At 49.7% G+C, this 57,523-nt stretch carries 57 protein-coding genes, 1 other RNA gene and 6 pseudogenes; 34 read left to right on the plus strand and 30 right to left on the minus strand.

Features of this window, described 5'->3' with window-relative positions; genetic code table 11:
• Positions 1-87: 87 nt before the first annotated feature.
• Entirely contained in the window at positions 88-1,341 is a 1,254-nt protein-coding gene (gene glyA, locus CG67_RS14700) for a serine hydroxymethyltransferase (RefSeq protein WP_025903696.1), read from the minus strand.
• 327 nt (positions 1,342-1,668) lie between these two features.
• On the opposite strand from glyA, the gene hmpA reads away from it, so the two are divergent.
• A complete protein-coding gene (gene hmpA / locus CG67_RS14710) occupies positions 1,669-2,856 on the plus strand; it encodes an NO-inducible flavohemoprotein (protein ID WP_025903698.1) in 1,188 nt (395 codons plus the stop codon).
• 39 nt (positions 2,857-2,895) lie between these two features.
• Here hmpA and glnB read toward each other — a convergent pair whose 3' ends face one another.
• Both glnB and purL read right to left on the minus strand, forming a co-directional pair.
• Entirely contained in the window at positions 2,896-3,234 is a 339-nt protein-coding gene (gene glnB / locus CG67_RS14715) for a nitrogen regulatory protein P-II (RefSeq protein WP_025903699.1), read from the minus strand.
• Positions 3,235-3,524: 290 nt separating this feature from the next.
• The gene (gene purL / locus CG67_RS14720) at positions 3,525-7,415 is read right to left on the minus strand and encodes a phosphoribosylformylglycinamidine synthase (protein WP_038024860.1); all 3,891 of its coding nucleotides are present in this window, start codon (positions 7,413-7,415) and stop codon (positions 3,525-3,527) included.
• Positions 7,416-7,685: 270 nt separating this feature from the next.
• Between purL and mltF the strand changes: the two genes are divergently transcribed.
• The gene (gene mltF, locus CG67_RS14725; RefSeq protein ID WP_025903701.1) at positions 7,686-9,137 is read left to right on the plus strand and encodes a membrane-bound lytic murein transglycosylase MltF; all 1,452 of its coding nucleotides are present in this window, start codon (positions 7,686-7,688) and stop codon (positions 9,135-9,137) included.
• 9 nt (positions 9,138-9,146) lie between these two features.
• On the opposite strand, the gene tadA is transcribed toward mltF, so the two are convergent.
• On the minus strand, positions 9,147-9,644 hold the full coding sequence (tadA, locus tag CG67_RS14730) for a tRNA adenosine(34) deaminase TadA (RefSeq protein ID WP_025903702.1): 498 nt from the start codon (positions 9,642-9,644) through the stop codon (positions 9,147-9,149).
• 519 nt (positions 9,645-10,163) lie between these two features.
• On the opposite strand from tadA, the gene CG67_RS14735 reads away from it, so the two are divergent.
• The 5 genes from CG67_RS14735 to CG67_RS14755 all read left to right on the plus strand — a co-directional run bounded on the left by CG67_RS14735 (position 10,164) and on the right by CG67_RS14755 (position 15,368).
• A complete protein-coding gene (locus CG67_RS14735; protein ID WP_025903703.1) occupies positions 10,164-10,739 on the plus strand; it encodes a spore coat U domain-containing protein in 576 nt (191 codons plus the stop codon).
• A gap of 19 nt (positions 10,740-10,758) precedes the next feature.
• Positions 10,759-11,283: a spore coat U domain-containing protein gene (locus CG67_RS14740; RefSeq protein WP_025903704.1), complete on the plus strand. Its 525-nt coding sequence runs from the start codon at positions 10,759-10,761 to the stop codon at positions 11,281-11,283.
• A 113-nt stretch (positions 11,284-11,396) separates the two neighbouring features.
• Positions 11,397-12,056 (plus strand): molecular chaperone, encoded by a 660-nt coding sequence (locus tag CG67_RS14745; protein WP_235501143.1) that lies wholly within the window; start codon positions 11,397-11,399, stop codon positions 12,054-12,056.
• 2 nt (positions 12,057-12,058) lie between these two features.
• The gene (locus CG67_RS14750; protein ID WP_025903706.1) at positions 12,059-14,425 is read left to right on the plus strand and encodes a fimbria/pilus outer membrane usher protein; all 2,367 of its coding nucleotides are present in this window, start codon (positions 12,059-12,061) and stop codon (positions 14,423-14,425) included.
• Positions 14,415-15,368 carry a spore coat protein U domain-containing protein gene (locus CG67_RS14755; protein ID WP_025903707.1) on the plus strand — a complete coding sequence of 318 codons (954 nt, stop codon included), beginning with the start codon at positions 14,415-14,417 and terminating at the stop codon, positions 15,366-15,368. Before CG67_RS14750 ends, CG67_RS14755 begins: the two co-directional genes overlap by 11 nt.
• 39 nt (positions 15,369-15,407) lie before the next feature.
• Here CG67_RS14755 and yfhb read toward each other — a convergent pair whose 3' ends face one another.
• Positions 15,408-16,043: a phosphatidylglycerophosphatase C gene (gene yfhb, locus CG67_RS14760; RefSeq protein WP_025903708.1), complete on the minus strand. Its 636-nt coding sequence runs from the start codon at positions 16,041-16,043 to the stop codon at positions 15,408-15,410.
• Positions 16,044-16,291: 248 nt separating this feature from the next.
• Between yfhb and CG67_RS17665 the strand changes: the two are divergent.
• Positions 16,292-16,507 (plus strand): annotated as a pseudogene (locus CG67_RS17665) (IS1 family transposase); the annotation flags it as partial.
• On the opposite strand, the gene CG67_RS18430 reads toward CG67_RS17665, so the two are convergent.
• From CG67_RS18430 to CG67_RS18590, 4 genes and pseudogenes are all read right to left on the minus strand, one after another.
• Positions 16,499-16,855 carry a putative T6SS immunity periplasmic lipoprotein gene (locus tag CG67_RS18430; RefSeq protein WP_025903709.1) on the minus strand — a complete coding sequence of 119 codons (357 nt, stop codon included), beginning with the start codon at positions 16,853-16,855 and terminating at the stop codon, positions 16,499-16,501. The pseudogene CG67_RS17665 and the gene CG67_RS18430 overlap by 9 nt on opposite strands.
• Positions 16,852-17,370 carry a type IV secretion protein Rhs gene (locus CG67_RS14770; RefSeq protein ID WP_084764983.1) on the minus strand — a complete coding sequence of 173 codons (519 nt, stop codon included), beginning with the start codon at positions 17,368-17,370 and terminating at the stop codon, positions 16,852-16,854. Before CG67_RS14770 ends, CG67_RS18430 begins: the two co-directional genes overlap by 4 nt.
• A gap of 225 nt (positions 17,371-17,595) precedes the next feature.
• Positions 17,596-17,914: pseudogene (locus tag CG67_RS18435) on the minus strand (transposase); the annotation flags it as partial.
• Positions 17,912-18,141: pseudogene (locus CG67_RS18590) on the minus strand (recombinase); the annotation flags it as partial. The pseudogenes CG67_RS18435 and CG67_RS18590, both read right to left, overlap by 3 nt.
• Before the next feature lie 191 nt (positions 18,142-18,332).
• On the opposite strand from CG67_RS18590, the gene CG67_RS14780 reads away from it, so the two are divergent.
• Positions 18,333-18,587 carry a YfhL family 4Fe-4S dicluster ferredoxin gene (locus CG67_RS14780; protein ID WP_025903712.1) on the plus strand — a complete coding sequence of 85 codons (255 nt, stop codon included), beginning with the start codon at positions 18,333-18,335 and terminating at the stop codon, positions 18,585-18,587.
• Between the two features lie 16 nt (positions 18,588-18,603).
• Here CG67_RS14780 and acpS read toward each other — a convergent pair whose 3' ends face one another.
• From acpS to CG67_RS14840, 12 genes are all read right to left on the minus strand, one after another.
• Positions 18,604-18,984: a holo-ACP synthase gene (acpS, locus tag CG67_RS14785; RefSeq protein ID WP_025903713.1), complete on the minus strand. Its 381-nt coding sequence runs from the start codon at positions 18,982-18,984 to the stop codon at positions 18,604-18,606.
• Entirely contained in the window at positions 18,984-19,715 is a 732-nt protein-coding gene (gene pdxJ / locus CG67_RS14790; protein ID WP_025903714.1) for a pyridoxine 5'-phosphate synthase, read from the minus strand. Before pdxJ ends, acpS begins: the two co-directional genes overlap by 1 nt.
• Before the next feature lie 42 nt (positions 19,716-19,757).
• The gene (gene recO, locus CG67_RS14795) at positions 19,758-20,489 is read right to left on the minus strand and encodes a DNA repair protein RecO (RefSeq protein ID WP_025903715.1); all 732 of its coding nucleotides are present in this window, start codon (positions 20,487-20,489) and stop codon (positions 19,758-19,760) included.
• A 3-nt stretch (positions 20,490-20,492) separates the two neighbouring features.
• On the minus strand, positions 20,493-21,398 hold the full coding sequence (era, locus tag CG67_RS14800) for a GTPase Era (protein ID WP_025903716.1): 906 nt from the start codon (positions 21,396-21,398) through the stop codon (positions 20,493-20,495).
• The gene (rnc, locus tag CG67_RS14805; protein WP_025903717.1) at positions 21,395-22,075 is read right to left on the minus strand and encodes a ribonuclease III; all 681 of its coding nucleotides are present in this window, start codon (positions 22,073-22,075) and stop codon (positions 21,395-21,397) included. The genes era and rnc overlap by 4 nt, the downstream gene beginning before the upstream one ends.
• 132 nt (positions 22,076-22,207) lie before the next feature.
• Entirely contained in the window at positions 22,208-23,179 is a 972-nt protein-coding gene (gene lepB, locus CG67_RS14810) for a signal peptidase I (protein WP_025903718.1), read from the minus strand.
• Between the two features lie 9 nt (positions 23,180-23,188).
• Positions 23,189-24,988, minus strand: coding sequence for a translation elongation factor 4 (gene lepA, locus CG67_RS14815; RefSeq protein ID WP_025903719.1), 1,800 nt, complete (start codon positions 24,986-24,988; stop codon positions 23,189-23,191).
• A 212-nt stretch (positions 24,989-25,200) separates the two neighbouring features.
• Positions 25,201-25,671, minus strand: coding sequence for a SoxR-reducing system protein RseC (gene rseC, locus CG67_RS14820; RefSeq protein ID WP_025903720.1), 471 nt, complete (start codon positions 25,669-25,671; stop codon positions 25,201-25,203).
• Between the two features lie 2 nt (positions 25,672-25,673).
• A complete protein-coding gene (gene rseB / locus CG67_RS14825) occupies positions 25,674-26,627 on the minus strand; it encodes a sigma-E factor regulatory protein RseB (RefSeq protein WP_025903721.1) in 954 nt (317 codons plus the stop codon).
• On the minus strand, positions 26,627-27,280 hold the full coding sequence (gene rseA, locus CG67_RS14830; protein ID WP_025903722.1) for an anti-sigma-E factor RseA: 654 nt from the start codon (positions 27,278-27,280) through the stop codon (positions 26,627-26,629). The genes rseB and rseA overlap by 1 nt, the downstream gene beginning before the upstream one ends.
• A 29-nt stretch (positions 27,281-27,309) precedes the next feature.
• Positions 27,310-27,885: an RNA polymerase sigma factor RpoE gene (gene rpoE, locus CG67_RS14835; protein ID WP_025903723.1), complete on the minus strand. Its 576-nt coding sequence runs from the start codon at positions 27,883-27,885 to the stop codon at positions 27,310-27,312.
• Positions 27,886-28,345: 460 nt separating this feature from the next.
• The gene (locus tag CG67_RS14840; RefSeq protein WP_025903724.1) at positions 28,346-29,098 is read right to left on the minus strand and encodes a tRNA1(Val) (adenine(37)-N6)-methyltransferase; all 753 of its coding nucleotides are present in this window, start codon (positions 29,096-29,098) and stop codon (positions 28,346-28,348) included.
• Positions 29,099-29,295: 197 nt separating this feature from the next.
• Between CG67_RS14840 and srmB the strand changes: the two genes are divergently transcribed.
• Positions 29,296-30,621 (plus strand): ATP-dependent RNA helicase SrmB, encoded by a 1,326-nt coding sequence (srmB, locus tag CG67_RS14845; protein WP_025903725.1) that lies wholly within the window; start codon positions 29,296-29,298, stop codon positions 30,619-30,621.
• Positions 30,622-30,837: 216 nt separating this feature from the next.
• Here srmB and grcA read toward each other — a convergent pair whose 3' ends face one another.
• Entirely contained in the window at positions 30,838-31,221 is a 384-nt protein-coding gene (grcA, locus tag CG67_RS14850) for an autonomous glycyl radical cofactor GrcA (RefSeq protein ID WP_025903726.1), read from the minus strand.
• A 261-nt stretch (positions 31,222-31,482) separates the two neighbouring features.
• On the opposite strand from grcA, the gene ung reads away from it, so the two are divergent.
• The gene (gene ung / locus CG67_RS14855; RefSeq protein WP_025903727.1) at positions 31,483-32,172 is read left to right on the plus strand and encodes a uracil-DNA glycosylase; all 690 of its coding nucleotides are present in this window, start codon (positions 31,483-31,485) and stop codon (positions 32,170-32,172) included.
• 61 nt (positions 32,173-32,233) lie between these two features.
• Here the strand turns inward: ung and grpE are convergent, their stop codons facing one another.
• Positions 32,234-32,818: a nucleotide exchange factor GrpE gene (grpE, locus tag CG67_RS14860; protein WP_025903728.1), complete on the minus strand. Its 585-nt coding sequence runs from the start codon at positions 32,816-32,818 to the stop codon at positions 32,234-32,236.
• A gap of 119 nt (positions 32,819-32,937) precedes the next feature.
• Between grpE and nadK the strand changes: the two genes are divergently transcribed.
• The 3 genes from nadK to bamE all read left to right on the plus strand — a co-directional run bounded on the left by nadK (position 32,938) and on the right by bamE (position 36,086).
• Positions 32,938-33,816 (plus strand): NAD(+) kinase, encoded by an 879-nt coding sequence (gene nadK, locus CG67_RS14865; protein WP_025903729.1) that lies wholly within the window; start codon positions 32,938-32,940, stop codon positions 33,814-33,816.
• An 84-nt stretch (positions 33,817-33,900) separates the two neighbouring features.
• Positions 33,901-35,562, plus strand: a complete 1,662-nt coding sequence (recN, locus tag CG67_RS14870) for a DNA repair protein RecN (RefSeq protein WP_025903730.1) — start codon at positions 33,901-33,903, stop codon at positions 35,560-35,562.
• Positions 35,563-35,747: 185 nt separating this feature from the next.
• Positions 35,748-36,086 (plus strand): outer membrane protein assembly factor BamE, encoded by a 339-nt coding sequence (bamE, locus tag CG67_RS14875; protein ID WP_025903731.1) that lies wholly within the window; start codon positions 35,748-35,750, stop codon positions 36,084-36,086.
• A gap of 90 nt (positions 36,087-36,176) precedes the next feature.
• Here the strand turns inward: bamE and CG67_RS14880 are convergent, their stop codons facing one another.
• Both CG67_RS14880 and CG67_RS14885 read right to left on the minus strand, forming a co-directional pair.
• Positions 36,177-36,473, minus strand: a complete 297-nt coding sequence (locus CG67_RS14880) for an RnfH family protein (protein WP_025903732.1) — start codon at positions 36,471-36,473, stop codon at positions 36,177-36,179.
• Positions 36,466-36,900 carry a type II toxin-antitoxin system RatA family toxin gene (locus CG67_RS14885; RefSeq protein ID WP_025903733.1) on the minus strand — a complete coding sequence of 145 codons (435 nt, stop codon included), beginning with the start codon at positions 36,898-36,900 and terminating at the stop codon, positions 36,466-36,468. The genes CG67_RS14880 and CG67_RS14885 overlap by 8 nt, the downstream gene beginning before the upstream one ends.
• A 154-nt stretch (positions 36,901-37,054) precedes the next feature.
• On the opposite strand from CG67_RS14885, the gene smpB reads away from it, so the two are divergent.
• The 15 genes and pseudogenes from smpB (at position 37,055) to CG67_RS14955 (ending at position 48,831) form a co-directional block, all read left to right on the plus strand.
• Entirely contained in the window at positions 37,055-37,537 is a 483-nt protein-coding gene (smpB, locus tag CG67_RS14890) for an SsrA-binding protein SmpB (RefSeq protein ID WP_025903734.1), read from the plus strand.
• A gap of 49 nt (positions 37,538-37,586) precedes the next feature.
• Positions 37,587-37,950: a transfer-messenger RNA gene (gene ssrA / locus CG67_RS17675) on the plus strand.
• 170 nt (positions 37,951-38,120) lie between these two features.
• Positions 38,121-39,233: pseudogene (locus CG67_RS14900) on the plus strand (IS3 family transposase).
• Positions 39,199-39,504 (plus strand): hypothetical protein, encoded by a 306-nt coding sequence (locus CG67_RS14905; protein ID WP_025903736.1) that lies wholly within the window; start codon positions 39,199-39,201, stop codon positions 39,502-39,504. The pseudogene CG67_RS14900 and the gene CG67_RS14905 overlap by 35 nt, the downstream one beginning before the upstream one ends.
• A gap of 655 nt (positions 39,505-40,159) precedes the next feature.
• A pseudogene (locus CG67_RS18825) lies at positions 40,160-40,529 on the plus strand (RNase A-like domain-containing protein).
• 7 nt (positions 40,530-40,536) lie between these two features.
• Positions 40,537-40,833 (plus strand): contact-dependent growth inhibition system immunity protein, encoded by a 297-nt coding sequence (locus tag CG67_RS14915; RefSeq protein ID WP_025903737.1) that lies wholly within the window; start codon positions 40,537-40,539, stop codon positions 40,831-40,833.
• Positions 40,834-41,266: 433 nt separating this feature from the next.
• Complete coding sequence (locus tag CG67_RS14920) at positions 41,267-42,109, plus strand: YPO3983 family protein (RefSeq protein WP_025903738.1); 843 nt, start codon at positions 41,267-41,269, stop codon at positions 42,107-42,109.
• The gene (locus CG67_RS14925) at positions 42,106-42,573 is read left to right on the plus strand and encodes a DUF943 family protein (RefSeq protein ID WP_025903739.1); all 468 of its coding nucleotides are present in this window, start codon (positions 42,106-42,108) and stop codon (positions 42,571-42,573) included. The genes CG67_RS14920 and CG67_RS14925 overlap by 4 nt, the downstream gene beginning before the upstream one ends.
• Positions 42,574-42,829: 256 nt before the next feature.
• Positions 42,830-43,669 (plus strand): YPO3983 family protein, encoded by an 840-nt coding sequence (locus CG67_RS14930; RefSeq protein WP_025903740.1) that lies wholly within the window; start codon positions 42,830-42,832, stop codon positions 43,667-43,669.
• On the plus strand, positions 43,666-44,136 hold the full coding sequence (locus tag CG67_RS14935) for a DUF943 family protein (RefSeq protein WP_025903741.1): 471 nt from the start codon (positions 43,666-43,668) through the stop codon (positions 44,134-44,136). Before CG67_RS14930 ends, CG67_RS14935 begins: the two co-directional genes overlap by 4 nt.
• A 452-nt stretch (positions 44,137-44,588) precedes the next feature.
• Complete coding sequence (locus CG67_RS14940; RefSeq protein ID WP_025903742.1) at positions 44,589-45,434, plus strand: YPO3983 family protein; 846 nt, start codon at positions 44,589-44,591, stop codon at positions 45,432-45,434.
• The gene (locus CG67_RS14945; RefSeq protein WP_025903743.1) at positions 45,424-45,885 is read left to right on the plus strand and encodes a DUF943 family protein; all 462 of its coding nucleotides are present in this window, start codon (positions 45,424-45,426) and stop codon (positions 45,883-45,885) included. The genes CG67_RS14940 and CG67_RS14945 overlap by 11 nt, the downstream gene beginning before the upstream one ends.
• Positions 45,886-46,446: 561 nt before the next feature.
• A pseudogene (locus tag CG67_RS17680) lies at positions 46,447-46,611 on the plus strand (DUF943 family protein); the annotation flags it as partial.
• Between the two features lie 170 nt (positions 46,612-46,781).
• Positions 46,782-47,600 carry an MBL fold metallo-hydrolase gene (locus CG67_RS14950; protein WP_025903744.1) on the plus strand — a complete coding sequence of 273 codons (819 nt, stop codon included), beginning with the start codon at positions 46,782-46,784 and terminating at the stop codon, positions 47,598-47,600.
• A gap of 13 nt (positions 47,601-47,613) precedes the next feature.
• A complete protein-coding gene (locus CG67_RS14955; RefSeq protein ID WP_025903745.1) occupies positions 47,614-48,831 on the plus strand; it encodes an MFS transporter in 1,218 nt (405 codons plus the stop codon).
• A gap of 261 nt (positions 48,832-49,092) precedes the next feature.
• Here CG67_RS14955 and CG67_RS14960 read toward each other — a convergent pair whose 3' ends face one another.
• Genes CG67_RS14960 through CG67_RS14975 form a run of 4 tightly spaced genes read right to left on the minus strand, consistent with a single transcriptional unit; the run spans position 49,093 to position 50,778 of the window.
• The gene (locus tag CG67_RS14960; RefSeq protein ID WP_025903746.1) at positions 49,093-49,800 is read right to left on the minus strand and encodes a helix-turn-helix transcriptional regulator; all 708 of its coding nucleotides are present in this window, start codon (positions 49,798-49,800) and stop codon (positions 49,093-49,095) included.
• Positions 49,801-50,190 (minus strand): amino acid-binding protein, encoded by a 390-nt coding sequence (locus tag CG67_RS14965; RefSeq protein ID WP_025903747.1) that lies wholly within the window; start codon positions 50,188-50,190, stop codon positions 49,801-49,803. It lies immediately after the preceding gene.
• Positions 50,183-50,506, minus strand: coding sequence for an antibiotic biosynthesis monooxygenase (locus CG67_RS14970; protein WP_025903748.1), 324 nt, complete (start codon positions 50,504-50,506; stop codon positions 50,183-50,185). Before CG67_RS14970 ends, CG67_RS14965 begins: the two co-directional genes overlap by 8 nt.
• A gap of 26 nt (positions 50,507-50,532) precedes the next feature.
• The gene (locus CG67_RS14975; protein WP_025903749.1) at positions 50,533-50,778 is read right to left on the minus strand and encodes a hypothetical protein; all 246 of its coding nucleotides are present in this window, start codon (positions 50,776-50,778) and stop codon (positions 50,533-50,535) included.
• Between the two features lie 174 nt (positions 50,779-50,952).
• Between CG67_RS14975 and CG67_RS14980 the strand changes: the two genes are divergently transcribed.
• The 4 genes from CG67_RS14980 (at position 50,953) to CG67_RS14995 (ending at position 56,094) form a co-directional block, all read left to right on the plus strand.
• Entirely contained in the window at positions 50,953-51,648 is a 696-nt protein-coding gene (locus CG67_RS14980; RefSeq protein ID WP_025903750.1) for an oligogalacturonate-specific porin KdgM family protein, read from the plus strand.
• An 18-nt stretch (positions 51,649-51,666) separates the two neighbouring features.
• The gene (locus CG67_RS14985) at positions 51,667-52,974 is read left to right on the plus strand and encodes a histidine-type phosphatase (RefSeq protein ID WP_038024864.1); all 1,308 of its coding nucleotides are present in this window, start codon (positions 51,667-51,669) and stop codon (positions 52,972-52,974) included.
• A 519-nt stretch (positions 52,975-53,493) separates the two neighbouring features.
• On the plus strand, positions 53,494-54,351 hold the full coding sequence (locus CG67_RS14990; protein ID WP_025903752.1) for a PA4780 family RIO1-like protein kinase: 858 nt from the start codon (positions 53,494-53,496) through the stop codon (positions 54,349-54,351).
• Positions 54,352-54,699: 348 nt separating this feature from the next.
• Complete coding sequence (locus CG67_RS14995) at positions 54,700-56,094, plus strand: GH32 C-terminal domain-containing protein (protein ID WP_025903753.1); 1,395 nt, start codon at positions 54,700-54,702, stop codon at positions 56,092-56,094.
• Positions 56,095-56,099: 5 nt separating this feature from the next.
• On the opposite strand, the gene CG67_RS15000 is transcribed toward CG67_RS14995, so the two are convergent.
• Complete coding sequence (locus CG67_RS15000; RefSeq protein ID WP_025903754.1) at positions 56,100-57,095, minus strand: LacI family DNA-binding transcriptional regulator; 996 nt, start codon at positions 57,093-57,095, stop codon at positions 56,100-56,102.
• A gap of 234 nt (positions 57,096-57,329) precedes the next feature.
• Between CG67_RS15000 and CG67_RS18440 the strand changes: the two genes are divergently transcribed.
• Complete coding sequence (locus CG67_RS18440; protein ID WP_025903755.1) at positions 57,330-57,500, plus strand: hypothetical protein; 171 nt, start codon at positions 57,330-57,332, stop codon at positions 57,498-57,500.
• Positions 57,501-57,523 lie beyond the last annotated feature (23 nt).

Genomic DNA, 57,523 nt, shown 5'->3' on the forward strand with positions numbered 1-57,523 from the left:
TCGCTGAATAGGATGGTATGGAAGCAGAAAGGCGACCTCAGGCCGCCTTTCTCTGTTCAGACGCCGGTCTGACCGGCGTTAGTCGTCTCAGGCATAGACCGGCAGACGGGCACAGATTTCCAGTACTTTACCTTTCACGCGCTCGATAGTGGCTTCATCATTGATATTGTCCAGAATATCAGCAATCCAGCCAGCCAGCTCACGCACGTCAGCTTCGTTGAAACCACGACGGGTCACTGAAGGGGTACCGATACGGATACCGGAAGTGACAAACGGGCTCTTCGGATCGTTAGGGACGCTGTTTTTGTTAACAGTGATATTTGCACGGCCTAACGCTGCATCGGCTTCTTTACCGGTCAAATTTTTGTCGACCAGATCCAGCAGGAACAGGTGGTTATGGGTCCCCCCGGAAACGATGTTGTAGCCACGGGCCAGCAGGACTTCGACCATGGCTTTAGCGTTAACAGCAACCTGCTGCTGATAAGCTTTAAATTCCGGCTCCATCGCTTCTTTCAGAGCGACCGCTTTACCCGCGATCACGTGCATCAGAGGGCCACCCTGACCGCCAGGGAAGACGGCTGAGTTCAGTTTCTTATACAGGTCTTCATCACCCCCTTTCGCCAGGATCAGTCCGCCGCGCGGGCCTGCCAGGGTTTTATGGGTAGTCGTGGTGACGATATGTGCATGCGGAACCGGGTTCGGATAGACATCGGCGGCCACCAGACCTGCGACGTGAGCCATATCAACAAACAGCCATGCACCAATGCTGTCTGCAATTTCACGCATTTTAGCCCAGTCACAAACGCCGGAATATGCAGAGAAACCACCGACAATCATTTTAGGCTTATGCGTCTTCGCCAGTTCAGCCAGTTCTTCATAATCGATCTTGCCGCTGTCATCGATACCGTAAGGGACGACGTTATACAGTTTACCGGACAGGTTCACCGGAGAACCGTGTGTCAGGTGGCCACCATGCGCCAGATTCATCCCCAGAATGGTATCGCCCGGCTGCAACAGTGCGGTATACACAGCAAAGTTAGCCTGTGAGCCACTGTGCGGCTGAACGTTAGCGTAATCTGCACCAAACAACTCTTTCGCACGGTCGATGGCTAATTGCTCGACGATATCGACGTATTCACATCCGCCGTAATAACGCTTACCAGGATACCCTTCTGCATATTTGTTGGTGAGCTGTGAACCCTGAGCCTGCATTACGCGTGGGCTGGTGTAGTTTTCTGAAGCAATTAATTCAATGTGCTCTTCCTGACGCACTTTTTCCTGCTCCATCGCCTCCCACAGTGGGGCATCATAATCGGCTATGTTCATCTCTCGCTTTAACATCCGCATCTCCTGACTCAGCTAACTTAAAAACGGCAATTTAACACCCATCGGCGGGTAACGGCCCACAGTGTAAACTCTTTTCCGGGAGGACGGTAGCCGGAATACACTCTTTTTACGCAAACGATTGGCATACCGGCGACATACGGCTTAGCTGCTGAAATGAAAGTGCTTTTTTAACTGATATTTTTTCATCTGCGATCACGATGAATTTCATATTGCAGTCACGTATAACAAGAAAAAAACAAATACCCCTGTTTACTTTACGGGTAACAGGGAATAACATGCATTTAAAATACATGTTATTATCATCCCGTAAAGGAATAACAAATGCTTGATGCCAAAACTATTGCACTGGTCAGAGAAACTCTTCCGGCAATCGCTGCAGCTGGCCCGGCAGTCACTCAACATTTTTATCAGCGTATGCTGAGTCATAATCCGGAACTGAAAGATGTCTTTAATATGAGCAACCAGGCCAGCGGCCGTCAGCCGGAAGCCTTGTTTAATGCACTGTGTGCTTACGGAAGCCATCTGGATACCCCGGAAGCCCTGCTCCCCGCCGTCGAAAAAATTGCCCAGAAACATGTCAGCCTGTCGATTCAGCCGGAACAATATGCCATTGTCGGTGAACATTTATTAGGCACCATCCGGGAGCTGCTGGATCCTGGCGACGAGGTTCTGGCGGCCTGGGCGAAAGCCTACGGTGTCCTGGCCGATATCTTTATCAACCGTGAAGAGCAGATTTACGCGCAGCATGAACACCTCTCCGGCGGCTGGCGCGGAACCCGCGATTTTGTGATCAGTGAGATTAAGCAGGAAAGCGAGGTTATTAAGAGCTTCGTACTGACACCGGAAGATGGTCAGCCCGTTTCAGAATTTACAGCCGGGCAATTTGTCGCGCTGTATCTTAAACCGGAAGGGTTTACCCACCGCCAGATCCGGCAGTATTCACTGACCCGGACTCCGGACGGTAAAAGCTATCGTATCGCGGTCCGTCGTCAGCCGGAAGGTAAGGTCTCCGGATGGTTACATAGCCGGGCAAAATGCGGCGACCGGGTTGCGCTTTCCGCACCGGCGGGCGATTTCCTGCTGGACAGTTCGCTGTTTCCGGCGCCGATCACGCTCATTTCTGCGGGGTCCGGCCAGACACCATTACTGGCCATGCTGCATGCGCTGGCTGAACAACAGTATACCGCCCGGGTTAACTGGTGGCATGCCGCACACAATCGTGCAGAACATGCATTCAGTGAAGAAGTCACACAACTGGGATCGACCCTGAATGATTTCCATGAGGTTATCTGGTACAAACAACCCGACAACGCGATGGCAGACGACCACCACCTTTCAGGCCTGATCAATATTACACAGGCAGGTAGCGCGCTCGATGACCCGCGGTGCCACTACTTTGTCTGTGGCCCGACAGGTTTTATGCAGTCTGTTATCCATCAGTTAACTGAAGCAGGCGTCAGTCAGTCGCATATTCATTATGAACTGTTTGGCCCGCACAAAGATCTCTGATGTGTTACCCGGGCCACCCGACTGCGGTGGCCTGAGTGATCAGATAGCTTCTTCGTCTTCTTCGCCGGTACGGATACGCACAACCCGTGCAACGTCGAACACAAAAATCTTACCGTCACCGATTTTGCCGGTCTGTGCGGTGCGCATAATCGTTTCCACACAGGTATCGACGATATCATCGGCAATCACTAATTCGATTTTAACCTTCGGCAGAAAATCGACCATATACTCTGCGCCACGGTATAACTCGGTATGTCCCTTCTGACGCCCGAAACCCTTCACTTCCGTCACTGTCATGCCGGTAATACCGACTTCTGCCAGCGCTTCACGGACATCATCCAGTTTGAAGGGTTTAATAATCGCATCAATTTTTTTCATAGCTGAACCTTTTTCGCTTTTATCAGTGACGCCAGGGTCGTTTCCCGGAGGTTATTGCGCTCACCGGTGTGTCCGGTAAAAAATAAACGCGTGCAACTTACCTCTTAAAATCGCCCGCGTCCAGTTCATATCCGGCTGGCGGGATCCCCGCTGACGACGCTAACCGCTTTCTGCTGCCATAAACACAGGTTTCCGGGATCCCCGGCCCCGCTACAGGACTGGCCCGCAGCCCCTCCCCCAGTCAGTAAAAAAGCGCCCCTGAGGGCGCTTTAAAGAGGATGTTGCCGGTATCAGCCTAACTGCTTACGGGCATTACGGAAGATACGCATCCATGGGCTGTCTTCGCCCCACTCCTGCGGGTGCCAGGAGTTGCTGACGGTACGAAATACACGTTCAGGGTGCGGCATCATAATCGTGACACGACCGCTGGTGTTGGTGACCGCCGTGATCCCTTGCGGGGAACCATTCGGGTTCGCCGGATAAGCTTCAGTCGGTTGACCATAGTTATCCACGTAACGCAGTGCCACCAGGTCCGCTGCCTGAAGCGCATCCAGATGGGCCTGGTCTGCAAATTCAGCAAAGCCTTCACCATGCGATACCGCAATCGGCATCCGGGAGCCTGACATGCCGGATAGCAGCAGAGACGGGCTGTCAGCCACTTCGACCAGGCTGAAACGACCTTCAAAACGCTCGGACTGGTTACGGACGAACCTTGGCCACAGATCACTGCCCGGGATCAGTTCACGGAGATTCGACATCATCTGACAACCATTACAGACGCCGAGTGCCAGTGTCCCGGTACGGTTAAAGAACTGTTTAAAGGTTTCACGAACCCGCGGATTAAACAGGATCGATTTTGCCCAGCCTTCACCGGCACCTAACACATCCCCGTAAGAGAAGCCGCCACAGGCCGACAACATATGAAAATCGTCCAGAGACTGACGTCCGGCCAGCAGATCGCTCATATGCACATCCACAGCCTCAAAACCGGCACGGTGGAAGGCTGCTGCCATCTCCACATGTGAATTAACCCCCTGCTCGCGCAGTACGGCCAGTTTTGGTCTGACGCCGGTCGCAATCATCGGCGCAGCGATATCTTCTGCCGGGTTGAAACTCAGGCTGACATTCAGGCCCGGGTCGTTGTTATCGAGTTTTGACTGGTGTTCTTCATCGGCACACTCCGGGTTATCACGTAACCGCTGCATCTGCCAGGTGGTTTCCGCCCACCAGCGACGCAGTGTCGAGCGTTTTTCCTGGTAAATCACCTGGTGACCGGTATTGATCACAAACTCATCGCCAGGCTCAGCAGCACCAAGAACATGCAGGCATTCTGACAGACCATGAGCGGCAAAAATATCGCTGATGGCTTGTTTATCTTCCGCTTTCACCTGGATAACCGCACCCAACTCTTCGGTAAACAACGATGCCAAAACATCCTGCCCCAGTGAGGCCACGTCAACACGGAGACCACAATGGCCTGTAAAGGCCATTTCAGCCAGAGTGACCAGTAGCCCCCCGTCAGAACGGTCATGGTAAGCCAGTAGTTTCTGTTCAGAAACCAGCTGCTGGATAGCGTTGAAGAAACCCGCCAGTTGTTGCGCATTGCGGACATCTGCCGGTTTATCCCCGAGCTGGCTGTAAACCTGTGCCAGTGCTGTGGCTCCCAGCGTATTAGCCCCCGCCCCCAGGTCCACCAGCATCAGCAGGTTATCTGTATCGGGTTGCAATTGAGGCGTGACCGTATGACGAACATCTTCTACACGGGCGAAAGCCGTGATCACCAGAGATAACGGTGACGTCATCTCTCTTGGCTGATTATCCTGCTGCCAGCGGGTTTTCATCGACATCGAGTCTTTACCGACAGGAATGGTCAGACCCAGTGCCGGACACAGTTCTTCACCCACGGCTTTTACCGCGGCATATAACCCGGCATCTTCCCCGGGGTGTCCGGCGGCTGACATCCAGTTTGCGGAAAGCTTGATTCGGCTCAGAGAACCGATATCGGTGGCGGCCAGGTTGGTCAACGCTTCACCGACGGCCAGGCGGGCAGAGGCGGCAAAATCAAGCAGTGCCACAGGAGCACGCTCACCCATGGCGAAGGCTTCACCATGATAGCTGTCCAGGCTGGCAGTCGTCACGGCACAGTTTGCAACCGGAACCTGCCATGGCCCGACCATCTGGTCACGGGCCACCATTCCGGTCACGGAACGGTCACCGATGGTGATAAGGAAAGTCTTTTCAGCAACGCCAGGCAGGTGCATAACGCGCTTAACCGCGTCGGACAGTGATATTTCATCACGGTTTAATGCCGTCCCGCAGACCTGTTTTGTTTCGACGTCACGCGTCATTTTCGGGGTTTTCCCCAGCAAAACATCCAGCGGCATATCGATAGGCTGATTATCGAAGTGCGTGTCGTTCAGTGTCAGATGCAGTTCTTCAGTAGCTTCGCCAATCACCGCATAAGGTGCACGTTCACGCTGACATAACTGCTCAAACAGTGGCAGTTTGTCCGGCGAAACGGCTAAAACATAACGTTCCTGCGATTCATTACACCAGACTTCCAGCGGACTCATGCCCGGCTCATCGTTCAGGATATCACGCAGATTGAAACGACCACCGCGTCCCCCGTCACTGACCAGCTCTGGCATCGCGTTAGACAGACCACCGGCACCGACATCATGGATAAACAGAATCGGGTTCTGTTCGCCCAGCTGCCAGCAGCGGTCAATCACTTCCTGACAGCGGCGCTCCATTTCCGGGTTGTCACGCTGAACAGACGCAAAATCCAGGTCGGCATCTGACTGGCCGGAAGCCATCGATGACGCGGCACCGCCGCCCAGGCCGATATTCATCGCCGGCCCCCCTAATACGATCAGTTTGGCACCGATGCTGATCTCGCCTTTCTGGACATGATCACCACGGATATTACCGATCCCCCCGGCCAGCATAACGGGCTTATGGTAGCCTCGCAGCTCTTCGCCGTTATGACTCGTCACCCGGGCTTCGTAGGTACGGAAGTAACCGTTCAGCGCCGGACGACCAAATTCATTATTAAATGCAGCACCGCCCAACGGGCCATCGGTCATAATGTCCAGCGCGGTCACAATACGGTCCGGTTTACCGAAATCCTGCTCCCAGGGTTGTTCAAAGCCCGGGATACGCAGGTTAGAAACAGAGAACCCGCTCAGGCCCGCTTTAGGTTTAGCACCGCGTCCGGTCGCCCCCTCATCACGGATTTCCCCCCCGGAGCCGGTCGCCGCCCCCGGCCATGGAGAAATCGCTGTCGGGTGGTTGTGAGTTTCGACTTTCATCAGGATATGAGCATCTTCCTGATGGAAATCATAAACACCCTGTTTATCGTCGGCATAGAAACGCCCGACCTTTGAGCCTTCCATCACTGCGGCATTATCTTTATAGGCCGACAGCACATGCTCAGGGTTTTTCTCAAAGGTATTTTTAATCATTTTAAACAGCGACTTCGGCTGTTTTACGCCATCGATGACCCAATCCGCATTAAAGATTTTATGGCGGCAGTGCTCTGAGTTGGCCTGAGCAAACATATAGAGTTCGATATCGTTAGGATTGCGTCCCAGTCCGGTAAACGCTGCCAACAGGTAATCAATTTCATCCTCTGCCAGAGCAAGACCGAGAGAAGCGTTTGCCTCCTCCAGTGCCTGACGGCCCTTACCGAGAATATCTACCGCTTTCACCGGCTGAGGCTGGTGCTGAACAAATAGCTGTTCCGCCTGAGTCAGTGAGGTGTAAACCGTTTCCATCATCCGGTCATGTAATAAAGCAGACAGCTCAGCCCACTGAGATCCCGAAATCGTCTCAGCCTGGATATAGAACGCCAGCCCTCTTTCCAGACGGATGACTTTCGCCAGTTCACAGTTATGAGCAATGTCTGTCGCTTTAGAAGACCAGGGGGAAATCGTCCCGGGACGTGGAGTGACCAGCAGTAAACGTCCGGCAGGTTCATGCTCCGCCAGTGAGGGGCCGTATTTAAGAAGACGTTGAAGACGGTTTTTTTCATCCTCGGTCAGGGGAGAACTGACATCGGCAAAATGTACATATTCAGCATAAATATCGCTGACGGGCAGGTGAGCATTTCTGAAACTGTTCAGGAGTTTGTTAATACGAAATGCCGACAGAGCGGGCGAGCCACGCAAAATTTCCATCATTAAAGATCTCTCGTCTTCGAAACGCCGGACGACGCTTCATTGGGCGCAACAGGGGAAAACGGACGCCATTATAAAGAATAACCCTCTGTTACGAAACCGTTTGCGTTGAATTTCTGCGGATAATCCTGAGGTCAAAAAACAAACATTTCTTGCTATAAAAGTTGCTCTTTGCCGCTTTGTTGCTCAGAATGCACCTCGCTCCGGGCTGTTTACCCTCTGTTACATTCCTGCCAAAAGGCTAAACCCGGAGCTGATTAACGAGATAACTTATTGAAATATTTTAAATTAAATTATCTTTTGATCGGTCTTGTCACCTTGTTACTGGCAATCGCTTTATGGCCTGCTATCACCTGGCATTCAGGGACACAAGATACTCTGTCGCAGATCAAATCCCGCGGAGTGTTACGTGTCAGCACCATAAGCTCTTCTCTGACCTGGCAAAAGAACAGCAAAAATCCGACCGGGATGGATTACGAGCTGGCTAAACGCTTTGCAGATTATCTGGGCGTGAAGCTGGAAGTGTCCGTACGTCCGAACATTGAAAGTCTGTTTGATGACCTTAATCATCATCGCGCAGATATTCTGGCGGCCGGACTGGCATGGGACCCGGAGCGCCAGCGTGATTACCGTAGCGGCCCTGCTTATTATATGACGACACAGCAACTGGTTTACCGGGTGAATAAACCTCGCCCGAAAAGCCTGGATGATTTACATGGCACCTTATCCGTTCCCTCTGAATCGTCCTTTATTTCGACGCTGGAGGCGTTCAAAGCGAAGAAGTATCCCGGGCTCAGCTGGCATGTTGAAAAGAAACTGAGTCCGCAAGCCATGCTGGAACAGGTGGCTGACGGAAAACTGGACTATACCATCGGTGACTCAGCCACTATCGGTATGATGCAGCGGATCCATCCGCAACTGGCCGTGGCCTTCGATGTAACCAATGAAGCCCCGGTAAACTGGTATATGGCGAAGACGGCTGATGACAGTCTGAATGCCGCAATGCTGGATTTTTACAACCAGCTTAACGAAGATGGCACCCTGGCCAGACTGGATGAGAAATACCTGGGACACACCGGTAATTTTGATTACGTAGATACCCGGACGTTCCTGCGGGCTATCGATAGTACATTACCGTCATTGCAGCCCCTGTTCAGGAAGTACGCCAGCCAGATAGACTGGCGACTGCTGGCCGCCGTTGCTTACCAGGAATCCCACTGGGATCCGCAGGCCACCTCTCCGACCGGGGTCAGGGGAATGATGATGCTGACCCGTAATACGGCAGACAGCCTCAATGTCACTAATCGCCTTGATGCTGCGGAAAGTATTCGCGGCGGCAGCCAGTATTTACAGGAACTGATGGATAAAGTTCCACAGACGATCCCCCCGGATGAACGTATCTGGTTCGCCCTGGCGGCTTATAATATGGGCTTTGCTCATATGATGGATGCCCGCAAGCTGACCATGATGCAAGGGGCGAATCCGGACAGCTGGGCAGATGTTAAACAACGTCTGCCGCTGCTGTCACAAAAGCGTTACTATCGTCTGACGACTTATGGATTTGCCCGTGGCACAGAAGCCTATAATTACGTGGAAAATATTCGTAAGTACAATATCAGCCTGGTCGGGTATCTGCAGGAAATAGAGAAGAAGAAACAAAAAATCATTCCTATTCCTGACTCTGACATTCCTTCCCCGTCAGAGCCACAAATAGCGATGAACTGATCCGATGTGCTACTGATCCTCGCGCTGCGTCTGACGCAGCGCTTTTTTTTGTGCCCTGCGCAGGCGGAAGAACTCGCTTAACTGATCCGCACATTCTTCTGCCAGCAGGCCCCCCTCCACGACTATCCGATGATTCATCCCGGGATGATGCAGAATATCCAGTAATGAACCCGCCGCCCCCGTTTTCGCATCACGCGCCCCGTAGACCAGTCGGGAGATACGGCTATGGATCATCGCCCCGGCACACATTGTGCAAGGTTCCAGGGTGACATAGAGCGTGGTATCCAGTAACCGGTAATTTTCCAGTGCCTTTCCGCCCTGGCGTAATGCCATCATTTCGGCATGGGCCGTCGGATCATGATCCCCGATAGGATGATTCCAGCCCTCGGCAATCACTTCGCCGTCATGAACTAACACCGCTCCGACAGGCACTTCATTATTTTCCTGAGCCCGGGTGGCTAACGCCATGGCATAACGCATCCAGTACTCATCATTTTTGTCGGTCAACGTTCTATCCTCTGAAAACGGTATCAGTGCCGATTATAACGATTTCAGGTCGTAAATCGTAGTACAGCGGAATTTTCACAGGCTGTGGAAGAGTAAAACGGTGCGCACACCGTCACAGGGGTTATTAATTATGGTTTTTTATATTAATAACCTCTTCTCACGCTCAATTTTATTGCTAATTATTTCAAGGCGAAGCTTTATTGAAGAGACTGACTTACACTAAATTATCGCTAACTGAGACGAAATGGTGACAAGTCACACACAAAATCAGCCATTGAGGTAAAGAGGAAACCTCAGCCAGCGTTGATTCCCCCTCCCCGTCCGCTTTTCACCGGATGAGAACATTCCTAACATTGTGCTAATCTGTTCACAGCGAAAATATCATTAATAAAATTAACCAATAATCCTTAAAACCGGCATATCACCCCGTTAATGTGCCAGAAATGCTGTTATCCCTCCGGGAAATACAGCGCCACCGGATAGGTTGCCGTCTTTCACACTGCATAAGGTTACTTGTTTATGAAACTCAGAAAAACACTGTTGATTACGTTAGGGTGTGCCTTAACCACCGCATTAACCAGCCTTTCGGCCAGCGCGACAGAAGGGACATTAACCGGTCAGGTCGGGGTTGAAGTGACTATCAAAGAAGGTTGTACTGTCGCAAACGGCAGCTCGTCTTCAGGGACGAACAGTTGGGGTACACTTAATTTTGGTACCTATGCTGATTTAACCTCAATCATTAATGGCAGTGTGTTAGGTTCCGACGGGAAGGATGCCGTAACGGTGACCTGTACCGCAGGGCTGAGCCCGACCCTGACGCTGGATGGCGGGCTGAATGAATCAGGTAATGTCCGTAATATGGTAAACACCACGACCACCAGCGGTACGACTACCAGCTCTGATATCGCTTATCACCTCTATTCCGATGCTTCTTACGACACAGAAATTAAACCCGGCACCTCTATTTCACTGACGGCCAGTGGTGATGCGCAAAGTATTCCTATCTATGGACGGATCCTGCCGACCGGTCAAAGCTCGACGGCACCGGCCTCCGGGACTTATACCGATACAGTGACAGCGACGTTAGCCTGGTAAACAGGTGAAGATAAGTGAAATGACCTGCCACTTCACTTTAGTCGCTCTGTTAACCCTGTTTTCGGTCGCCGTTTTTGCAGATACCACCACGAGCAGCTTCACCGTCTCCTCAGTGATCACCAGCGGGTGCGCTCTCGGGACAAGCAGTAGTGATTCGGTAACCGATTTCGGTACCCTGAATTTCGGTTCGATGTCCTCGATAGCGGATAACGTGGATGTGGCAAGTACTCCCGGGGCAGGTTCGATTGTAGTGACCTGCACCCCGGGGACGTCCATTTCTATTGCACTTGATTACGGGCTCCATGGCGGTTCTGCCAGCGAACGTTATATGAAAAACAGCGACAGCACCGCGACCCTCGGCTATCAGCTTTATCAGGATGCCGCTCACAGTACCGTCTGGGGCTCGGGCTCACTGGCCTACAGCGTCGCATCCTTTCCCGACACGACCCAGACATACACCCTATATGGACGGTTATTTCCGGTCACAGGATTACCCACCGCCGGCACCTATACCGATACCATTACCGTTACTCTGACTTATTAAAGCGTAAACACATGAAAATCCGATCTGTCTTGCTCTCTCTCTTATTCTCAGTCCCCGTATTTTTTACTGCTGCCAATGCCGCAAGCTCCGTATTGGTATGGCCGATATTCCAGGTGATAAAGAATAGCGACAGAGGCTCCGAGCTATGGCTTCAGAACCAGGGAGACAGTGCCGTCACCTTGCAAGTGCGGATTTTTAAATGGCAGCAACGTCACTCAGCCCCGGTTTACTCTGACCAGAAAGATGTGCTGGCAAGCCCCCCTTTCGTGACCATCCAGCCGGGCGGAAGACAGCTGATCCGCCTGATGCGTCTCCGGTCGACAGCTCCGCACCAGGAAGATGCTTACCGCATTGTTATCGATGAAATTCCCGGGGTGATGACACCTCAGAAGCAAAAAAATAATGCCGGACTGATTATGCGCATGCGTTATGTATTACCGCTGTTCCTGTATGGTCAGGGCATTCAGCCTGTCGGTGAGAACGGGCCGGTCACGGATATCCGGAAAAACCTCTCCTGGCAGATACTGTCCTCCGGGGGGAAATCCGTGCTGGCCATCACCAATCATGGCAAACTTCATGCCCGGCTGAGTGATATTTTCTGGGGAAGTGATGCGATGCATCCTGACGTTTTTATCTCGAAAGGATTTCTGGGGTATGTTCTGCCGGGGCAGACGATGAACTTCCCTTTACCGGAAAAGACTTCCCGGCATCCACAACTGTTTACGCGGCTGGAAGATAATGTGGCACCGGTCATGATAAACGCTGGCAGATAATCATGAATAAGGCCTTTCACCCGCTGTTTTTAGGCGTGGCCTGCACCCTGTCCGGCATCGCCCGGGCAGACGATTTTAATCAGTTGCCTCCACCGACACTGAGCCAGGCAGAAAGCAAGGCCTATACCCTTTACCTGACATTGTCAGTTAACGGTAATAAAAATCCTGATCTGGTCCCGGTATCGGTGAACAACGGACATTTTCTGGTGGGCGCCGCCGTTTTAAGAAAAAACTATCTTAAGTTCCCGGCCACGTCAGGGGTCGTGGATGTCACTCAACTCGCCGGGGTGCATGCCTCTTATGACAGCGCCCGGCAGCAACTGAACCTGCGGGTCCCTGATAACTGGCTGCCTGAACAGTTTCTGGGTAACCGTCAGCAACAGAAAGACCCGGTTCCGGTCACCAGTCATGGCTTGCTGCTCAATTATGATACCTACAGTCTGAAATCGGCCTCCGGCACAGCCACCACCAGTACCCTTTTAGAAGGCCGGTTCTTTAGCGATGAAGGCTCGCTTTCACAAAGTGGCGTCTGGCGAACGACGTGGCAAGGCAACGATAACTCCCCGCAAGGGTATATGCGTTATGACACGACCTGGAAATACAGTGATGTTAACCGGTTAATCAGTGTTCAGGTCGGAGATTTCATCAGTGACTCTCTGACATGGAGCAATTCCGTTCATATGGCCGGGTTACGGGTCAGCCGCAACTTCGGTGTTCGTCCGGACCTGGTGACTTATCCGTTATTAAACTGGTCAGGTTCAGCGGCCGTCCCCGGAACGGTAAACCTGTTCGTTAACGGCTATAAGACCAGCAGCCAGTCTGTGAATGCCGGTCCGTACACACTGACTAACATCCCCTTTATTAACGGTGCCGGTGAAGCTACCGTCGTGACGACAGATGCGCTGGGTCGTCAGGTTTCAACCACTCTGCCGTTTTACGTATCCAATAAATTACTTGCCCGCGGACTGAGTGATTTTGATTTCTCTGCCGGGGCATTACGCCGGGACTATGGGACAAAAAGTAATGATTACGGCGAAGGTGCCTTCAGCGGTATTTACCGTTACGGCCTGACGAATCGGATCACCGGCTCAGTACACAGCGAAGCCAGCGAAAAATTATGGCTCGCCGGCGCAGGGGCTGACTTTACTCCAGGGCAATGGGGAACCCTCAGTCTGTCGGTTAGCCATAGTCAGTACAACAGCCGGCAAAACGGGGAGCAGTATACCTCCGGCTGGTCCTATTATGGCCGGCACTGGAGCATGAATCTTCAGCATATCAATACCAGCGGCACTTATCTGGATCTGTCAAATGACAGTAATGACGCCCCTTCCAGCCACAGCTCAGACCAGGCCACCTTCAGTATTACCCCCGCAGGCCAGACCACCGGAACCTTCGGACTGGGTTATTTCGCTATCCGGGCGGATGATGGCATTCGAACCCGGCTGGCTAACGCTTCATGGAGTCACGCCCTCGGCCGCAGCGCCAGCTTCAGTCTGAGTCTGAGCCAAACGTTAAGCAGCCATGCATTGACCGGCGTAGCGCAATTGACTATCCCATGGGGGGATCAGGCTACGGTGAATGCCACCGCAAATCAGGACGCCAATGGCCAGGTCACCGGACAGATCGGTTACACAAGCGCCGCACCGGTGGAAGGTGGCCTTGGATGGACGGTCGCCCACTCCTTCACGAAGGAGAATTATAACCAGGCAAACCTTACCTGGATAAACCGTTATTCGACGCTCAGCGGCGGGTTCTATGGCGATGAAAATAATGTCTCCCGGTGGATGGAAGCCAGTGGATCTCTCATTGCGATGGATAATGATTATTTTCTTTCCCGGCAAATCAACGATGCTTTTATTGTGGCAGATACCGACGGCTATCCGAATACAGAAGTCAGTTATGAAAATCGCCGGGTCGGGGTCACCGATAAACAGGGACATCTGCTTATCCCCTGGGTTTCCGGCTGGTATGCAGGGAAAGTCTCTATCGATACCATGAATTTGCCGGCGGATATTGATGCTCCGGTGCCGGAAAAACGGGTTGCTGTACGTGAGGACAGTGGTGCCATTGTGCACTTCCCTGTTATGCGGGTACGCTCAGCGATACTGACCCTCACCAATGATCGGGGACAGCCTTTGCCGCTGGGCACTCAGGTGACCGAACTGAACAGTGGTCAGTCCGCCGTCATCGGCTATGACGGCCAGGCCTGGTTATCGCATCTTGGCAGAAAGAATCGCTTAGTGGTCACGACCCCGGACGGTGAATGTCACTATTCCTTTACCTTACCTCAGGAAACCCGGCTCCCTGCCGCCATAGGCCCTATAGAATGTCACTTCCCTTCAGTAAAGGAGCCGATAAATGACCGGTAATGCTTTCATCCTGCGGCTGGCAGGACTCTTATTACTCTGTTTTTCTCATCTCTGTCTGGCCGACTGTACGGCCAGTTCGGCGAGCGGGAGCTTCGGCTCGCTCAGTTCATTCACCCTGGCCAGTACCGCTGAAACCGTGGAGACCGGTTCCGGCTTTACCTGTACCGGCGGGCTATTAACGTTATTAAGTACGGATACGATCACCGCGACTATTGCCTCCTCGGCAGGAGAAAATGGCAGCACACCACAGATGACCAGCGCATCGGGCAGTGCTATTCCTTATACAATATGCGCTAGTTCCGGTTGCGGCACGACCTATACCATAGGTCAGACTATCACCTGGAACTCTACCTCACTACTCGGGCTACTGGGGCTGTTTGATGCCAGTGACGGTTCTTTACCTCTGTATATCCACACTACCGCCGGCCTGAATGTACCGGCCGGAACCTATACCGATACCATCACCATCGACTGGCATTACAATATCTGTTTTATCGGCCTGCTGGGGATCTGCGCGTATACCACGGGAGATACGACTTCAGCCGTCACCTTAACCGCGATAGTGACTAATGATTGCACTATTGAAGAGGCGCCGGATGTCAGCTTCGGCAGTGCAGCATTACCGGCAGACTTCTCCCCGGTGGCCAGTGCACTGACTATCCTGTGCACAAAAAATGCCGCCTATACCGTCAACCTGAGCAGCAGTAATCCGGTCAGCGGGGACTGGCGACAGATGTCATCGGCGATTGACGGGTCGACACACTATTTGCTTTACCAGCTTTATCAGGCGGATGGCACCGCCTGGACACCCGAAAATGACCAGAGTGAAACAGGCACCGGCGAGGATCAGACCGTCAATTATACCGCAAAGGTGGACAGCTCTCAGACCAATCAGCCTGCCGGCAGTTATACAGACACCGTGACCGTGACTGTCACCTATTAACACCAGTCCCCCGGAGGAGGAAAATATCAGGCAGGTACTCTACTCAATCTGCTGTATTTCACCCCCGGGGGTGATCCGCCAGCGGTGCTGACAAAAAGATAACAGCGGATTGTCCTGCCGGCTGTCACTGTAGCCGCTGAATAGCACTAACGGATGCCCGATACGCTTTTCCAGCTGGGTTACTTTTTCATGCCCCAGACAACGCAGTGTCAGTACCCTTCCGCCAAAACGCCTCTCCATACGGGTCGCAATCAGATTCACCGCTGGCAGGAAATCACTCTGCTGATAGACCTGTTCGACCAGCGATTGCGGAGAACCGGTAATCAGCCAGACACTGGTATCACTGGCTTTCAGATACTCATTAAGACGCTGCATCACCCGGGGGAATGGCGTCACACGCTGACGGAACCAGCGGCAGAAATCAGCATCCTGCTGCCGCAACGCTGCCTCACTCCGTCCGGCTGTTATTGACCAAAGTAACAGACTTATCGGCCAGCGTGCAGCCCTGCCACAAAGCAGCAACCCGGAAATAATCACCGGAAGTAACGGAACCACCAGCAACATATTTTGCGGCTGCCTGGCCAGCGAAAAACGGAGATAGCAACCAAATAAGTCCTGTTTATGCAGAGTGCCATCAAGATCAAAGAAAATGACCCGTTTATCTTGTTTCTTCATCAGTAGATTCCCTTAGCCGGTATCCGGTGACGGACGGTATCGTCACTGAGAAGCATAATGTAAGCCACATGCCGGAGGCAGAAAAGCGCTTTATCCGTTTGCCCTGCCCCGGAAGGGGGAAGTTGTCAGGCGAATTCCCCCCTGCGATCAATCACCGCAACCGGCCTCTTTTAAGCATAGGAATGCCTTCCCGGGTAATGCTACCAACTTATTGATTTAGTCTATGCTGGTGTTTTTGAGGTGCTTTTATGGCTTCCATTCCCGTGCGTTGTCCCGCCAGTGCCGGGACTGAAGGCGTAGTTCGTAACGGTAAAAGTACTGCAGGTCATCAGCGTTATCTCTGCAAGCCGTGTCGTAAGACATGGCAACTCACTTTCACCTATACAACCCCCCAGCCCGGTAACCACCAGAAACTCATTGATATGGCTATGAATGGCGTTGGATGCCGGGTATTTTTACGACTTGCTATAGCTTTTTTTCACTTTATTATGGGCATCAGTTATAAACTCGAACCGATACTTTTCACCGTTTAGGACATAAATTAATTCATAATTCGTACTATTTTTAAGAATCAAGGGAATGCAGGTATCATGATATTTTTTCGCGATATTATCTTCTGTTAAAATAGGTAGCGCATAACTATTTTCAGACGAACTTAAAGAATAATATTCCAGAATATCACCGGGGGCCGATGCTATACAAACCCGGTTTTCATTTACGGTTGCGCTGCCCTTTTTATGAAATGCAAGTCTGTCGCCAGCGCAACCCGCCAGCAAAAAAAGGGAAAAGAATAACAAAAAATTTTTTATCATTGAGGAGATCCTTTTAAAACCCCTTGATATTTCGCAGCCAAATATTTCACAGATTGAGACGAATCATAATCTTTATAATTTATCATTCTTTTGTTCTTTACGAAGCCAAATTTCATTAGCAACCAATCATCGGACACTATTGAAGCCTGCTGCTCCATCGAATAACCAGATAAACTTTTCTCATCAAGGCTATATTTATAATTCGCAGCCCATGAAATCAAACCACGCATTCTGACGTGCATGCCACGCTGATATTGCCTGACGTGCATCATTTCATGTATAAACAGATGCTGGTAATCAACCGAAGCTATAGAGTAATCATCACGATAAACGTTGGTTTCAAACCATATCTCACCATTCGGTGTCATCGCGGTATTATTTCCCTGCATACCAAATGCCAGATAGCTACCGTGATGAACCCATACCCGATTGTATTGGATGCTGTGACGGTATAGCTCAGTTGCCAGACGAATTTCACCCGAAGTTAATAATCGCAAACCACCTCTTTTAAGCATAGGGACTCCTTCCCACATAACATCCATCTATTTCAGGTTAACTCTATAACATGAGGCAATTTTATGTCCAAGATATTATGGCTTGATCTCGAGACTTTCAGCGAAGTGCCCATAAAAAATGGAAATCATGCTTACGCCGAAAACGTGGAGGTTATGCTGTTTGCCCGGGCTGTCGATACCGCGCCGGTACATTTATGGGACGTGACCTGTGTAAGTAGACCTGTTTTAGTTCCAGACACTTTTTGAGGTTTCCGGTTTTCAGTCATCAATCGGTATTCTTCCGGCATCAGATTATTCAGGGATTCATGAGGTCGCTCGCGGTTATATTCTGTCAGCCACCGATCTGTTTCTCCCGTACTTCATTCAGTGCTCTGAACAGATAAAAATCCAGTATTTCAGTCCCGTATGTCCGGTTAAATCGTTCAATAAAAGCATTCTGAGTGGGTTTCCCGGGCTGAGTAAACTCCGGATATACACCATGCTCTTCAGCCCATTAAGCCAGTGTCAGTGAGATGAATTCCGGCACATTATCCGCCCTCAGTTTAGGGAACTCTGCATAGAACGTAACCTTACCGGCGTTACTGAAATATATGCGTAAATAGCTCTCTTTTTCATACTTAGATCGTTATCCCTGGTGCTTGATGCTGCCGCAACACAGATTCGCATGTGTAAGCTTGTGTATGGCGGCTAACATCCTTCCCAACGCTCCAGGTCGCTCAACTGACCGTCATCATTGGGCTTTTCGGGGTTCTGTGATACAGTGCGCGCCATCGAAATCCCTCGCCTGTGCCGGAATCGACAGGCTCATACGCGAGGTTCTGCAGGTCTGTAGTGATACTTTTAGGTAACGCCGGTAAGTCTTCGTTGTCTCGGGTATTTCACTGAAAGATCGCCTGCGATCCAGCAAGGCTGGCAACCTGTGTAACTCCCGGATAAACAGACAAAAAAGGTAAGTGACTGAAGTGGCTCTGTTAATTACAACACGTTGTATCAACTGCGATATGTGTGAACCTGAGTGCCCTAATCAGGCCATCTCAATGGGCGAGACGATTTATCAGATAGATGTAGATCGTTGTACAGAATGTGTCGGCCATTATGATGCACCGACCTGTCAGAGCGTCTGCCCGATCACCAATACGATTATTACTGATCCGCAGCAGACAGAAACGAAAGACGCATTATGGGAAAAGTTTGTCACCCTCTGGCATTCTGCCTGAGCAGGGATAACCCGGCTTAACTTTCCAGGATCACCGTTGCGCAGGCATACCGCCGTTCATCCGCCAGGGTGACATGCACATGCTGTACACCCAGCGTTTCGGCCAGAACATTCGCCTGACCGAAAAAACGCAGGCAGGGTTTGCCAAGCGCATCGTTATAAACTTCAAACTGATTAAATGCCAGGCCCCCGCGAATACCGGTCCCGAACGCCTTTGCCACCGCTTCTTTTACCGCAAAACGCTTCGCCAGAAAACGCACAGGCTGGTGGTGTTGCTGATATTGCTGCCATTCAAATCCGGTCAGTACCCGTTTCGCCAGCCGGTCGCCGGAGCGGGTTATCACCTGCTGGATACGCTCTATCTCAACAATGTCTGTCCCTAACCCCAGAATAGCCATTAACGACGCGCTTCCCTCAGCAGAGCTTTCATCTCGCTGACCGCCCCCGCCAGACCACTGAACACTGCCTGCCCGATAATGGCATGCCCGATATTCAGCTCATAGATCTGCGGGATGGCGGCCACCGGTAAGACATTGTGATAGGTCAGCCCGTGCCCGGCATTCACTTTTAATCCACGGGATGCGGCATATTCGGCTGCCTGACGGATACGCTCCAGCTCAGCGTCGCGGACCGGGCCTTCTTCTGCTTCAGCATAGGCACCGGTATGTAATTCAATATAAGGTGCACCGGCGGTGACTGCCGCGTCAATCTGCTGCTGATCCGGGTCGATAAACAATGAGACCTGAATCCCCGCCTGGCTCAGACGGCGCACAGCCTCATTGAGTTTCTCCTGCTGACCGGCAACATCCAGCCCGCCTTCGGTAGTCACTTCCTGACGCTTTTCCGGTACCAGGCAGCAAAAGTGCGGCACGGTATCACAGGCGATATTCAGCATTTCTTCCGTGACGGCCATTTCCAGGTTCATACGTGTCTGAAGGGTCTCGCGTAACATACGCACATCACGATCGGTGATATGGCGGCGATCTTCACGTAAGTGCACCGTGATCCCATCCGCACCGGCTTGTTCTGCGACAAAAGCCGCCTGCACCGGGTCAGGGTAACGGGTGCCTCTGGCATTTCTTAACGTGGCGATATGGTCAATATTGACCCCTAGCAGTAACTCCGTCATACAATCCTCTGTCTTAAAATAACGATACAACGCACGGCCCGGTCACTCCTGCGACGGGGTGGCAGGGCCGGCGGGTAACGTAAATTGCCGGAATAATTCCTGGCTCTTTAATGGTTTCCCCCCAAGATAAGGCTTCAGGGCCATGCGTGTAAAACGTTTTGCGGCTTTCAGGGTGTCACTGTCAGGAAATTCCCGGTCAGACAGTGCCATCAACTGTCGGCCGGTAAAACTGCGCTGATTCAGCACCAGGCTGGCAATAAAGCCCTTCTCTTCACGATAACTGTAAGTCATGGTTTCTGTTACCGGTTCGCCACTGCCCGCACAATGCAGGAAATCCACGCCATAGCCAAGGTGCCCCAGTACCGCCAGTTCAAACCGCCGCAATACAGGCTCCGGCGTGCCGGTGGCTGAGGCCAGCCCCTGGAGGCAATAGAGATAATCGAAGAAGAGTTCGTCGAAGGGAATTTCCTGCCCGAGCACACGGGAGAGCAGTTCATTGACGTATAAGCCGCAATAGAGATAACGGCCACTGAGCGGTAACGCCAGGGTCATCGCTTCAGCAGTATGCAGGGTTTTCATTTCCCCTTTGCCGGACCATCGGGCCAGCAACGGGGTAAAAGGCTGTAAGGTGCCCTTTAAGCGGGAGCGTTTAGAGCGGGCCCCTTTAGCGATAACCCGCACTCGCCCCTCATTTTCACTGAACAGATCCAATAGCAGGCTGGTTTCGCTGTAGGGGCGACTATGCAGCACAAAAGCACGTTGCCAGCCTTCCATCAATTACAGATCGTCAGTATAACCCAGGCTGCGCAACGCACGTTCGTCGTCCGCCCATCCGGATTTCACTTTCACCCAGAGTTCCAGATGTACCTTAGCCTCGAACATCTGTTCCATATCTCTGCGGGCTTCAATACCAATGGTTTTGATACGTGAGCCTTTGTTACCAATTACCATTTTTTTCTGGCCTTCACGTTCCACCAGAATCAGGCCATGGATATCGTAACCGCCACGATCATTGCTGACGAATTGTTCAATCTCGACCGTAACTGAATAAGGCAGTTCGGCACCGAGAAAACGCATCAGCTTTTCGCGGATAATCTCAGAAGCCATAAAGCGCTGAGAACGATCGGTCACATACTCTTCCGGGAAGTGATGATCGGCTTCCGGTAACAGCTTATGCACGATAGCGGCAATGGTATCGACATTTTTTCCTTCTTCTGCCGAAATCGGTACCACATCCATAAAGTCCATCTTCTGACTCAGCATCTGGATATGCGGCAGCAGAATGGATTTATCCTGCAGATTATCAACTTTGTTAATCGCCAGCAGGACCGGGGCTTTACCGGCCTTCAGTTTACCCAGAACCATTTCATCATCATCGGTCCAGCGGGTGCCTTCAACCACAAAAATAACCAGCTCAACATCACCGATGGAACTGCTGGCTGCACGGTTCATCAGACGGTTGATCGCCCGCTTTTCTTCCATGTGCAGCCCCGGCGTATCCACATAGATAGCCTGGTAGTTATCACGGGTATCGATACCCATGATACGGTGCCGGGTGGTTTGCGGTTTGCGCGATGTGATAGAAATCTTCTGCCCCAGTAACTGGTTCAGAAGCGTAGATTTACCGACATTCGGACGGCCGACAATTGCGATAAAACCGCAATGGGGTGCTAATTCGCTCATTCAATTCCTAACTTAATCAGTGCCTGCTCGGCAGCTGCCTGTTCTGCTTTACGGCGGCTGGAACCAACACCAACTACCGCTTCATCCATTCCGCTGACCTGACAGTGAATGGTAAATTCCTGGTCATGGGCTTCACCGCGCACCTGCACTACCAGGTAAGAAGGTAATGGCAGATGGCGGCCTTGCAGAAACTCCTGCAAGCGGGTTTTTGGGTCTTTTTGCTTATCGCCAGGGCTGATAGCCTCCAGACGACTCTGATACCAGTTAAGGATCAGCTTTTCTATTTGCTGAATATCACTGTCGAGGAAAATTCCACCGATCAGAGCTTCAACAGCATCGGCAAGGATAGATTCACGGCGGAATCCGCCGCTTTTCAGCTCTCCCGGTCCTAAACGCAGACACTCACCTAATTCAAATTCGCGGGCCATCTCAGCCAGGGTATTTCCCCGCACCAGGGTGGCACGCATACGGCTCATATCGCCTTCATCAACACGCGGAAAACGCTGATAAAGTGCATTAGCTATCACATAACTCAGAATTGAATCGCCCAGGAATTCAAGCCGTTCATTATGTTTGCTGCTGGCACTTCGGTGGGTTAACGCTTGCTGTAATAATTCTGCTTGAGAAAAAGTATAGCCCAGTTTTCGCTGGAGCTTATTAATCAGGATGGGGTTCATGCGTTTCCAGTCTTATATTACGTCTGTTACTCTGCACAAGGAACAGGGCTGAGACAGCTCTCTCTGTTTCGTGTGCAGTGGCCTTTAAGCCATGTTCAGAAACAAGGCCCGTAAAACGGGCCCGCGTGGAGATTAATGGATACCACCGATACGGCTGAGGCGCACCCCGGTAGGCCATTGACCTTCCTGTTTGTTAAAGCTCATCCAGATAGCGACGGCTTTACCGACCAGGTTCTTCTCAGGGACAAAGCCCCAATAGCGACTATCGGCGCTATTATCACGGTTGTCACCCATCATAAAGTATTCGCCGGCTGGCACAACCCAGGTCGCAGGCTGCTGGCCTGGTTGCTGGTAATACTGACTGACCTGACTTTGAGCTTCATTGATCAGTAGAATATTGTGCGTTACATCGCCCAGTGTTTCTTTACGGGTTCCGAGACGTAACCCGCCCTTCATGCTCTGATCCAGGGGGACCTGATAGAAGCCATTACCGACTTCGTTACCGTCGAATCCGCTAAAAGTCTGGATAAACTTGCTCGGTTCCATATCACTGTACGTCACCGGTACCGCATTCCCGCAATGGCCTTCGCCACATCCCGGGATGATGGTCAGTGTTTTACTGTATGGGTCGAACACAATCTTATCACCCGGCAGACCGATGACCCGTTTGATGTAATCCACGCTCGGGTCTTTCGGATATTTAAATACCGCAATATCACCCCGTTTCGGATGCCCGGTCGGGATCAACGTCGTCTGCGTAATCGGATCTTTCAGTCCATAAGCAAATTTTTCGACCAGAATAAAATCTCCAATCAGCAACGTCGGCATCATCGAGGCTGAAGGGATCTGGAAGGGTTCAAAAATAAATGAACGGACAATAAATACCACAAACAATACCGGGAATACCGACACTGCTGTTTCAATCCAGCCAGGCTTACGATTGATAGTATCAAGTGCTGAATTATCCAGCCCATTTTCTGTCTGTGCCTGCGCCTGTTGTTGCTTCAGGCGACGAGCAGGTGCCCATTTAAATTTATCAATACACCAGATGATTCCGGTCACCAGTGTAGCCAGTGCCAGAATCAGTGCAAACATATTTGCCATGCCAGGTCCTTATTTATTGTCCTTACCCACATGCAGAATAGCCAGAAACGCTTCCTGAGGTAATTCAACGTTACCTACCTGCTTCATACGTTTTTTACCGTCTTTCTGCTTCTGCAACAGCTTCTTCTTACGACTGACGTCACCGCCATAACATTTGGCGAGTACGTTTTTACGTAACTGTTTCACTGTTGAACGGGCAATGATGTGATTACCAATCGCGGCCTGAATCGCAATATCAAACTGCTGACGTGGGATCAGTTCTTTCATTTTTTCAACAAATTCACGTCCGCGATACTGCGAATTATCCCGGTGGGTAATCAGTGCTAATGCATCGACACGCTCTGAGTTAATCAGAACATCGACACGTACCATGTCAGAGGCCTGGAATCTTTTGAAATTATAGTCCAGAGAAGCGTATCCCCGTGATGTTGACTTCAGACGGTCGAAGAAGTCGAGCACCACTTCAGCCATCGGGATATCATAGGTTAATGCGACCTGGTTTCCGTGATAAACCATATTGGTTTGGACACCGCGTTTCTCAATACAAAGTGTAATGACATTCCCCAGGAATTCCTGCGGTAATAACATATGACACTCTGCGATTGGTTCGCGTAATTCTTCAATGTTGTTCAGAGGTGGCAATTTGGAAGGGCTATCCACATAAACGATACCACCATCGGTGGTCTGAACCTCATAGACTACCGTAGGTGCGGTAGTGATCAGGTCGAGGTCATATTCGCGTTCCAGACGTTCCTGGATGATTTCCATGTGCAGCAGGCCCAGGAATCCGCAACGGAAACCAAAGCCCAGAGCCGTCGAGCTTTCCGGCTCATAGAATAACGAGGCATCGTTCAGGCTCAGTTTACCCAGAGCATCCCTGAAGGCTTCATAGTCGTCGGAGCTGACCGGGAACAGCCCGGCGTAAACCTGTGGCTTCACTTTCTTAAAGCCGGGTAACGCTTTTTCGGCTGAATTTTTGGCACCTGTCAGGGTATCCCCGACCGGAGCGCCCAGGATGTCTTTGATTGCGCAAACAAGCCAGCCAACTTCACCACATTTCAGTTCGGTACGGTCTACCCGTTTTGGCGTGAAAATACCGAGACGATCGGCGTTATACACCTGACCGGTACTCATCACCTTAATTTTTTCGCCTTTGCGCATGGTGCCGTTTTTGATACGCACCAGGGAAACAACCCCCAGATAGTTATCAAACCAGGAGTCAATGATCAGTGCCTGCAGCGGGCCTTCCGGATCACCTTCCGGTGGCGGGATATCACGGACTAAGCGCTCCAGTACTTCCGGCACACCGACGCCGGTTTTGGCAGAACAGCGAACCGCATCGGTCGCATCAATCCCGACGATATCTTCAATTTCCTGAGAAACTTTGTCCGGGTCCGCTGCCGGCAGGTCAATTTTATTCAGTACCGGCACCACTTCCAGGTCCATTTCCATGGCGGTATAGCAGTTAGCCAGCGTCTGAGCTTCCACGCCCTGCCCTGCATCGACCACCAGCAATGCCCCTTCGCAGGCCGCCAGTGAACGGGAAACCTCATAAGAGAAGTCGACATGCCCCGGAGTATCAATGAAATTTAGCTGATAAGTCTGACCATCCTGAGACTTATAATCGAGGGTGACACTCTGCGCTTTAATGGTAATGCCACGTTCACGTTCCAGATCCATTGAATCCAGGACCTGAGCGGCCATTTCGCGATCAGTTAATCCGCCACACGTCTGGATCAGGCGATCGGAAAGCGTGGATTTACCGTGATCGATGTGCGCGATAATGGAAAAGTTTCTTATATGCTTCATTTATATGAATATCTTCGCGTAAAAACGTCTGTTGAATACCAGGGCACAGAGATGATAAGTAACATCACTCGTTACTCGTATTGAGTCAGCCTCATTAATGAGGAGGCATATTACACTGTTAACGCGCGGTACGAAAGCCGCTAGCCCGGGGTAATTGCAATAGGGGAAAGTAAATTGAGGGTACAAAAAGGCCGGACAATGTCCGGCCAGGGCTACTCGTGACGGGTCGCATCCACACGCAGAATATCCGGCGTTAATGCCACGCTCAGGATCACTGGCTGAAATGCTTCTTTATCACCGATTAATGCCGAAATACCTTTAGACAAAATAAATCCGCCGATCCCCCCCAGCAGTGCACCGCTTGCTGAGGCCAGGTCTGAATGAAAGAGTGCCTGGAAGAGGCCGGCGACAATGAACAACCCGATTAAAGGTGTCATGTAGACCAGTAAAGCGGAGCCTAACAGGCTGCTTTCACGAATACCGATTTCAATACGCTGCCCTGCCTTCAGCGGCTGTTTACTGGCGATTTTGATCACCTCAGCATCCTCCGGACCGAGCTTATTCAGCAAATGACTGCCACATCCTTTACGGGCATTACAGCTATTGCAGGAGGTCTTCGCTTCAGTATACAGCGTCGCAATCCCGTTATCCCAGGACGCGACCGTCGCCCATTCTTTCATCATAATCAGTTACCCGCATCCACATTATCCGCAATCCGTTTTGCCGTCGCTGCAGGCAGTTCACCCACAACGCTAATCTCCTTATTATTACGCACTTCAATCTGAACCGTACGTCGTCCAGTGCGGTATGTCTGATTTATGCTGTTTTTATCAGCATTCGTCACATTGATGGTAAAGCTGAATAACCCGTCAGAATATAAGCGCGTCTCAAAAGACTTGTTCACATTCGGTAACTGACGACGGGTCTGCGATATCATCTGCATACCCGCAGGTATCCAGCCAGGCTTCCAGCCGAAGGTCGTTTTGTCCCCGCCGGGCAGTGACAATACCGGCGGCAGATTCGCGTTTTTCAGACCTTCCATCATATGACCGACGCCCTGATCCACCGCAAAACTGATCACCTGAAATTGCTCTATCGGTTCGCCATCCTGATCCAGTAAGTCTACGCGCAGCGGTAGCGAAGTATCCACATCCAGCCAGATAACATAGCTGAACCGGGAACCATCCCGGGAGACCACACGCAAGACATCACACATCTGATCGGCCACACGGGAGCGGCCAACCGGAATAAAATCATAGAAGTTATGCAGACGGTTAAAGTCTGCATACAAAACAGAAGGCAATCCATCGAGAATATGTTCACCCGGCAAGGTGAAAGGCTGTAGCCCTGCATCAAAATAACTGATGTCATTTCCGCGCTGAATGACTTCGCGTCGCGGGCCATCCATCTGGAGTAATTGCGCATACGTCTGCCCGTCGACTATTGCGTGTCGATAACGCAACGACTCAATACCCTGACGGGAAACATTGATGTAGGCGAGTTCATAATTAAGCGAGGTACTGGCTTTTTCCATTTGCTGCAGCATCGCCTCTGGCGCAGGCTGTGGCTGCGCAGAGACGAAAGAAGAGAACAGGAAACTACCGGTCAGCGCGGTAACAAGAAGCAAATGTTTTTTCATTACTGCTGCTGAACACCCAGAGACTGGTTACCTGGTACGTTGACCTGGGCCTGTACCGGCGCACCGGACTCAAACTGATCATTGTTCAGACGACGTTGTAATTCGTAGTCCTGAAGCATGGCGTTCACCTGCTGCTGTTGCTGCTGTACCTGCTGTGAAGTGCCGCCCGCATCAAAGATATCGGAAGGAACGCCAAGACTTACCGGTGACGCTTTTCCCATCATCGGCAAGGTATTAAATGCCGGTGTGTCAGAAGATTCAGTCACATGATCAGCAGAAGCTGTGTCGTAGTGTTGAACACCCACAATCACTGCCAGCGAAACACAGGCGGCGACCCCGGCCTGAGCCAGTTGTGAAACCCATGCCCCTTTTTTCCCGACAAAAGGCATACGACTCCAGCGTGAAGGCTTCGGCTGAGCTTCAGGGATCAATGTCGTGACATTATTACGCACGGGTTCCTGCGCAATGGCCTCTGCAACCCGCGCAGAGATATCAAAGTGCAATTCCGGGGCCAGGTCACCGCGCATCGTATCACGGATCAGATGATAACTTTCCCAGTGTTGCTGCAATTCCACATCTTCCGCCAGAGAAGTAAGCAGAGACTTATCTAAGACTTCACCATCCATTAACGCGGAAAGTTGTTCTTTCTGCATGCCATTTACCTTTCAAGTAGCCGCGATCATTAACGCTGAATCAACGGTTGAACTTTGTTATCAATAGCCTCGCGGGCCCTGAAAATACGGGAACGTACAGTTCCTACAGGACAATCCATAATCCCGGCGATTTCTTCGTAACTCAGACCATCTATTTCACGAAGGGTGATCGCCATCCGTAAGTCCTCTGGTAACGTTTCGATCGTCCGGAATACAATTTGTTTCAATTCATCAGACAACATTAAGTTCTCAGGGTTCGAAATTTCTTTTAATGCTCCTGCACTTTCGAAATTTTCTGCCTCTGAGGCATCCACATCACTGGAAGGTGGCCTGCGGCCCTGAGCTACCAGATAGTTTTTAGCGGTGTTGACTGCAATACGGTATAACCACGTATAAAAGGCACTATCGCCGCGGAAGGAGTCTAACGCACGATAGGCTTTAATAAACGATTCCTGCACCACATCCGGGACATCCCCCGGGGGTACATAGCGCGACACAAGGCTTGCCACTTTATGCTGGTATCTTATCACCAGTAAATTAAATGACTTCTGATCCCCTTTCTGGACGCGCTCAACAAGAACCTGATCTGTTAACTGCTCGCTCATCCGAGGTTGTATCCCCACAAAATATGTTCTACATCCAATGAATCACCAGTTACATCTCATTCTATATGAGCAAGCAACTCCTTTGAGTAGACTCTTTAAAGAAAGTTCAGATTTTTCCTGCTTATCCGCTCACACAACAAGATTGCGACAAATCGCGCGGGGGCGGGCAACTTACCAATCCTGAACTAAGTCCCTCTTCTCACTTCAGAAATGAGTCAGGGCTGTTTAACTGGCAGGTTACCCGATTGCAGGATGCATTTCACCCCAATTTCAGAGTATCGGAAGTTTTTCCGCACGGACCCTGGCCGGATAGCAACAGCGGGCGGTTCAGGGCCGGCGGACCGCCGGGTTAACCTCATATTACGGGCCAGTTTTGTCGACAATTCAGGACAGAAAGCCCTGTAATGTTAATCGTATTCAGCGGATAAACTCGTGCAAAATACCGGCCGGGGCTCCGGGGTTATTCACGGAGCTTTGGCAGGTAAAATTCTCCGGTCATCGCCTGGTAATCATCGGAATAGTTCCCTGAGGGAGCGCGGATCACCAGTGTCTGCTGTACAGTCTCTGCTGCAGACGGTGAAAACGTCAGTAATAAACGGTGCGGCGCTTTCTGCTCATACTCCGCTATCTTCAGTTGCTGTCGTAAATGCCAGCCGGAAGTCTCTGCAAGATGCATAAACCCGGGTCCAGCCTCTGCAGGCAGGATCACACAAAATAATCCGTCAGCAGTGATCAGTTGTTTCGCACGGAGTAACAGGGCCTCATGTGTCAGGGTATGAGTATATCGCGCCGTTTGACGCGCAGTATCACGACACTCAGGCCCGGGAGTATAAAAAGGCGGGTTACTGACAATGACGGAATAACGCACCTGCTCCCCCACGCACCAGTGAAGAATATCGGCATGATGCACGGTAATGCTGCCGGGCCAGGGTGATTCGGCAATATTCTCCCGCGACTGTTCAACCGCAGCAGCCTCCAGCTCAATAGCATCAATAACCGGTGATCGGCCCTGTGCATGAAGACGCTGTGCAAGCATTAATGAGATAAGACCACTGCCGCTGCCAATATCCAGAGCGCGCCCATCCACCGGTAGCGGTGCGCCCGCCCCTAAAATTATTCCGTCGGTACTGACTTTCATGCCACACTTATCATGTGCGACGAAAAATTGTCTGAAGGTGAATCCGTTTTTTCTGAATGTACGCGCAACCGGCATCCGCCATCTCCTGCATTATTTTGCCCCTGACATCACGGGCACCAGTGTAACCGGCAAAAATAAATATTGCCGCGAAAAACCTTGCTCAGCAGGCCGATGGCAGACAGAAAGCAGGTTTATCCGCCCGGGTTGCGCAGACAATAGATGAAGAATGCGTCCGAAGTGTCTATAATCGGCGCCCCAAACAGAGGTAGACCATGACTGTAACCACTTTTTCCGAACTTGAACTTGATGAAAGCCTGCTGAATGCATTGCAGGATAAGAACTACACACGTCCCACTGCAGTACAGGCAGAGGCAATTCCACCTGCTCTGGATGGACGTGATGTCCTGGGTTCAGCACCAACAGGCACCGGAAAAACAGCGGCCTATTTACTGCCAGCTCTTCAACATCTGCTCGATTTCCCGCGCAAGAAATCCGGCCCGCCCCGAATTCTTATCCTCACGCCGACCCGTGAACTGGCGATGCAGGTTGCCGATCAGGCTCGTGAGTTAGCGAAATATACCCATCTGGATATTTCGACCATCACCGGTGGTGTGGCCTATATGAACCATGCCGAAGTGTTCAGTACGAACCAGGATGTGGTGGTGGCGACCACTGGACGTCTGCTGCAGTACATTAAAGAAGAAAACTTTGACTGCCGCGCCGTTGAGACGCTGATCCTGGATGAAGCCGACAGAATGCTGGATATGGGTTTTGCACAGGATATCGAAACGATTGCTGCTGAAACCCGCTGGCGTAAACAGACCCTATTGTTCTCCGCCACCCTGGAAGGAGAGCACATTGAAGAATTTGCTCAGCGTATTCTGAATGAGCCGCTGGTCATCGATGCAGAGCCAAGCCGTCGTGAACGCAAGAAAATTCAGCAATGGTATTACCGCGCGGATGACCTGGAGCATAAAACAAAACTGCTGATCCACCTGCTGAAGCAACCGGAAGCGTCCCGTACTATCGTTTTTGTGCGTAAGCGCGAACGTTTGCACGAAGTAGCTGAATGGATCCGTCAGGCAGACATTCGCTGCAGCTATCTTGAAGGCGAAATGGTTCAGGCAAAACGTAACGAAGCCATCAAACGTCTGAATGAAGGCCGCGTTAACGTGCTGGTAGCGACTGATGTTGCCGCCCGCGGGATTGATATTGATGACGTGACGCTGGTGATTAACTTCGACCTGCCACGTACAGCTGACACCTATCTGCACCGTATCGGGCGTACCGGACGTGCCGGTCGTAAAGGAACCGCCCTGTCTCTGGTGGAAGCCCATGACAATGAACTCCTGCTGAAGATAGGCCGCTACCTGAATGAGCCACTGAAAGCCCGTACTATCAGCGAACTGCGGCCTCAGACGCGGGCACCTGCGGCAACCGGACCGAAAAAACCCTCCAGGAAGCAGCTGGAAAAACGTAAAGAGAAGAAAAAAGAAGACGAGAAAAAGCCACGGGTCAAAATGCGTCACCGTGATACCAAAAATATCGGTAAGCGCCGCACGCCGTCTTCCCAGGCAAATGAAAGCTCTGAAAGCTGATTGTGTTTAAAATCATCAACAGCCTAAAAAAGTCGCCCGATACGGGCGATTTTTTTGGGAGAAACGATGGTAATTCTGCCCTCAGGGAAGCTGTTTTCCTGATAAAGGGTGAAAACAAATCACAGGATCAGAAAATCATCTTAACATTATGATTAGACTGATTATTTACCTGTACAAAAAAAGGCGCACAGCGCCTTTTTGTTCCCTCTGAGCGTGTTACAGACTTGCTGTAAAAGTACGGGTAATGACATCCCGTTGTTGTTCCGGAGTCAGTGAGTTGAAACGGACTGCATACCCTGACACCCGAATCGTCAGTTGCGGATATTTTTCCGGATTTTTCACTGCATCTTCCAGCGTTTCGCGACGCAATACATTCACGTTCAGGTGTTGTCCACCTTCGATACGTACCTGAGGTTTTACTTCCAGAGGAATTTCACGGTACTCAATGTCACCCAGTTCCTGCAGAGAAACCACCTGATCCGGCTGATAATCTCCCTTCGCACACAGACAACGAACTTCAGAGTTTTCGTCATCCAGTAACCAGAATGAATTCAGCAGAGCATTATTGGTTGTTTTAGTAATTTGAATTCCATTAATCATTTATCGCCTCCCGGGGCAGATACTGTCATAGAAGAGGGTTATCTGAATCAACCACCTGTCATACTGTATAACTTATGTACAGAATGGTGTCTTTGATATTTATCAAAAAAGCACCGTCACCCGGGACATTGCAAACATAACTCACTGATATAAAATAGAAATATAGAATTAACTTTATCTGTATAATTTAAAATAAATTTTAACCCTTTACCCGTCACCGAAATTAGTTAAGCTGACCGGCAAAATATTCAGGAGCTGATAATGACAACAATACTGACATGGCACGATGTGCTGGCGGCGGAAAAGCAGCAGGACTACTTTATTGACACACTGAATACGGTCGCAGAGCGGCGTCAGCAGGGGGTGACTGTCTACCCGCCACAGAAAGATGTGTTTAACGCTTTCCGGTTGACGGAACTTAACCAGGTGAATGTCGTTATTCTTGGACAGGATCCCTACCACGGTCCGGGGCAAGCGCACGGACTGGCATTTTCCGTACTGCCGGGTGTCGCAACACCACCCTCCTTACTGAATATGTACAAAGAACTGGAAAAAGATATACCTGGTTTCACGCGCCCGAATCATGGCTATCTGGCCAGCTGGGCTACTCAGGGGGTGCTGCTACTGAATACGGTACTGACCGTAGAGGCGGGTAAAGCACATTCACATGCACGGCTGGGGTGGGAACAGTTCACCGATAAAGTGATTGCTGAAATCAATCAACACAGAGAAGGCGTGGTGTTTCTGTTATGGGGGGCTCATGCACAGAAGAAAGGCAGGATCATCGACAGAGAGCGCCACCATGTGTTGCAGGCTCCGCACCCTTCACCGTTATCAGCCCATCGGGGATTTTTTGGCAGTGGGCACTTTTCAGCGACCAATAGACTACTGGAGCAATCAGGACGCCCCGCCATCCGGTGGATGCCGGAATTACCGATAAATGCATCCTGATAAAGCTACCCCCGGCAGCAGACTGACTCTCTCTGCTGCCGGCGGACGGGTTAGCCGGTGATCAGGCTTTACCCTTAGATACCGCAACCATCGCAGGACGCAACAGACGACCATTCAGGGTGTAACCGTTCTGCATCACCATCAGGACATGGTTAGCCGCGACGTCATCAGATTCCATCATAGACATAGCCTGATGCAGCTCAGGGTTGAAAGGCACATGGGTTTCACCCACCACTTCAACGCCGAATTTACGTACTGCACCCAGCAGGGATTTCAGGGTCAGTTCGATCCCTTCAATCATTGATGCCAGTTCCGGATTATTTTTATCCGCCACCTGCAGTGCACGTTCCAGGTTATCGATCACCGGTAATAATTCATTAGAGAATTTTTCCAGTGCAAATTTATGCGCCTTTTCCACATCCAGCTCACAACGGCGACGGACATTCTCAATCTCAGCCTGGGCACGTAATTGTGCTTCGCGGACACCGCCACTCAATTGTGCAACTTCTGCTTCGAGTTGAGCGATACGCTCATCACGGGTATCTGCCGTCCCGGAGGTTTCTGTATTTTCAGCCGCAGCCTGTTGTTCTGCTGCCTGCTCTTCTGAAAATTGCTCGTTAGGGGTATTCTGTTCTTTACTGCTCATGAAAATCTCCGCGTTTTCCATAGTCATATCGCCGATAGGCTTATTATGGGGATCAAAATTTCGGATTCAAGGGACTGTGTCATATTGACTGCTGTTTTGGTGAGAGGAATAGCCTGCAAATGAAAAAATTTTTTAACTGCATTGGTATTGTGGGGCATCCGCGCCATCCCAACGCATTAGCGACCCATGAAATGTTATGCCACTGGCTGACGGCCTCAGGATATCAGGTCATTGTAGAGCAACAGATTGCCGATGACCTGAATCTGCACGAGGTGATGACAGGCACACTGGCAGAAATTGGTCAGCAGGCCGACCTTGCCGTTGTTATCGGGGGGGACGGGAACATGCTTGGCGCAGCCCGCGTGCTTTCCCGCTATGATATTAAAGTCATTGGTGTTAACCGCGGGAACCTGGGGTTTCTGACCGATCTCGACCCGGAAAATGCACGCCAGCAGCTTGCGGAAGTCCTTGAGGGACATTTTTTTACTGAACAACGCTTTTTACTCGAAGCTCAGGTCTCCAGGCCGCAACAGACGCCCAGGGTGGCCACTGCCATTAACGAAGTGGTGCTCCATCCCGGAAAAGTTGCTCATATGATTGAGTTTGAAGTTTATATCGATAACAACTTCGCCTTTTCGCAGCGTTCAGACGGGCTTATTATCTCAACACCGACCGGATCAACCGCCTATTCTCTCTCTGCCGGAGGGCCTATCCTGACACCAGGACTGGAAGCGATAAGCGTAGTGCCGATGTTCCCGCATACCCTGTCGGCACGCCCGTTAGTGATCAACAGTACCAGTGTCATTCACCTGCGATTCTCATCATTGCGCAGCGATCTGGAAATCAGTTGTGACAGCCAGATAGCGCTCCCCATCCGGGAGGGGGAAGAAGTGCTGATCAAACGCAGTCCGCAGCACCTGGACCTGATCCACCCGAAAAATTACAATTACTTTAATACGTTAAGTACAAAACTCGGCTGGTCGAAAAAATTATTCTGAAAATTGTGCCGGGCTCTTTACTGTATAAAATTCCTGTTTATACTGTATAAAAAAACAGTCATGTTTTTCTATACAGGTGATACTATGCTGGCACAACTGACCATCAGCAATTTTGCAATCGTTCGTGAACTCGATATCGACTTTCAACAGGGGATGACCGCCATTACCGGCGAAACCGGTGCCGGGAAATCCATTGCGATAGATGCGCTCAGTTTGTGTCTTGGTGCCCGGGCTGACGCCAGTATGGTGAGGCCCGGCGCCGCCAGAGCGGATATCTGTGCCCGCTTTCGCTTAACCGCCTCACCGTCAGCCAGGCAGTGGCTGGCTGATAATCATCTTGATGATAACGAAGAATGCCTGCTCCGCCGGGTGATCAATGCCGACGGCCGCTCGCGGGGGTTTATCAACGGTACCTCGGTGCCCCTTTCCCAGCTACGTGAACTGGGACAGTTGCTGATCCAGATCCACGGTCAGCACGCGCACCAGTTGCTGCTGAAACCCGAACATCAGCGTCATTTGCTGGATGCCTATGCTGATCCGACCCGGTTATCTGAGAAAATGCAGCACCATTATCAGCAATGGCATCATGCCTGCCGGACGCTCGCGGTACTGCAGCAGCAAACTCAGGAACGGGAAGCCCGTCGTGAGCTATTACAGTACCAGCTAAAAGAGCTCAATAGTTTCTCTCCTCAGCAGGGCGAGTATGAAGGTGCAGATAGTGAGTACAAGCAACTGGCCAGCAGCGGTCAGCGCCTGACCGTGAGCCAGCAGGCATCCCAAATGCTCTCTGACGGTGACGATACGACATTACAATCCCTGCTCTACAGTGCCCGACAGACCGTGAGTGAGTTAATTTCGATGGATGACAGCCTGACACCGGTACTCAGTATGCTGGACGATGCCTCGATTCTGGTCAGTGAAGCCGCAGATGAACTCCGCCACTACTGTGAACGTATCGATCTCGATCCCAATCGGTTACAGGATCTGGAACAACGTATTTCACGCCAGATTTCACTGGCCCGTAAACACCATGTTGCACCGGAGAGCCTGCCGGATTTACACCAGCAATTGCTGGAAGAATACCAGCAACTGGAACACCACGATGATGAACTGGAAGAACTGAGCCGGCAGGTCGGGGAGTTCCACCAGGCCGCACTGGAAACGGCGCGTGAATTACACCAGCAACGTTGTCATTTTGCGGCTGAGCTATCAGAAAAGATCACTGCCTCTATCCATGAGCTTTCGATGCAGCACGGACAATTTGCTATTGATGTCATCTTCCATGAAGACCGTTTAACCCCTCAGGGCGCTGACCAGATTGAATTCCGTGTCAGCACCAACCCCGGGCAGCCACTACAGGCTCTGGCCCGCGTCGCCTCCGGGGGGGAACTGTCACGTATAGCCCTGGCAATCCAGGTGATTACCGCACAGAAAATGGAAACGCCGGCCATGATTTTTGATGAAGTCGATGTGGGTATCAGTGGCCCGACAGCAGCAATTGTCGGTAAAATGCTGCGTCAGTTAGGTGAATCCACCCAGGTGATGTGTGTTACCCACCTTCCGCAAGTGGCGGGCTGTGGTCACAGTCATTTCTTCATCAGTAAAATTACTGATGGCTCGATGACAGAAACCCAGATGCGACTGCTGGATAAGTCTGCCCGCCTGCATGAACTGGCCCGGTTACTGGGCGGAAGTGAAGTCACCCGTAACACGCTGGCCAATGCAAAAGAACTTTTAGCCGCCTGATATGGCACTTTTTTTCTAACCGGAAGTCATATGCATGCCCTGCAAAGGTTTCCATCTGGCGAAAGGTCTATTATTATCGGTATCTTATATCGCCGGACGAAGTAAACCTGTTACAGGCAGCATTCATCGTTGATGGCAAAGAACCGCCTTGCACAGGCATATGTGTCCGAAAAAGGAATCTATACATGCGCAGTAAAATACTGGCTGCTGCTGCAGTAGTAATGTTGATGACAACCGCTGGCTGCTCAACACTTGAACGAGTTGTCTATCGTCCGGATATCAACCAGGGTAACTACCTGGTCGCAAGCGACATCAGTAAGCTGCATACCGGAATGGATCAGCAACAGGTGGCATATACCCTCGGAACCCCGATGATGAAAGATCCTTTCGGCAGTAATGTGTGGTATTACGTGTTCCGCCAGGAGCCGGGCCATGAGAAAGTCACTCAGCAGACGCTGACGCTGACGTTTGACAGCAATGGCATTCTGACCAATATCGATAATAAACCGGCACTGACCCCATAATCTGGCCGCTCTGCTGCACCGCCGGTGACAGATAAAAAAAGCGCAGTTTTCACTGCGCTTTTTTTTATTCTGTCACTGGCATACGCCGAATCATTTCTGATTATTTTTTGCTGAGCGTTCTGCTCTCTGACGGCGGAGTTCTTTCGGGTCTGCCAGCAGAGGACGGTATATTTCCACCCGGTCACCTGCCTGTACGACATCCTGCAGTTTGGCCGCGCGGCTGAATATACCAACCTTATTTTCGGCAAGATTAATATCTTTCCGCAGCTCCGGTAATCCCGAGGCGATAATCGCCTGCTCAATTGTACTCCCTTCCGTCACGGTGACGGTCCGCAGATACTGTTTTTCAGGCAGTGCATAAACCACCTCAACCTGAATATCAGCCACTGTAAACCTCTTTCGCCCGTGTCGTGAAGGCCTGTACCATACTGTTAGCAAGTTCTTTGAAAACCCGGCCAAAAGCCATTTCTACCAGCATATTGGTGAATTCAAAATCCAGACTCAGCTCTACCTTACAGGCGTCATCTCCCAGCGCAAAAAACTGCCAGCCGCCGCTTAACTTACGGAACGGTCCTTCCACCAGTTGCATATGGATCCGCTGGTTACTGGTCAGCGTATTGAGAGTGGTAAATGTCTTACTGATCCCCGCTTTAGACACATCGACAGAGGCCGTCATCTGATTTTCAGAACTATCGAGGATCCGGCTACCGGTGCAGCCTGGTAAAAATTGCGGATAAGCATCGACATCATTCACAAGCTGGTACATTTTTTCAGCACTGAACGGGACCAGCGCTGAACGACTAATCTGGGCCATAACACTTCCTGCTAAGTAGAAAACCCCTCGATCATACCAGTTTCATTAGTTAAACAAAAATGTCTTCATGCTACTGACATGCTAGAATATGTCACTTACTCCCCCGTGACAGGGGATGGTTTCTGCGCATAAGTGGTGTAAAATAAGCGATATTATGACTAAGAAAAAAGCTAACAAACCCGGTTCTGCAACCATTGCCCTCAACAAACGCGCCCGTCATGAATATTTCATCGAAGAGGAATTCGAGGCCGGGTTGTCGTTGCAGGGATGGGAAGTAAAATCACTGCGCGCAGGTAAAGCGAACATCAGCGAAAGTTATATTCTGTTGCGTGATGGTGAAGCATTTCTGTTTGGTGCAACCTTCCAGCCCCTGCTGGGTGCTTCGACGCATGTGGTGTGTGACCCTACCCGTAACCGTAAATTATTGCTGAAGCAGCGTGAGCTGGACTCCATTTTCGGACGGGTTAATCGTGAAGGTTATACGATCGTTGCCTTGTCACTGTACTGGAAAAATGCCTGGTGCAAACTTAAGATTGGTGTCGCCAAGGGTAAGAAAGAGCATGACAAGCGCGATGACATCCGTGAACGTGAGTGGAAAATCGACAAAGCACGTATTATGAAAAAAGGAAATCGCTAAACTACTGGTGTAGCTGATGCTTTTCCTGATATAGTAACTGACAGTACTTGGGGCTGATTCTGGATTCGACGGGATTTGCGAAGCCCAAGGAGCATGCCGAGGGGCGGTTGGCCTCGTAAAAAGCCGCAAAAAAATAGTCGCAAACGACGAAAACTACGCACTAGCAGCTTAATAACCTGCTCAGAGCCCTCTCTCCCTAGCCTCCGCTCTTAGGACGGGGATCAAGAGAGGTCAAACCCAAAAGAGATCGTGTGGATACCCTGCCTGGGGTTGAAGCATTAAACCTAATCAGGCTAGTTTGTTAGTGGCGTGTCCATCCGCAGCTGACAAGCGAATGTAAAGATTGGACTAAGCATGTAGTGCCGACGGTGTAGTAATTTCGGACGCGGGTTCAACTCCCGCCAGCTCCACCAAATTCTCCATCGGTGATACCAGAATCATCCGATGAAGTCCTGACAGCCCGCATAGCATAAGCCCTGCGGGCTTTTTTGTGCCTGTCGTTCGGGAATGTAAGCATCCCTGCAATAAAGAACCATTCACTTTTAGAGATCTTCGGACATACTGAATATGTTTCCTGAAGGAGATCACTAAGCGTAAAGCCCGATTTACTGAACACCAGATTATCGCCGTTCTGAAGTCTGTTGAAGCAGGTCGAACGGTGAAAGATGTCTGCCGCGAGGCTGCAATTTCTGAAGCCAGCTATTATAACCGGAAAGCGAAATATGGCAGAATGGAAGCTTCTGATATCCGAAAAATCAGGGACCTGGAAGAAGAGAACCGACGTCTCAAACAGATGTTCACTGATCTGAGTCTGGAATGCCGTGTCCTTAAAGACGTTATCGAAAAAAAGCTTTAAAACCAGTGATAAAGCGTGAGTTCGCCCATTATCTGATTTCGCAGTTTACAATGAGCACACGTCAGGCATGCAGGACATTATCACTGAGCAGGACGGTATTTTTCTACAAACCGGATACACGGCGTAATGATGCAGTCATCGAAGTCCTCACAGAACTGGCCGAGCGTTATCCGCGATACGGTTTTAAGAAACTTTTTCAGATCATTCGTCGGCAGGGTCATGTATGGAATCATAAGCGGGTTCACCGGATTTACTGCCTGCTAAAACTGAATTTCAGACGTAAAGGAAAGCAACGTTTGCCGGTGCGTAATTCGGCGCGGCTGATGCGCGGCTGATGACACCGAGGCAATAAACCAAAGCTGGCCGGTTGATTTTATGCACGATGCTCTGGTCAGTGGCAGACGTTTCCGGACATTCAATGTGGTGGATGATTTTAACCGTGAGGCACTGGCCATAGAAATTGACCTGAATATTCCGGCACAACGCGTTGTTCGTGTACTGGACAGAATCGTAACTACGCGTGGTTATCCGCTGAAACTGAGGATGGATAACTGGCCGGAATTTATCTCACTGACACTGGCTCAGTGGGCTGAAGAACATGATGTACAGTTGGAGTTCATTCAGCCCGGGAAACCCACTCAGAATGCTTTTATTGAACGATTTAACCGGACATACAGGACTGAAATACTGGATTTTTATCTGTTCAGAACACTGAATGAAGTACGGGAGATCACAGATCGGTGGCTGACGGAATATAACCATTTTCGTCCGCATTCTTCGTTAAATAACCTGACTCCGGCAGAATTTGCACGAAGTCATCAAAAAGGCCCAGATCTCTGATTTAGCCTGGTACGGAAATTGGGGAGGGGTCAAAAAGGCCCAGATCTCTGATTTAGCCTGGTACGGATATTGGGGAGGGGTCAAAAAGGCCCAGATCTCTGATTTAGCCTGGTACGGAAATTGGGGAGGGGTCAAAAAGGCCCAGATCTCTGATTTAGCCTGGTACGGATATTGGGAGGGAATCAAAAAGGCCCAGATCTCTGATTTAGCCTGGTACGGATATTGGGAGGGAATCAAAAAAGTGGAAACCTCAAAAAGTGTCTGGAACTAAAACAGGCATACTTACAGTACACCTGTGTACATGCAGACCTTAACACCTCACCACTTAACCATATGATTTAAAATAATTAAAAGTGAAAGTGAACAGTATGAACACTTTTTACTAAAATCATTTCTGGCTCTGAAATGATTGGTCATGTCAGAAAAGAGGTTAGAATCGACCTGTTCGTCTTTTAAACACATGAGGTTTCATTATGGATGATGGCATAAAGATAGCGATGTCCCCTGTTCAGCTTGCTGCCGCGCTCTCTGATAAGACAGTCACAGAGGCGGAAACGATGAGTAACCGCCTTCTCGGAGGACTGGGGCTTATCATGGGTTCACTTGAGCTGGCAGGTGCCACCGCTCTGTGTATCGCACCTGAACCTACCGGATTAACAAAAGCAGGATGTGTTGTAGTCGGTGCGCATAGTCTCGACAGCATTCATGCTGCTGCTAATCAGCTCATTGTGGGCAGAGACACGCGTACGGCAACTTACGAGGCAGCAACAGCAATTGCCAAATCCTTTGGAGCAGATGACGATACGGCGATGAAAATCGGCCTGACTGTCGATATTGCTGTTCCATTAGGATTTGCACTTGGCATCGGCGCAAGCCGGGTAGCAGCAGTAAGGGCTGGCCGCATCAAACTCAGTGAGCATGAGTCAATGACGGGTTTTAAACCCGGCGGGCATACGCTTTCCACACATGTTGGCAAAAGCGATGCAGAACTATTAGCCCGCTTTGAAGCGAATAAACGTTTGCAGTATTCCACCACCTTTACCAACGTGCGTATTGCAGAAGAAGCCATATCAAGAGCGCTCTTTGCTAACCGGGGGCGTTATAAAATCCGTTCCTGGCGGAGGCAGGCAGGGAGCCAGGCTGACTATTCGCTATGCATTTGGCAAAGCGATTGGCTACGGTTTCCAGCGCGGGAGTAACCAGCGGATAGTCATGACAAATGTGAGAATTGTTATTGAGTTTCAGCGATATAACGGCAAACCCTATTACATTCTCACAGCGTTCCCGGCTCTATAGGTACAAAATGCAAAACTTCCACTTTCTTGACCAACTGATTTTCGGTTATTTCAACCAGGATGCCGACATCATCAATGATGGCGAGGATGCGATTGAAGGCATTGTACAGCTGTTCAAAAAGTCAGCGCCAGACTGGATGCTCAAAGATCTCGTCGAAGAAGTTGATGATTTTATCTCCGCCTATGGTGACGGTGTCGAAGAGGAGTTCAGGAAACGATACGGGTTTGATTTTTCGCCTGAACTTTGGGAAACCACTGCTCATGAATTCCTGATGACGGTACGTCAGATCTCGTCAGAGAAATGAGGTTTCCGGGAGTACATTTCCTGATAAGAAAAATAATTGGTACACGTTTAGGTACACGGAAGAAAACTGAATTAAATAAAAACCTATTAAAACAATAAATTGAAGTATTTATTCAGATTCCGCCAGCCCAAATTCTCCATCGGTGATACCAGAGTCATCCGATGAAGTCCTAAGAGCCCGCAAGGCGTAAGCCCTGCGGGCTTTTTTGTGTCTGTCGTTCGGGAATGTAAGTATCCCTGCAAAAAGAACTATTCACTTTCAAAGATATCCATCCCCCAGGCCCGACGTCAGGAAAACAACACCCCTGTAATTTTGTGCGAAAGCCCGCAAATATTGCCCGGCCCCTCTGTATCAGGTTCCCTTTTTGCTAGTGAGTCGCGTATTCTGTACGTAAAGTGAGCATAACGGATACTGACACAAGGAGTGTGTATCAATGGCTGCACTACAGTTCCCCTGCACCTTGTTCAAAACTCAAAACCGGATGGACGACTATAGCGCTCAGGATATGCGCTGTGGCGACTTGACCGAAGAACAGTTAAAGTCCCTATATCGGCTGGATTACATTTCTGATCGGGTTGATCCCTGGACGCTTACGCGGCGTTCCTCGATGGATCGTCCCCGCTCCATGTTCTGCTGTAAGCTGCGCGGCCAGGGTGAAAAGGTTACCCGCCAGCAGTGTGCCGCAATGTTGTTTGATGAATTCCGCTCGTTATCCCGCAAGTTTTCCCTTTACGGGCCTTACAGTCACCTGATCGAAAAGATGATCACTCACATGCAGAACGGCAACGGAACCCCCTTCAGTGATGTATCTCTGGACAGGGCTTTAAAGGAGCATATTATCAGGGATAACTCGCAGGAAAATAGTACACGTGTGTTATTGCAGAAAGCACTTGAAGACAATATAGAATGGGACAGTAACATTTATCCATTTATTGAAAAGGTAAAGCTGTATGAAGCCATATCGGGTGGTAAGTTACCTAAATACGACAGATTCCAGGATAATTTTAATGGCATGGGGATTACTATTCATGATACCTGGGCAACGCAGATCACTATAAAATCATTGCATATCGGCAATAATCGTTATCGGGCAGTGGTGCATTATAAGGTACAGGATCACTTTGGTCTCGACAGGGACGATATAACGAAAACAAAATTTAGCCAGTTCCATTTCTTCCGTATCTGGTTTGTTCTCCAGCGGTACAATCAGTTTAGCTTTAAGCCGTTCATGACCAATATGGAAGCTACCGTCGAAATTTCAGGAATTCGCAAATGAGAGTGAAAAACAAGAAAACTATTGTTCCGCTCTTTCTGGCTGTCTGCGTGCTACTTAGCTACGGACTTTGGTTGTCTCTACGTCCCGTGGAGATCATAGCCATTCATCACAGAAGTAGTGGTTTCAGTGATGTTCTGGTCACTAGTTTTCCGCCGACTGATAAAGCAAAAATTAACTGGTGGTTAAAAAACAAGGATATGTTAAACGATCAATATGATATTCCAAAACCTGATAGGAATGGTCATTTCTATCTGACTTTCTGGTTATTTGGAGAGGGTTATAAAGAGTCAGGGAAATATGACAGACTTTGCTTTGACGATATGAAAACACCTATAAACTGTATTGAAAAGGATAGGGTATTTTCAATCAGTTTCAGCAAGAACAGAGGCACTATATTTACAGTAAATGATGGCGAATATCATCTAAGAACAGATGGGAAAATAATAAAACTTAAAGACGAATAAAACCGCTCTTCCTCGCATGGAGACCGCAATAAAATCATCCGCCCTCCTGTCAGTCTTCCTGCAAAAAGAACCATTCACTTTCAGAGATATCCCTCCCCCAAGGCACGATGTCAGGAAAGTAACACCCCTATAATTTTGTGCGAGAACCCACAAATATTACTAAGACTCCCTGTATCAGGTTCCCTTTTTGCTATTACCTCGCGTATTCTGTACATAAAGTAAGCATAACGGATACTGACACAAGGAGTGTGTATCAATGACTGCACTACAGTTCCCCTTTACCCTGTTCAGAACTCAAAACCGGATAGACGACTATAGCGCCAAAGATATGCGCTGCGGTGATCTTACCGAAGAACAGTTGAAATCCCTGTATCGGCTGGATTACATTTCTGACCGGGTTGATCCGTGGACGCTTAAGCGGCGTTCCTCAATGGATCGTCCCCGGTCCATGTTCTGCTGTAACCTGCGTGGCCAGGGGGAAAAGATCAGCAGCCAGCAATGTGCCAATATTTTGTTTGATGAATTCCGTGATTTATCACGCCTGTTTTCAGTGTATGGCCCCTACAAGCATCTGATCGAAAAAATGATCACCCAGATGCAGAACGGCACCGGCCCCCCCCTTCGTGATATAGCGTTGGACAGGGCGTTGAGAGAACATATTCTCAGGGAGAATACAAAAAATAGTACTCGCTGGAGACTGGGGGAGACTTTAAATGACAAAATTGACTGGGAAGAAAAATGTTATCCATTAAAAGAAACGCACTGGCTAAAAGAAACAATTCTTGAAGGTAAACTCCCTAAGTTTGACCGTTTCCAGGATAATTTCAACGGCATGGGGATCACCGTCCATGATACCTGGGCAACGCATATTACGATTAAATCACTCCAGATTGATAATGATCGTTACCGGGCTGTGGTGCATTACAAAGTCCAGGATCACTTTGGCCTTGATGTTGATGATATTTCAAAGTTTAAGTTTAACCAATTCAGATTTTTCCGTATCTGGTTTGTACTCCAGCGTTATAATCAGTTTGGTTTCAGGCCATTTATGACCAATATGGAAGCCACCATAGAAATCATCGGAACCCGCAAATGAGAATGAAAAAAAAGAAAGCCATTGCGCTGTTCTTTCTGGCTGGCTGTGTGCTTCCGGGATACTGGATTTGGCTGTCTCTGCGTCCTGTAGAGATTATTGCCGTTCATCATAGAGGGAATAATTTTAGTGCTATTTTGATTCAAAATCCTCCAATTACAGATAAGGGTAAAATAAATTGGTGGATGGAAAACAAAGCTACTTTTAAAGAAAAGTATAACGTTCCTAACCCAGCGAAGGATGGCTCTTTTTCGGTTACAGTCTGGTTGTTTGGGGATGGTTATAAAGAGGAGGGGAAATATGACAGATTTTGTTTCAATGATATGAAAACCAAAAAAAACTGTATTGAAAAAGATGCTGTATTCACTGTGACTAATAGTAAAAATAGAGGTACTGTTTTTACTGTATATGATGGTGATAATTATCGCTTAGGCCAGAATGGTGACATTATAAAAGTCGCCTCCGATTAGTCGGTGCGTGTCAAGGTAGTTTTGCAGCCCTCGCGTAGTGACAGCAATAAAATCATCCACCCTATCCGGCTTGCACCAGCCGTGTGGAAGTAGCGAAATGCTCAGGAGGCTATCTCGACGGAGAGAAAAGCGGCAACCCCTTACCGCCTGCCCCAACTCCTTTTAACGATGCCATTCCCCTACAAACTCTTCGATGTTGTCTGCTCCCCTCCCGGGCGTACCCGCATGTTGTGCTGTAAGCATCTGTAAGTATCCCTGCAAAAAGAACCATTCACTTTCAGAGATATCCCTCCCCAAGGCACGATGTCAGGAAAGTAACCCCCCTATAATTTTGTGCGAGAACCCACAAATATTACTAAGACTCCCTGTATCAGGTTCCCTTTTTGCTATTACGTCGCGTATTCTGTACATAAAGTGAGCATAACGGATACTGACACAAGGAGTGTGTATCAATGACTGCACTACAGTTCCCCTTTACCCTGTTCAGAACTCAAAACCGGATGGACGACTATAGCGCCAAAGATATGCGCTGCGGTGATCTTACCGAAGAACAGTTGAAATCCCTGTATCGGCTGGATTACATTTCTGACCGGGTTGATCCGTGGACGCTTAAGCGGCGTTCCTCAATGGATCGTCCCCGGTCCATGTTCTGCTGTAACCTGCGTGGCCAGGGGGAAAAGATCAGCAGCCAGCAATGTGCCAATATTTTGTTTGATGAATTCCGTGATTTATCACGCCTGTTTTCAGTGTATGGCCCCTACAAGCATCTGATCGAAAAAATGATCACCCATATGCAGAACGGTAACGGAACACCCTTCCGTGATCCGTCGCTGGACAGAGCATTAAAGGAGCATATTCTTAGTGACAAGACGAGAAACCGTTCCCGCCTTTGGTTAAAAGATGTATTTAAAAACCGCATTGAATGGGAAAATAACTACTTCCCGGCAGATAAAAAATATGAGCTGAAAACAGCGATCATGAAAGGGAAACTCCCAAAATTTGACCGTTTCCAGGATAACTTTAATGGCATGGGAATAACCGTTCATGATACCTGGGCAACGCATATCACTTTAATATCTCTAAATATTTACAATGATCGTTACCAGGCAGTGGTGCATTATAAGGTACAGGACCATTTTGGTCTGGATCATCATGATATCCTTAACAAAAAATTTAGCCAGTTCAATTTTTTCCGTATCTGGTTTGTTCTCCAGAGATGTAATCGGTTTGGATTTAAGCCTTTCATGACCAATATGGAAGCCACTATCCGGATCACAGGTGGGCGCAATGAAACATAAAAAAGAACTATTTGGATTATTATTATTTTCTGGCTGCGCACTAATCAGTTACCGGATTTTGCTATCAAAGCATCCGGTAGAGATTGTTGCCGTTCATCAGGAAAGTCATTATAGTGATGTTTTGGTTAATAACTTCCCTTATACCGATAAAGGAAAAATAGACTGGTGGCTGAAAAACAAGGGTATGCTTAAAGAAAAATACGACATTCCTGATCCAGACTCAGAAGGTAATTATACGATCAGCTTTTGGGATTTTGGCGATGGATACGTAGAAACTGATGGTTATGACAGGCTCTGTTTTAATGATATGAAACCACCACTAAATTGTATTAATAAAAATTCCCTGATGTTTGTGATGAATGGGAAAAATACAGGACTATCTTTTTGGGTAGACGGAGGAATATATCGGGTAAATGAAAACGGTAAGAGAATGAGAACCAATTATGATTAGAACCACCCCTCCAATAAAGAGACAGAATAATATCACCCACTCTCTACGGTTTGCACCAGTCATAAAACAATAGGAAACAGAAGAAAAAATAGTAAGAAATGTTCTGCAGGAAACCAGACCACAAAACTTCGATAGATAACAGGATTAAATTAGAAGGATGATTATTACTCCTTACAGCATCCGGGAAATAAAAAACCATTAAACCATTATAGGTTGGCAATAACTATTTCTGCACAGTGTTGCACTACAAAGTCGAGGGCCACTTGAGACTTAATGTCGACGATATTCAGAAATTCAGACTCAATCTGTTCTTTTTTTCGTAGCTGGTTTGTACTCATGAGATACAATCAGTCTGATTTAAAATCATTTATGATCAATATCGAAACTACCCGATGAAGCACTGAAGAACAAAATTGATTGAAAAATCAAACGTCCTACTTTACTCACCTTGACTACCTGTATATTTTCTTGTTTTTGGCTTTGGCTTTCCCTGCGCCTTGTGGAAATGATTACAGTTCATAATAATGGTAGTCATAGCTATATTTTAGTAAAAATTTTCCATTTACAGATAAAGGTAAAATAAATTGGTGGCTGGAAAATAAGGATAGACTGAAAAAATCAATATCCCTAAACCGTTCACCTCTGATCTTACTGTGTTCTTCCTGGCTATTCGTTGAGAGTTACAAAAACGATGACTGTAAAAAATCAGCCCACGGATATCGCTAAAGATTTTTATCATGACAAATATTTATTCCTTGAAGAGGATCACCTTCAGAGTACAAGACCATTGTTTCAACCGTGGTACAGAGCATAATTGATATGTTCCGATTTATTTTTATTGCATCAGGGAGCAGCAAAGAATACCGATAACGTTCAGGGAGATAGGAGAGTAAGCAATGAAAATTCATTTTCTGGGAACGGCAGCCTCTGAAGGGATCCCCAATCCGTTCTGCCGCTGTGCACACTGCCAGCAAGCCCGCATCCTTAAAGGTAAAGATTTACGTACACATTCATCCGTCATCATTGACGACGAACTGCTGATCGATATCGCGCCCGAATTCAGCCAACAACTGCTGAGGGACAACTTAGATGCAACGACAATATCCACTCTGCTCTTCACCCATACACATCCCGACCACTTCAATGTTGGAGAACTCTTCAGCCGCATGGAAGGATACGGGTTTGAGATAGATCATCCGTTGCATATCTTTGGTAACGATCGTGCCATTAACGGCGCGGCTGAAGTATTACCCGGTTATAGCCATGAGCGATTCGGGTTTCACTGTCTCGTCCCTTTTGTCACTGTAGAGACCTGTGGCTACCGGATCACTCCGCTACTGGCAAACCATGCAAAATGGGAGCTTTGCTATACCTGGTTCATTGAAAAAGAAGGGAAAGCGATCTTCTATGGTCATGATTCAGGGTGGTTTCCTGAACTCACCTGGCAATGGCTGGCAGGGAAAAAAATCGATCTGGCGGTACTGGAATGTACATACGGATATAACGGCGAAAGCCGAACCGATAACCATATGAGCCTGGAGACTGTCTTTGCTGCCAGGGAAAAACTGCGTGCGATAGCCTGTTTGCATGCCGGCAGCAAGATTTTGGTATCACATATCTCTCACTCCGGAAAACTGCTGCATGAAGAGCTTGTAGCGGCTTGCGCCGATAAAAATATTACCGTGGCCTATGACGGCCTGACCATTAATATTTAGCAGGGTTAATCAAATGGATTTGAATAAAACACCTCGTCTTCTGGTGATGATGTTTGTGCAGTACTTTATGCAGGGCGCGTGGAATATGACGATGGGGCTGGTGCTTAGTAGCTATGGTATGGCGACGATTATCGGTACTGCTTATGCTTTACTGGGTCTCGCTACTATTCTTTCCCCGCTGTTTATCGGTATGGTTGCCGATCGCTTCTTCGCCTCGCAAAAGGTAATGGCGACCCTGCACCTGATTAACGCAGGAGTGATCCTCTGTGTGCCACAGTTTATTGAAGCGCATAACACCCCCATGACGCTGATGATGATCTTCTTTGTTGGCTTACTGTTTTACCCTACGACGGCCCTGGCCAACAGCATTAGTTTCAGCCATATTAATGGCGTGAAGTATTTTCCGGTTATTCGTGTCTTCGGTACATTCGGTTTTATGGTGATTGGTTTTATCATCGGCCAGATGGGCTACTCGGGCGATACCACAACATGGTATATCGCTTCCGCCTCCGCCGTGGCTCTGGGATTATACTGTTTTACCCTACCGGATACCCCGCCAAAGGCGAAAGGACGAACCTTCGTCCTGCGTGATTTATTATGCCTGGATGCATTATCACTGTTCAGAGATCGCAATTTCTCGATTCTGATGCTGACTATCTTTGTGTTGATGATCCCTAAAACTGCTTATTCCGCTTATATCCCGGTCTTCCTGAAAGCGCTCGGTGTTGATAACGCGGCATCAATGATGCAGGCAGGAGTCGCCTGCGAAGTTATCTTTATGTTCCTGCTGTCATTCGTCCTGCTGAAAGCCGGTTTCAAAGTGACGCTGCTGTTGGGCGCCGTCTGCTGGATAATCCGCTCGTTGTTATTTTCTCAGGCCGCGTTGGACGCCAATATGATGTTCGTCCTGATTGGCCTGATGCTGCAAGGTTTTTGCTGGGACTTCTTTTTCACCGTCGGCGATATCTATGTGGATCGTAAAGCGCAGCCCGAAATTAAAGCTCAGGCGCAGAGCCTGCGTTTCATCGTCTCCAACGGTATAGGCTTGTTGTTCGCCTCTACCCTCTGTGGGCAGATATTCAACAGTACGGTGACAGAGCAAGGGCCGGAAGCATTACCGCAATGGGAAAACTTCTGGCTATTCTCAGCGATGATCGCTGGCATCGTTGTCGTGTTCTTCCTGATTTTCTTTAAAGATGATCTTTCCGGAAAGAAAGTTCCGACGGCCTGACACAAACCTCCCGGAACACACAAAAATGGCTGCAGCAACAGAAAAATATAAACCGCATATTCCCTCTGCCGTGAGGTGCAGAGTGGTTACATCCGGACACACTGTCGCCAGGAGAGTTGTAGCGTTTGTTTCGGGAGGGAGCATTGAAGGGATCAAACCAGCGCTTCCCCGGGTTAAGATAAATTATTTGGCTTCAGTGTCTCTATGTCTGACAGAGACACCGCATCTGATATTACCGGAGCAGAACACCCGGTTTGATAATTAAGAGTTCAGATTAAACCAGCGGGGTAATGCGCTGCTGCCACTTTCGGTAACCCGGACTTCACGATAGCCGACGGTACGGTGGATCCACCCTTTCGTTTCGAACAGCGACAATAAACCTGAACCGGCGCTGCCCCCCAGATGAAAGCGTCTTTCACTCCAGTCAAGACATGCGCAGCAGGGCTTGCGCCGGGAGCGGGGATCCATTACCACGCCCATTTCAGTAAAGTGCGCCTTTCCTGCTGCAGTCAGTGAGCTACCGTCAGCAACTATCCATTTCTCCCGCAGCAGTGCATCATAGATGTTTACGGCAAGTTCGCCTGCAAGATGATCGTAACAGGTACGGGCATATCGCAACGGTACGGGTGTCCGGGTCACGGCTGTATGGCGGATTTGCACAGAAACGCCCATCAGATTTTCCAGCAACCCGGCAATGTGCGTCCCGGCGAGACTGTAATAACGATGACGCCCCTGCATCAGGCAGACAACCAGTCCATTATTCAACAGACGGGTCAGATGGCCGCTGGCAGTCGAGGGAGCGACATCGGCAACCATGCTTAGCTCTGTTGCCGTCCAGGCTCTGCCATCCATCAGTGCACATAAAATACTGGCTCTGGAGGGATCGGCGATAGCCGCGGCAAAGACTGACATGGCTTGCTCCAGCGAGTCATCCGCCTCAATTTTTAGTCCATGTTTCCCGTGAGCCATTTAAATACCGGTTTCCCATCGTCTTGTCGCTTCAGCGGCCCGCTTGTCATTATCGGTCAGCAGTATCAGCCTGTTATGGTGGTCACTGTATTGTACCAGAATGTTCACACCACACTGCGCCAGTGTATTGGCAATTTCACCCAGTTCTCCCGGCGTTTCCTGTGATAATTTTCTGATCAGTGGCCGGCATACGCTTCTGACATCAAACCCTGCCTCTGTCAGCACTTCGCGCGCACTTTCCCCCTTTTCAACCAGAAAATGCGCATGCCCTTCTTCGCCCACCGTAAATACTCCGCCCCCTTCAAGCCCAATCTGGTTCTGCCCCAGTAACCGGCCCATCGTCGCCAGTTCTCCCGGAGTATTGCGTAAGATGATATGAAGGTTATACATGCGGAAGTGACCTCCTCTCCGAAGAATAATCACGACAGACACTGGCAACACGTATCCTGTATGAGGAGAATACAGACCGCTTACCTTCTTCCTGAGCTTGCAGATGCAGTGCATGACTTTTCCACCTCAGCACAGCGCCCTCATCCTCCCACCAGGAAAGGGACAGTATTTTCTCAGGGTCATTCAGACTGCGGAACCGTTCAATCGCAATAAATCCAGGGATTTCCGCCAGCATCGGTTTCAGTGCAGAGGCAAGTTCAAGATATCTTTCCTGTGACTGAGCCTGGATGTCTGCTTCAAAAAGTACGGCTATCATATTATATCTCCTTCGGGAAGTTGCACTCATGTTATTACCGGAAGGAAAGTGATGCTTCGTTCTGCACCGAAATATGTCTTCCGGCCATCAGCGGCGTGTGCTGCAGTTATCTGTTCGATTGCCGCATCAGGTAGTGAAGGAAGTGAATAAATCCACTGATGTTGCTCCGTTCCCGAAAAAGAAAAAACCATGCTTTCGGATGCCGCTATGGAATAGTTCTCACTATGATAAAACTCTGCGGAGGCACGAATAAAAGCTTCAAAATAAAACATTTCACTCTACCGAAAGAACTATTAAATAGCATATTCCGGACCTCTGCTTTCCTGTGAAAAATATATCTCCCTGCATGACGCAACCTGTCACAAAACTGCCTTTACGCTGAAATATAAGAGCAACAGTTAATCCGTAACTTTCAGCGGCTCAATATACCTCCGGGAAAAACAACCATGCTTAAAAAAAATACAGTTGCATGTATCACACTGACCAGCTTGCTGTTTATGACACATTCTGCTCTGGCACTGGAATTAGATTACAAACATAAATATGAAGACCTCACCAAAGAACATACAGATGTACTGACGCTCTCTCATACCTTCCGGTCAGGTATCGGGATCGGGGCAAAAATGAAGTTTCCCCCTGAAGAAAAGGATAATGGTGATTCAGGTAACTTCACCGATCGGCGTAAACTGGCAGAGAAAGAAGTCAAACTCAATTACACCTATAAACTGACAGAAAATACCGGTATCGAACCCGCCATGGTTTATGAAATTAAAGACCATGAGAAAAAATATAAACCTTCTCTGAAATTAAAATATCATCTCTCTGATAATACCCGCCTCTCTTTCCGCTACCGTAAAGAAATTGCTGATGAAGAGAACAAGCCGATAAAACGTGTTGACCGGATTGACAGTGAGATTTCACAGAAAATTGATGATTTCAAATTAAGTTATACCTTTACCTGGTATCACGGTAATGAAAATTTATATAATAATAAAAAACAGGATACTGAGCAGGAAGTGAAGGCGGGTTATCAGCTCACCCATCATTGGTTACCCTATATCGGCGTGAAGAACGTCTCCTTATCGAAAAGCTCTTCTCAACGACAAACCGAATTTATTACCGGTATTTCGTATGAATTTTAATGATCCCCGGGGATAGTGATGAAAAAAATACTCACGATTAACCTGCTGCTTGCCAGCCTTTGCTCCGGTCTGGCCCCCTGCTCTCAGGCCGCGCCCGCAGATAATGATCGTTATCAGTTAGAGAAAGTTGTTATGCTGATACGGCACGGTGTCAGACCACAAACTAATACCGCCAGCCTGGATAAAGCCACCGGTCTGCTATGGCCGGAATGGAGTGTCCCGGACGGATTTCTGACCGGCCATGGTTACGCCGGTATGCTGGCTCAGGGGGCCTGGCTGCTGAAAACATGGCGGACCGCAGGATTACCGTTAAATGAAACTGCGGGCTGTCCGGCCGCCGGGAATGTCTGGGTATGGACAGCACCCTCTCAGCGAACCAAAGCCACCGGCACCGCATTACTGGATGGGATGTTTCCGGGCTGCGGAATACCGATACATTTCACTGCACATAAAGCTGATCCATTATTTGATACCGTTGCTATGGGTATAGCCGCACCGGATAAAGATAAAGTCTATCAGCAGATTGAAGAAAGACTGGGTTCTGCTGCCCGGGCAGAAAAAACCTACCGGAAAGCAGTGGCTGATTTACGACAGGCCGTCTGTGCAGAAACGATAAACAGTTGCCGGTTTCTTGATAATCCCTGGAAAATCAATATCAGCGAACATGGCAAAGTAAAATCAGGCGGACCGCTTTCCGAAGGGGCTAATATCGGAGAAACTATTCGGCTGCAATATAGCGAAAACCTGCCACTGTCAGAGGTTGCCTTTGGTCATGCCAGAAATGCCCGTCAGGTCAGTGACCTGATGGCGTTACATGCGGCCAAATATGATCTTATCAGTGACACCCTGGAAAATGCCAGCCATGGCGGTTCGCTATTAATGCGCCAGATAATCCGTGCGTTTACCCCACGTCAGGGAAGCAATACATCGCTGAGATCAGACAATGACCCTTTGCAGAGTCCTCTGGTTATCTTTGCTGCTCATGATACGAATATTGCGCAAATCCAGACGATGCTCGGTTTTAACTGGCAGCTGCCGCTTTACCCCCGGAACGATATTCCGCCTGGCGGGGCGCTGATCATCGGGCGATATCTGGATACACAGACCGGACAACGGTTTATACGTCTGACCTTCACCGCCAGAACATTAGACCAATGGCGTCAGCTTTCGCCGTTGAATGCGCAGGACCCTTTGCCGGTCGCAGAATTCAGACACTCCGGATGCCGGGAAACCGCCGTCGGGGAATTATGTCCGCTGAATGTATTTACGCAACTGGCGAAAGCGCATCTGGTTAATGACGGTAAAGATCTGCCGGTTTTTCAGTAAATGGTGCCTTCACCCTGCCAGCCAGCGGTGAACCGCGACTCATTCGCTGTTAACAGTAAAACCGCTTATCCCTGTACCGGAATAAGGGAGAAGCACGCCCGCCCGGATTGACTCAAGGTACGCCCGCTGAAAGGCTATGAGGGTAACAAATCGCTCCGGACGACGGCGGAGGGTTACCCCGGTTCACATCACCAACGATGATGCTATGTACGGCTCTGCGGCTCTGCGGCTCGTCGTCCGGCAGCGTCCTGTTCTCTCTGAAACCTCACCATGACGGATGCCCGGGGTCCTGTCCCGGGGCTACCGCCGGCCCGGGCGGAGGGTCCGGGCCAACGCGCTGCAGGGTAATAATTTGTTTTGAATCAACAATCGTTATTACTTATGAGTTTAACGGAGAGATCCAAAAGACACTTTTATCCGGTATAATCAGAAAAACTTCATCCATACACTGCCCGTTTTTACAGTATCTGCTTCTGTGTTATTGCTAAGAATAACGGCTTGAATAAGGTATAACGCCGCATGAAAATTCCCCACAGAATTCAGCCACTCATTGATGACGGAATGATCGATGCAGTACTTCAGCGCCTGAAAAGCGGTAAAGAGGCCGATGTATATACCGTGCTTTGTGGTGAAGAAATCCGTTGTGCCAAAGTCTATAAAGAAACCACTCAACGTAGCTTCAAACAGGCCGTACATTACCGTGAAGGACGTAACGTCCGTAACTCACGAAGTGCCCGCGCAATGCAAAAAAACTCTAAGTTCGGCCGCAAACAGCAGGAAGAAACCTGGCAGACGGCGGAAGTTGATGCACTTTTCAGACTGGATAATGCCGGAGTCCGGGTACCTCAGCCTTATATGTGCATTGATGGTGTGCTGCTGATGGAGCTGGTGACTGATGTACAGGGGGCTGTGGCTCCTCGTCTCAGTGATGTTGCCCTGAGCGAAGAAGAGGCAATGGCCGGTTTCCACACCATGATCCGTAATATTGTCCGCATGCTGTGTGCCGGGATCGTGCACGGGGATTTATCAGAATTCAATGTGTTACAGGCCGCTGAAGGTCCGGTGATCATTGACCTGCCCCAGGCGGTGGATGCAGCTGCGAACAATCATGCTGAGTCGATGTTTGCCCGCGATGTCGGGAATATTATCGCTTACTATGGCCGGTTTGCACCGCAACTATTGAATACCCGGTATGCGAAAGAGATCTGGCTGCTTTATGAAAACGGTAAATTAACACCTGAAACCCCGCTGACCGGGCTGTTTACAGAAGAGACTCACACGGTGGATATGGACTCCCTGTTAGATGAAATTATTACCGCAGAAGATGAGCATTATGAACGACTGCGGGCCAGCAAAGCCCGTGACGAGGAAGACTAGCCTCTTTTTCACTTCCTGACGGCAAGCCCCGGATAACGGCGTTGCAGACAGAAAGCCTGTAATGCTGTCTGATAGATTCCTGCTCTTAACTATCTGAACGTGCCGGTTTATGTTTTATCCCCTCTCCCTTGTGCTCGCTTCCGCGCTTACCGACACATCCCTGCTCTGAAGCAGGCGGCAGGATGTGTCGTTGATGACTTCTGTTTATACATCGGGAACCTGCGCCTCAGGTAATGTCTGCAAAAAAAATAGTTAACGTTAACATTTACGTTTATCATCCGGAGTGCTGATTAGACATTGTCTGAACAAAAAAGTTAACGTTAACAATCACTCGTTCCGGAAATAAAGATGAGCCTCTCTCCGCTGTATGCCGCCCAGATTGCACTGACCAAACAGATGATCCATCGCGGAAATGCTTTTTACCCGCGCTATCACCTTGCTCCGCCGGCCGGCCGGATGGGCGTCCCCCATAGTCTTCTCTGGTTTGGCGACAGATATCATTTTTTCTATCAGCATAATCCCCTAAGCGCAAACCCCGGCCGGATGTACTGGGGGCACGCCACCAGTACAGATCTGCTCCGCTGGTTCCATGAACCACTTGCCCTGGCTCCGGACACAGAAGCCGATATTGGTGGCTGCTCCTCCGGTTGCGCCATCAATGATAATGGTCACTTATCACTGATCTATACCGGCCAGAAAACATCCCCCTGCCAGTCTATGGCAGGACAGTCGTTATGCCTTGCCACCAGCGAAGACGGCGCCCGTTTTGAAAAACAAGGTGTGATCCTCTCCCCGCCCACAGGGATCGCAGAGTTCCGGGATCCGGAAGTCTGCTTTCGAGCCGGGCAATGGTGGATGGTGGTTAATGGCCGCAGTGATCAAAATACAGAACACTGTCTGATTTACCGGGGAAATTCATTAACAGACTGGACTCTGGTCGGAAGTACCCTATCGGTAAGAAGCCCGGTCCGGGGATATGCGGATCGCTTTATTGAAGATCAATTGCTATTACTGACGGCATCGGGCCCGGGGGATGATCCTGACGGGCTGGATCCCCGGCAGATATCACCGATCGGATCAGAAGAAACTCATCATTATATTAAGACTGTGCCGCCAGTAAGCAGGGGACAGGATTTTTCAGCACCGCTAAGTTGCCTGACGCCTGACGGAAGAAGAATACTTATCGCCAGCATGCAAACCCCGGGAGCAGCCATCCCGACGTTGCCGCAAGGCTGGGCCGGTTATATGAGCCTTCCCCGCGAGCTCACAGGACCCGGTGGAAAATGGCTCCAGCAACCCGCCCGGGAAGTCAGAAATTTACGCCGGCAGACTCACTCACTTCAGGCAGGCAGGATCTCCGCCCACTGCGTTATCCATGATAATGCCCTGGCGATTGAAGCGGAGCTGTGCTGGGATACGGAACACTCCGACGCAAAGACGTACGGATTACAGCTGGGCTCAGGGACAACCTTGATGATTGATCAACAAGCCGGATGGTTAACTTTGTACCGCAGCCCCCCTGATGAACATCCGAATGATCCGCAGCGTATCCCGCTGCCGACAGGATCCTGCATAACACTACGGGTATTCATCGATATTTCATCGCTTGAAGTTTTTATTAATGATGGCGGACAGGTGTTGTCCGCACGGATTTATCCCGGGGAAAATGATCGCAAGCTTTCACTGTATGCTGCAGAAGGAGAAGCATTGCTGATCCGGGGGGAGCTATCGGAACTCAGTTAATACTTTCACGCCGACTCCCGAATCAGTAACGGACAAGGGATCCGTTGCTGGCCACTGATCTGACGCCCTTCAATAATGTGTAAGGCAGCTTCCCTGCCGATAATGTCATGGGGAAGCTGGACTGTCGTCAGCGGCGGCAGGAAAAGGTGCCCTACCCCGACAAGATTATCAAAGCCCAGCACCGCAACATCCTGCGGGATCCTGAGCCCGCGGGCTAGCAGGATCTGATAGGCGACAAAAGCAGCACGATCATTACCACAGATCAGAACATCGAATGATGGCGTGCCTTCCCGCAGCCAGGGCTCGAGGATAGCAACCAGATCCGTGCCATACTGATCTCCCCTGGCCATATAATATTGCGCGACAGGTTCGAGCTCCCGGCCCGCAGCTTTCCAGGCATCTTCGAACCCCTGGCGTCTGGGGCCGGTAGCCGGAGCCCCTTCAGGCAACCAGACACAGAGCGGACGCCGGTAACCGGCACGGATCAGATATTCGGTTGCCTCATACTGAGCGTGGTAATCATCAGGGATATAGGCAGGCAGTTCAGGATCCGTGCTGAGGCAGTTTGCCAGTACAATGTTTCTGTCGCGCAGCGATGAAGGCAGGGTTACCTGCCGTAAGCCCATGGTGGTATAGATGATACCGTCCGGCCGGTGTGACAACAGCTGACGGGTCGCTCGTGCTGCATCCTTATCTGAAAAGATATTAATCAGAAAACAATTCCAGCCAGCCTCAATCGCGGTCTGTTCAATCGCCAGTAGTATATCGACAGAAAAAGGTGTTGTAGCCGTGTCCTGAGCCAGTACTGCGAGGGTCGAGGATTGGCGTCCCTTTCCTCGCATTTTACGGGCGGAGAGATCCGGCACATAATTCAGGGCTTCAATGGCCCGGGAGACTTTTTCCCGCGTATCCGGCCGTACCGAATCACTATTATGAATGACCCGTGACACTGTCATCATTGAGACACCGGCAAGGCGCGCAACATCTTTTAATGAAACCATAAATCATCCGTTCTTTGTCTGATGCAGGCACTTTAGCAAAACTCACTGACACTGTCTTGAATTGCCCCTGCCTCTGTCCTTACTTAGTGCTACCCACTGTCACTTCTTCATCATTCCGGTATATCCGGGAGGTGAAATGAAATGCCCTGAAGTGATATTTTGCAGAATCATTAATAGTAAACTACGCTTTATTTGGTTCCATGAAAATTCATTAATATAAATTAAGGGTGAATTATGATTAACAATGCCACAAAAGGATTATTAGTACTGGTTGCACTGGCTGCGCTGGCGGGATGTCAGTATCACAGCGATGCGGTAGATCATGGCAGACCCGTAGCACCGAGCGGACAATCCGTACCAGGCGGCCCTCTGGGTCACGGTCCTGCCGGCGGACCTCAGGGCTGATTTATCCGGAGCCTTTACCGGCT

Source organism: Tatumella sp. UCD-D_suzukii, assembly GCF_000611875.2.
Lineage (GTDB): Bacteria > Pseudomonadota > Gammaproteobacteria > Enterobacterales > Enterobacteriaceae > Tatumella > Tatumella ptyseos.

Bases quoted from the DNA above. Each gene is read 5' to 3' on its own strand.
- CG67_RS14925 (WP_025903739.1), top strand. From the start codon at position 42,106: ATGAGAGTGAAAAACAAGAAAACTATTGTTCCGCTCTTTCTGGCTGTC.
- CG67_RS14980 (WP_025903750.1), top strand. From the start codon at position 50,953: ATGCTTAAAAAAAATACAGTTGCATGTATCACACTGACCAGCTTGCTG.
- CG67_RS14970 (WP_025903748.1), bottom strand. From the start codon at position 50,506: ATGATAGCCGTACTTTTTGAAGCAGACATCCAGGCTCAGTCACAGGAA.
- glnB (WP_025903699.1), bottom strand. From the start codon at position 3,234: ATGAAAAAAATTGATGCGATTATTAAACCCTTCAAACTGGATGATGTC.
- rseB (WP_025903721.1), bottom strand. From the start codon at position 26,627: ATGAAAAAACATTTGCTTCTTGTTACCGCGCTGACCGGTAGTTTCCTG.
- CG67_RS14735 (WP_025903703.1), top strand. From the start codon at position 10,164: ATGAAACTCAGAAAAACACTGTTGATTACGTTAGGGTGTGCCTTAACC.
- CG67_RS14940 (WP_025903742.1), top strand. From the start codon at position 44,589: ATGACTGCACTACAGTTCCCCTTTACCCTGTTCAGAACTCAAAACCGG.
- CG67_RS14935 (WP_025903741.1), top strand. From the start codon at position 43,666: ATGAGAATGAAAAAAAAGAAAGCCATTGCGCTGTTCTTTCTGGCTGGC.
- CG67_RS14995 (WP_025903753.1), top strand. From the start codon at position 54,700: ATGAGCCTCTCTCCGCTGTATGCCGCCCAGATTGCACTGACCAAACAG.
- CG67_RS14840 (WP_025903724.1), bottom strand. From the start codon at position 29,098: ATGCCGGTTGCGCGTACATTCAGAAAAAACGGATTCACCTTCAGACAA.
- CG67_RS14960 (WP_025903746.1), bottom strand. From the start codon at position 49,800: ATGGCTCACGGGAAACATGGACTAAAAATTGAGGCGGATGACTCGCTG.
- CG67_RS18430 (WP_025903709.1), bottom strand. From the start codon at position 16,855: ATGATAAAAAATTTTTTGTTATTCTTTTCCCTTTTTTTGCTGGCGGGT.
- rpoE (WP_025903723.1), bottom strand. From the start codon at position 27,885: ATGAGCGAGCAGTTAACAGATCAGGTTCTTGTTGAGCGCGTCCAGAAA.
- CG67_RS14985 (WP_038024864.1), top strand. From the start codon at position 51,667: ATGAAAAAAATACTCACGATTAACCTGCTGCTTGCCAGCCTTTGCTCC.
- CG67_RS14965 (WP_025903747.1), bottom strand. From the start codon at position 50,190: ATGTATAACCTTCATATCATCTTACGCAATACTCCGGGAGAACTGGCG.
- hmpA (WP_025903698.1), top strand. From the start codon at position 1,669: ATGCTTGATGCCAAAACTATTGCACTGGTCAGAGAAACTCTTCCGGCA.
- smpB (WP_025903734.1), top strand. From the start codon at position 37,055: ATGACTAAGAAAAAAGCTAACAAACCCGGTTCTGCAACCATTGCCCTC.
- CG67_RS14755 (WP_025903707.1), top strand. From the start codon at position 14,415: ATGACCGGTAATGCTTTCATCCTGCGGCTGGCAGGACTCTTATTACTC.
- CG67_RS14945 (WP_025903743.1), top strand. From the start codon at position 45,424: ATGAAACATAAAAAAGAACTATTTGGATTATTATTATTTTCTGGCTGC.
- purL (WP_038024860.1), bottom strand. From the start codon at position 7,415: ATGATGGAAATTTTGCGTGGCTCGCCCGCTCTGTCGGCATTTCGTATT.
- ung (WP_025903727.1), top strand. From the start codon at position 31,483: ATGACAACAATACTGACATGGCACGATGTGCTGGCGGCGGAAAAGCAG.
- lepB (WP_025903718.1), bottom strand. From the start codon at position 23,179: ATGGCAAATATGTTTGCACTGATTCTGGCACTGGCTACACTGGTGACC.
- CG67_RS14750 (WP_025903706.1), top strand. From the start codon at position 12,059: ATGAATAAGGCCTTTCACCCGCTGTTTTTAGGCGTGGCCTGCACCCTG.
- grcA (WP_025903726.1), bottom strand. From the start codon at position 31,221: ATGATTAATGGAATTCAAATTACTAAAACAACCAATAATGCTCTGCTG.
- rnc (WP_025903717.1), bottom strand. From the start codon at position 22,075: ATGAACCCCATCCTGATTAATAAGCTCCAGCGAAAACTGGGCTATACT.
- CG67_RS14920 (WP_025903738.1), top strand. From the start codon at position 41,267: ATGGCTGCACTACAGTTCCCCTGCACCTTGTTCAAAACTCAAAACCGG.
- rseA (WP_025903722.1), bottom strand. From the start codon at position 27,280: ATGCAGAAAGAACAACTTTCCGCGTTAATGGATGGTGAAGTCTTAGAT.
- srmB (WP_025903725.1), top strand. From the start codon at position 29,296: ATGACTGTAACCACTTTTTCCGAACTTGAACTTGATGAAAGCCTGCTG.
- CG67_RS14770 (WP_084764983.1), bottom strand. From the start codon at position 17,370: ATGCTTAAAAGAGGTGGTTTGCGATTATTAACTTCGGGTGAAATTCGT.
- CG67_RS14930 (WP_025903740.1), top strand. From the start codon at position 42,830: ATGACTGCACTACAGTTCCCCTTTACCCTGTTCAGAACTCAAAACCGG.
- era (WP_025903716.1), bottom strand. From the start codon at position 21,398: ATGAGCGAATTAGCACCCCATTGCGGTTTTATCGCAATTGTCGGCCGT.
- CG67_RS15000 (WP_025903754.1), bottom strand. From the start codon at position 57,095: ATGGTTTCATTAAAAGATGTTGCGCGCCTTGCCGGTGTCTCAATGATG.
- recO (WP_025903715.1), bottom strand. From the start codon at position 20,489: ATGGAAGGCTGGCAACGTGCTTTTGTGCTGCATAGTCGCCCCTACAGC.
- yfhb (WP_025903708.1), bottom strand. From the start codon at position 16,043: ATGAAGAAACAAGATAAACGGGTCATTTTCTTTGATCTTGATGGCACT.
- CG67_RS14975 (WP_025903749.1), bottom strand. From the start codon at position 50,778: ATGTTTTATTTTGAAGCTTTTATTCGTGCCTCCGCAGAGTTTTATCAT.
- lepA (WP_025903719.1), bottom strand. From the start codon at position 24,988: ATGAAGCATATAAGAAACTTTTCCATTATCGCGCACATCGATCACGGT.
- glyA (WP_025903696.1), bottom strand. From the start codon at position 1,341: ATGTTAAAGCGAGAGATGAACATAGCCGATTATGATGCCCCACTGTGG.
- CG67_RS18440 (WP_025903755.1), top strand. From the start codon at position 57,330: ATGATTAACAATGCCACAAAAGGATTATTAGTACTGGTTGCACTGGCT.
- CG67_RS14740 (WP_025903704.1), top strand. From the start codon at position 10,759: ATGACCTGCCACTTCACTTTAGTCGCTCTGTTAACCCTGTTTTCGGTC.
- CG67_RS14915 (WP_025903737.1), top strand. From the start codon at position 40,537: ATGCAAAACTTCCACTTTCTTGACCAACTGATTTTCGGTTATTTCAAC.
- rseC (WP_025903720.1), bottom strand. From the start codon at position 25,671: ATGATGAAAGAATGGGCGACGGTCGCGTCCTGGGATAACGGGATTGCG.
- recN (WP_025903730.1), top strand. From the start codon at position 33,901: ATGCTGGCACAACTGACCATCAGCAATTTTGCAATCGTTCGTGAACTC.
- CG67_RS14955 (WP_025903745.1), top strand. From the start codon at position 47,614: ATGGATTTGAATAAAACACCTCGTCTTCTGGTGATGATGTTTGTGCAG.
- CG67_RS14950 (WP_025903744.1), top strand. From the start codon at position 46,782: ATGAAAATTCATTTTCTGGGAACGGCAGCCTCTGAAGGGATCCCCAAT.
- CG67_RS14885 (WP_025903733.1), bottom strand. From the start codon at position 36,900: ATGGCCCAGATTAGTCGTTCAGCGCTGGTCCCGTTCAGTGCTGAAAAA.
- nadK (WP_025903729.1), top strand. From the start codon at position 32,938: ATGAAAAAATTTTTTAACTGCATTGGTATTGTGGGGCATCCGCGCCAT.
- pdxJ (WP_025903714.1), bottom strand. From the start codon at position 19,715: ATGACGGAGTTACTGCTAGGGGTCAATATTGACCATATCGCCACGTTA.
- bamE (WP_025903731.1), top strand. From the start codon at position 35,748: ATGCGCAGTAAAATACTGGCTGCTGCTGCAGTAGTAATGTTGATGACA.
- CG67_RS14990 (WP_025903752.1), top strand. From the start codon at position 53,494: ATGAAAATTCCCCACAGAATTCAGCCACTCATTGATGACGGAATGATC.
- grpE (WP_025903728.1), bottom strand. From the start codon at position 32,818: ATGAGCAGTAAAGAACAGAATACCCCTAACGAGCAATTTTCAGAAGAG.
- acpS (WP_025903713.1), bottom strand. From the start codon at position 18,984: ATGGCTATTCTGGGGTTAGGGACAGACATTGTTGAGATAGAGCGTATC.